Origin of the sequence: Modicisalibacter muralis (assembly GCF_900102945.1) — a bacterium.
GTDB classification, from domain to species: domain Bacteria; phylum Pseudomonadota; class Gammaproteobacteria; order Pseudomonadales; family Halomonadaceae; genus Modicisalibacter; species Modicisalibacter muralis.
In genome coordinates, this window is the sequence record NZ_FNGI01000011.1 from 113,077 (window position 1) to 161,690 (window position 48,614).

General features: G+C 62.2%; 44 protein-coding genes, 4 tRNA genes, 1 rRNA gene and 1 pseudogene (1 of these 50 running past the window's edge). 16 read left to right on the top strand and 34 right to left on the bottom strand.

Annotated elements, in window-relative coordinates:
• A protein-coding gene (polA, locus tag BLR92_RS16550; RefSeq protein WP_089730387.1) for a DNA polymerase I crosses the window boundary here: on the bottom strand, nucleotides 1-373 show its 5' end (the start). 2,411 nt of this gene lie to the left of the window's left edge; only the first 373 of its 2,784 coding nucleotides appear in the window; the start codon lies at nucleotides 371-373; the stop codon falls past the left edge of the window.
• Between the two features lie 161 nt (nucleotides 374-534).
• On the opposite strand from polA, the gene BLR92_RS16555 reads away from it, so the two are divergent.
• The 3 genes from BLR92_RS16555 (at nucleotide 535) to BLR92_RS16565 (ending at nucleotide 3,403) form a co-directional block, all read left to right on the top strand.
• Nucleotides 535-843, top strand: a complete 309-nt coding sequence (locus BLR92_RS16555; RefSeq protein ID WP_089730388.1) for a DUF2782 domain-containing protein — start codon at nucleotides 535-537, stop codon at nucleotides 841-843.
• 113 nt (nucleotides 844-956) lie between these two features.
• Nucleotides 957-1,910, top strand: a complete 954-nt coding sequence (locus tag BLR92_RS16560) for a homoserine kinase (protein WP_089730389.1) — start codon at nucleotides 957-959, stop codon at nucleotides 1,908-1,910.
• A 164-nt stretch (nucleotides 1,911-2,074) separates the two neighbouring features.
• Entirely contained in the window at nucleotides 2,075-3,403 is a 1,329-nt protein-coding gene (locus tag BLR92_RS16565) for an ABC transporter substrate-binding protein (protein WP_089730390.1), read from the top strand.
• A gap of 56 nt (nucleotides 3,404-3,459) precedes the next feature.
• Here the strand turns inward: BLR92_RS16565 and BLR92_RS16570 are convergent, their stop codons facing one another.
• The 4 genes from BLR92_RS16570 to BLR92_RS16585 are packed head-to-tail and all read right to left on the bottom strand — an operon-like array spanning nucleotide 3,460 to nucleotide 7,335.
• Nucleotides 3,460-4,686, bottom strand: coding sequence for a branched-chain amino acid ABC transporter permease (locus tag BLR92_RS16570; RefSeq protein WP_245704245.1), 1,227 nt, complete (start codon nucleotides 4,684-4,686; stop codon nucleotides 3,460-3,462).
• A 5-nt stretch (nucleotides 4,687-4,691) separates the two neighbouring features.
• Nucleotides 4,692-5,816, bottom strand: coding sequence for a branched-chain amino acid ABC transporter permease (locus BLR92_RS16575; RefSeq protein ID WP_089730391.1), 1,125 nt, complete (start codon nucleotides 5,814-5,816; stop codon nucleotides 4,692-4,694).
• 3 nt (nucleotides 5,817-5,819) lie between these two features.
• Nucleotides 5,820-6,527, bottom strand: coding sequence for an ABC transporter ATP-binding protein (locus BLR92_RS16580; RefSeq protein WP_089730392.1), 708 nt, complete (start codon nucleotides 6,525-6,527; stop codon nucleotides 5,820-5,822).
• Entirely contained in the window at nucleotides 6,505-7,335 is an 831-nt protein-coding gene (locus BLR92_RS16585; protein WP_175488838.1) for an ABC transporter ATP-binding protein, read from the bottom strand. The genes BLR92_RS16580 and BLR92_RS16585 overlap by 23 nt, the downstream gene beginning before the upstream one ends.
• Before the next feature lie 216 nt (nucleotides 7,336-7,551).
• Between BLR92_RS16585 and speA the strand changes: the two genes are divergently transcribed.
• The gene (gene speA / locus BLR92_RS16590) at nucleotides 7,552-9,450 is read left to right on the top strand and encodes a biosynthetic arginine decarboxylase (protein ID WP_089730393.1); all 1,899 of its coding nucleotides are present in this window, start codon (nucleotides 7,552-7,554) and stop codon (nucleotides 9,448-9,450) included.
• Nucleotides 9,451-9,470: 20 nt separating this feature from the next.
• Here speA and BLR92_RS16595 read toward each other — a convergent pair whose 3' ends face one another.
• On the bottom strand, nucleotides 9,471-10,148 hold the full coding sequence (locus tag BLR92_RS16595; protein ID WP_089730394.1) for a fumarylacetoacetate hydrolase family protein: 678 nt from the start codon (nucleotides 10,146-10,148) through the stop codon (nucleotides 9,471-9,473).
• A 149-nt stretch (nucleotides 10,149-10,297) separates the two neighbouring features.
• On the opposite strand from BLR92_RS16595, the gene BLR92_RS16600 reads away from it, so the two are divergent.
• The 3 genes from BLR92_RS16600 (at nucleotide 10,298) to BLR92_RS20145 (ending at nucleotide 14,295) form a co-directional block, all read left to right on the top strand.
• Nucleotides 10,298-11,893 carry an enoyl-CoA hydratase/isomerase family protein gene (locus tag BLR92_RS16600; RefSeq protein ID WP_089730395.1) on the top strand — a complete coding sequence of 532 codons (1,596 nt, stop codon included), beginning with the start codon at nucleotides 10,298-10,300 and terminating at the stop codon, nucleotides 11,891-11,893.
• Between the two features lie 66 nt (nucleotides 11,894-11,959).
• Complete coding sequence (locus BLR92_RS16605) at nucleotides 11,960-13,477, top strand: 3-hydroxyacyl-CoA dehydrogenase (RefSeq protein WP_089730396.1); 1,518 nt, start codon at nucleotides 11,960-11,962, stop codon at nucleotides 13,475-13,477.
• A 23-nt stretch (nucleotides 13,478-13,500) separates the two neighbouring features.
• Entirely contained in the window at nucleotides 13,501-14,295 is a 795-nt protein-coding gene (locus tag BLR92_RS20145; protein ID WP_089730397.1) for an IclR family transcriptional regulator, read from the top strand.
• Nucleotides 14,296-14,365: 70 nt separating this feature from the next.
• Here BLR92_RS20145 and BLR92_RS16615 read toward each other — a convergent pair.
• The 9 genes from BLR92_RS16615 to BLR92_RS16650 all read right to left on the bottom strand — a co-directional run bounded on the left by BLR92_RS16615 (nucleotide 14,366) and on the right by BLR92_RS16650 (nucleotide 21,418).
• Nucleotides 14,366-14,441: transfer RNA gene (locus BLR92_RS16615), tRNA-Thr, on the bottom strand.
• Between the two features lie 64 nt (nucleotides 14,442-14,505).
• On the bottom strand, nucleotides 14,506-14,673 hold the full coding sequence (locus BLR92_RS19785; protein WP_175488839.1) for a hypothetical protein: 168 nt from the start codon (nucleotides 14,671-14,673) through the stop codon (nucleotides 14,506-14,508).
• Nucleotides 14,674-14,861: 188 nt separating this feature from the next.
• Nucleotides 14,862-15,851, bottom strand: coding sequence for an Ldh family oxidoreductase (locus BLR92_RS16620; protein ID WP_089730398.1), 990 nt, complete (start codon nucleotides 15,849-15,851; stop codon nucleotides 14,862-14,864).
• Nucleotides 15,848-16,777, bottom strand: coding sequence for a hydroxyacid dehydrogenase (locus tag BLR92_RS16625; RefSeq protein ID WP_089730399.1), 930 nt, complete (start codon nucleotides 16,775-16,777; stop codon nucleotides 15,848-15,850). Before BLR92_RS16625 ends, BLR92_RS16620 begins: the two co-directional genes overlap by 4 nt.
• Before the next feature lie 14 nt (nucleotides 16,778-16,791).
• Nucleotides 16,792-17,274 carry a tripartite tricarboxylate transporter TctB family protein gene (locus BLR92_RS16630; protein WP_089730400.1) on the bottom strand — a complete coding sequence of 161 codons (483 nt, stop codon included), beginning with the start codon at nucleotides 17,272-17,274 and terminating at the stop codon, nucleotides 16,792-16,794.
• Entirely contained in the window at nucleotides 17,264-18,775 is a 1,512-nt protein-coding gene (locus tag BLR92_RS16635) for a tripartite tricarboxylate transporter permease (RefSeq protein ID WP_089730401.1), read from the bottom strand. Before BLR92_RS16635 ends, BLR92_RS16630 begins: the two co-directional genes overlap by 11 nt.
• Before the next feature lie 31 nt (nucleotides 18,776-18,806).
• The gene (locus BLR92_RS16640) at nucleotides 18,807-19,793 is read right to left on the bottom strand and encodes a tripartite tricarboxylate transporter substrate binding protein (RefSeq protein ID WP_217636608.1); all 987 of its coding nucleotides are present in this window, start codon (nucleotides 19,791-19,793) and stop codon (nucleotides 18,807-18,809) included.
• A gap of 168 nt (nucleotides 19,794-19,961) precedes the next feature.
• Nucleotides 19,962-21,131 carry a UxaA family hydrolase gene (locus tag BLR92_RS16645; RefSeq protein WP_089730402.1) on the bottom strand — a complete coding sequence of 390 codons (1,170 nt, stop codon included), beginning with the start codon at nucleotides 21,129-21,131 and terminating at the stop codon, nucleotides 19,962-19,964.
• A gap of 2 nt (nucleotides 21,132-21,133) precedes the next feature.
• Nucleotides 21,134-21,418: a UxaA family hydrolase gene (locus tag BLR92_RS16650; RefSeq protein ID WP_089730403.1), complete on the bottom strand. Its 285-nt coding sequence runs from the start codon at nucleotides 21,416-21,418 to the stop codon at nucleotides 21,134-21,136.
• Nucleotides 21,419-21,575: 157 nt separating this feature from the next.
• On the opposite strand from BLR92_RS16650, the gene BLR92_RS16655 reads away from it, so the two are divergent.
• Nucleotides 21,576-22,301 (top strand): GntR family transcriptional regulator, encoded by a 726-nt coding sequence (locus tag BLR92_RS16655; RefSeq protein ID WP_245704246.1) that lies wholly within the window; start codon nucleotides 21,576-21,578, stop codon nucleotides 22,299-22,301.
• 172 nt (nucleotides 22,302-22,473) lie between these two features.
• Here BLR92_RS16655 and BLR92_RS16660 read toward each other — a convergent pair whose 3' ends face one another.
• Nucleotides 22,474-23,364, bottom strand: a complete 891-nt coding sequence (locus BLR92_RS16660) for a LysR substrate-binding domain-containing protein (RefSeq protein WP_089730405.1) — start codon at nucleotides 23,362-23,364, stop codon at nucleotides 22,474-22,476.
• A 101-nt stretch (nucleotides 23,365-23,465) separates the two neighbouring features.
• Between BLR92_RS16660 and BLR92_RS16665 the strand changes: the two genes are divergently transcribed.
• Both BLR92_RS16665 and BLR92_RS16670 read left to right on the top strand, forming a co-directional pair.
• Nucleotides 23,466-24,461 (top strand): YeiH family protein, encoded by a 996-nt coding sequence (locus BLR92_RS16665; RefSeq protein WP_089730406.1) that lies wholly within the window; start codon nucleotides 23,466-23,468, stop codon nucleotides 24,459-24,461.
• A 234-nt stretch (nucleotides 24,462-24,695) separates the two neighbouring features.
• Entirely contained in the window at nucleotides 24,696-28,634 is a 3,939-nt protein-coding gene (locus BLR92_RS16670; protein WP_089730407.1) for a hypothetical protein, read from the top strand.
• A gap of 100 nt (nucleotides 28,635-28,734) precedes the next feature.
• Here the strand turns inward: BLR92_RS16670 and pip are convergent, their stop codons facing one another.
• The 8 genes from pip to BLR92_RS16710 all read right to left on the bottom strand — a co-directional run bounded on the left by pip (nucleotide 28,735) and on the right by BLR92_RS16710 (nucleotide 34,523).
• Nucleotides 28,735-29,691 carry a prolyl aminopeptidase gene (pip, locus tag BLR92_RS16675; protein WP_089730408.1) on the bottom strand — a complete coding sequence of 319 codons (957 nt, stop codon included), beginning with the start codon at nucleotides 29,689-29,691 and terminating at the stop codon, nucleotides 28,735-28,737.
• A gap of 257 nt (nucleotides 29,692-29,948) precedes the next feature.
• Nucleotides 29,949-30,024, bottom strand: a tRNA-Thr gene (locus BLR92_RS16680).
• Between the two features lie 51 nt (nucleotides 30,025-30,075).
• A tRNA-Gln gene (locus BLR92_RS16685) sits at nucleotides 30,076-30,150 on the bottom strand.
• A 6-nt stretch (nucleotides 30,151-30,156) separates the two neighbouring features.
• Nucleotides 30,157-30,232 (bottom strand) — tRNA-Phe (locus BLR92_RS16690).
• A 93-nt stretch (nucleotides 30,233-30,325) separates the two neighbouring features.
• Nucleotides 30,326-30,598, bottom strand: a complete 273-nt coding sequence (locus BLR92_RS16695) for an oxidative damage protection protein (protein WP_089730409.1) — start codon at nucleotides 30,596-30,598, stop codon at nucleotides 30,326-30,328.
• Complete coding sequence (gene mutY / locus BLR92_RS16700; RefSeq protein WP_089730410.1) at nucleotides 30,595-31,695, bottom strand: A/G-specific adenine glycosylase; 1,101 nt, start codon at nucleotides 31,693-31,695, stop codon at nucleotides 30,595-30,597. Before mutY ends, BLR92_RS16695 begins: the two co-directional genes overlap by 4 nt.
• A gap of 66 nt (nucleotides 31,696-31,761) precedes the next feature.
• Nucleotides 31,762-34,074 carry an AsmA family protein gene (locus BLR92_RS16705; RefSeq protein ID WP_089730411.1) on the bottom strand — a complete coding sequence of 771 codons (2,313 nt, stop codon included), beginning with the start codon at nucleotides 34,072-34,074 and terminating at the stop codon, nucleotides 31,762-31,764.
• Nucleotides 34,071-34,523: an acetyl-CoA sensor PanZ family protein gene (locus BLR92_RS16710; protein ID WP_089730412.1), complete on the bottom strand. Its 453-nt coding sequence runs from the start codon at nucleotides 34,521-34,523 to the stop codon at nucleotides 34,071-34,073. The genes BLR92_RS16705 and BLR92_RS16710 overlap by 4 nt, the downstream gene beginning before the upstream one ends.
• Before the next feature lie 179 nt (nucleotides 34,524-34,702).
• On the opposite strand from BLR92_RS16710, the gene hisB reads away from it, so the two are divergent.
• From hisB to hisF, 4 genes are all read left to right on the top strand, one after another.
• Nucleotides 34,703-35,296, top strand: a complete 594-nt coding sequence (gene hisB / locus BLR92_RS16715) for an imidazoleglycerol-phosphate dehydratase HisB (protein WP_089730438.1) — start codon at nucleotides 34,703-34,705, stop codon at nucleotides 35,294-35,296.
• 22 nt (nucleotides 35,297-35,318) lie between these two features.
• Nucleotides 35,319-35,966: an imidazole glycerol phosphate synthase subunit HisH gene (gene hisH / locus BLR92_RS16720; protein WP_089730413.1), complete on the top strand. Its 648-nt coding sequence runs from the start codon at nucleotides 35,319-35,321 to the stop codon at nucleotides 35,964-35,966.
• Between the two features lie 97 nt (nucleotides 35,967-36,063).
• Entirely contained in the window at nucleotides 36,064-36,819 is a 756-nt protein-coding gene (hisA, locus tag BLR92_RS16725) for a 1-(5-phosphoribosyl)-5-[(5-phosphoribosylamino)methylideneamino]imidazole-4-carboxamide isomerase (RefSeq protein WP_089730414.1), read from the top strand.
• A gap of 2 nt (nucleotides 36,820-36,821) precedes the next feature.
• Nucleotides 36,822-37,595 (top strand): imidazole glycerol phosphate synthase subunit HisF, encoded by a 774-nt coding sequence (gene hisF / locus BLR92_RS16730; protein ID WP_089730415.1) that lies wholly within the window; start codon nucleotides 36,822-36,824, stop codon nucleotides 37,593-37,595.
• A gap of 18 nt (nucleotides 37,596-37,613) precedes the next feature.
• Here the strand turns inward: hisF and BLR92_RS16735 are convergent, their stop codons facing one another.
• Complete coding sequence (locus BLR92_RS16735) at nucleotides 37,614-38,213, bottom strand: YjaG family protein (RefSeq protein WP_089730416.1); 600 nt, start codon at nucleotides 38,211-38,213, stop codon at nucleotides 37,614-37,616.
• Between the two features lie 37 nt (nucleotides 38,214-38,250).
• Nucleotides 38,251-38,547, bottom strand: a complete 297-nt coding sequence (locus BLR92_RS16740) for an MGMT family protein (protein ID WP_089730417.1) — start codon at nucleotides 38,545-38,547, stop codon at nucleotides 38,251-38,253.
• A 72-nt stretch (nucleotides 38,548-38,619) separates the two neighbouring features.
• Between BLR92_RS16740 and BLR92_RS16745 the strand changes: the two genes are divergently transcribed.
• Nucleotides 38,620-39,312: a type 1 glutamine amidotransferase gene (locus BLR92_RS16745; RefSeq protein WP_089730418.1), complete on the top strand. Its 693-nt coding sequence runs from the start codon at nucleotides 38,620-38,622 to the stop codon at nucleotides 39,310-39,312.
• On the opposite strand, the gene mnmH is transcribed toward BLR92_RS16745, so the two are convergent.
• The 6 genes from mnmH to BLR92_RS16775 form a co-directional block, all read right to left on the bottom strand.
• Nucleotides 39,265-40,401 carry a tRNA 2-selenouridine(34) synthase MnmH gene (mnmH, locus tag BLR92_RS16750; protein WP_175488840.1) on the bottom strand — a complete coding sequence of 379 codons (1,137 nt, stop codon included), beginning with the start codon at nucleotides 40,399-40,401 and terminating at the stop codon, nucleotides 39,265-39,267. The two genes, BLR92_RS16745 and mnmH, sit on opposite strands and share 48 nt — an antisense overlap.
• Nucleotides 40,398-41,435 carry a selenide, water dikinase SelD gene (gene selD, locus BLR92_RS16755; RefSeq protein WP_089730420.1) on the bottom strand — a complete coding sequence of 346 codons (1,038 nt, stop codon included), beginning with the start codon at nucleotides 41,433-41,435 and terminating at the stop codon, nucleotides 40,398-40,400. The genes mnmH and selD overlap by 4 nt, the downstream gene beginning before the upstream one ends.
• 52 nt (nucleotides 41,436-41,487) lie before the next feature.
• The gene (gene radA / locus BLR92_RS16760; RefSeq protein ID WP_089730421.1) at nucleotides 41,488-42,861 is read right to left on the bottom strand and encodes a DNA repair protein RadA; all 1,374 of its coding nucleotides are present in this window, start codon (nucleotides 42,859-42,861) and stop codon (nucleotides 41,488-41,490) included.
• A 117-nt stretch (nucleotides 42,862-42,978) separates the two neighbouring features.
• Nucleotides 42,979-43,434, bottom strand: a complete 456-nt coding sequence (locus BLR92_RS16765) for a copper resistance protein NlpE N-terminal domain-containing protein (protein WP_089730422.1) — start codon at nucleotides 43,432-43,434, stop codon at nucleotides 42,979-42,981.
• A 101-nt stretch (nucleotides 43,435-43,535) separates the two neighbouring features.
• Nucleotides 43,536-44,633 (bottom strand): alkene reductase, encoded by a 1,098-nt coding sequence (locus tag BLR92_RS16770; RefSeq protein ID WP_089730423.1) that lies wholly within the window; start codon nucleotides 44,631-44,633, stop codon nucleotides 43,536-43,538.
• Between the two features lie 91 nt (nucleotides 44,634-44,724).
• Nucleotides 44,725-45,612, bottom strand: a complete 888-nt coding sequence (locus BLR92_RS16775; protein WP_089730424.1) for an AEC family transporter — start codon at nucleotides 45,610-45,612, stop codon at nucleotides 44,725-44,727.
• Nucleotides 45,613-45,720: 108 nt separating this feature from the next.
• Here BLR92_RS16775 and hisC point away from each other — a divergent pair, with 108 nt between their 5' ends.
• Complete coding sequence (gene hisC / locus BLR92_RS16780) at nucleotides 45,721-46,776, top strand: histidinol-phosphate transaminase (RefSeq protein WP_089730425.1); 1,056 nt, start codon at nucleotides 45,721-45,723, stop codon at nucleotides 46,774-46,776.
• 81 nt (nucleotides 46,777-46,857) lie between these two features.
• Here the strand turns inward: hisC and BLR92_RS16785 are convergent.
• Nucleotides 46,858-48,057: pseudogene (locus BLR92_RS16785) on the bottom strand (ISL3 family transposase); the annotation flags it as partial.
• A gap of 296 nt (nucleotides 48,058-48,353) precedes the next feature.
• A 5S ribosomal RNA gene (rrf, locus tag BLR92_RS16790) occupies nucleotides 48,354-48,469 on the bottom strand.
• Between the last annotated feature and the right edge of the window lie 145 nt (nucleotides 48,470-48,614).

Genomic DNA, 48,614 nt, shown 5'->3' on the forward strand with positions numbered 1-48,614 from the left:
CCTCGGTGGCGTGACGCGCCAGCGTGCCGATCACGTCGTCGGCCTCGACGCCTTCGACGCACAACAGTGGCAGACCCAGCGCCTTCACGCAGGCATGCAGCGGCTCGACCTGGCCGCGCAGATCGTCGGGCATCGGCGGGCGGTGCGCCTTGTATTGCTCGAACAGTTCGTCGCGAAAGGTCTTGCCCTTGGCATCGAAGACCACCGCCATGGGGCTGTTCGGGTACTGCTTGATCAGGCTCTTGAGCATGTTGAGCACGCCCTTGACCGCGCCGGTGGGCTTGCCCTGGGAGGTGGTCAGCGGCGGCAGCGCGTGAAAGGCGCGATACAGATAGGAGGAACCGTCGACGAGAACGATGGGCGTGTCGGCCATGGAGAAGGTTTCCCTGATAAGGCGAATGACGCATTGGGTATCTACCCATGATACGCAAGCTGGCCCGAGCCGTCAGCGCCGCATGTGGGATGCAAAGCAACCGATTTTACGCATACACTGCATATACTGCGTCGGTTTTCGATGACGCCTTGGAGGTGCCTATGAACGTGATTCGTCTCACTCCTGCTACTCTGCTCGCCGCGCTGCTTGCGACCATCGTGCTCAGCATGTCACTAGGCGCGGCGCCAGTCGCCGCCCAGGAAGAATCGATGGCGCCGGATATCACCGTGCGCGAGGAAGAGGACCGCACCATTCGCGAATACCGCGTCAACGGCCAGCTCTACGCCATCGAAATCCAGCCGGCGGTAGGCCCATCCTATTACCTGATCGACGAGAACGGTGACGGCGACTTCCGGCGCAGCGAAAACGCCAATATCGCCATTCCCAGCTGGGTACTGATTACCTGGTAGCCTTCATGTCAGCCAGGCCCGGCGCATGTCGGGCCATTCAATGCCGCGCCCCCCTGCAATAGCACAACACTTGCCGCTACAATGGCGCGCTTGGCACTCAGGGCGAGAACAATATGGCTGTATTCACCCCGCTGAACGACTCTCAAGTTGCGGATTTTCTCGAGCGCTTCGATGTGGGCCGGCTGGTCGCTCTCGAAGACGTCGCCAGCGGCACCGAAAACTCCACCTTCTTCGTGACCACCGGGTGTCAGTCGCTGGTATTGACGCTGTTCGAACAGGGCGAGCACGACGAATTGCCGTTCTTCGTCGAGTTGCTCGATTATTTGGCCGACCATCGTCTGCCGGTGCCCGGGCCGGTACACGACTGCCACGGCATCGCCCTGCAAACGCTGGCCGACAAGCCGGCGCTGCTGTTTCCGCGGCTGCCCGGCAAACACCCCAAGGCGCCCAATCTGACGCAGTGTCGGGCACTCGGCGATACGCTCGGTCGCATGCACTTCGTCTCGCAGCGTTTCGCGGGCCACCGCCCCAATCCGCGCGACCTGCACTGGCTGCTGGCCAGCCATCATCAGGTGCTGGCCTATCTGGCGCCGGACGATCAAACCCTGATGGCCGACGAGATCGACACCTATCAGGGCGTCTTCGGCGACGCCGGTGCCCTGCCCCAGGGCGCCATCCACGGCGACCTGTTTCGCGACAACACCCTGTTCGACGGCGATACGCTGGGTGGCATCATCGATTTCTACAACGGCTGCACCGGCGACCTGCTGTTCGACCTGGCCATCGTCGTCAACGACTGGGCCAGCGACGCCGATGGCAGCCTCGATCGTGAGCGCCATGACGCGCTGATCGAAGCCTATCAGGCACGCCGGCCCTTGACCGATGTCGAACGCGAGCGCTGGCCGACCATGCTACGCATGACCGCGCTGCGTTATTGGCTATCGCGCCTGCTGGTGGTGTATGTCGACCCACCGGCGCACGAACTGACGCCTCACGACCCCGAGCGGTTCCGTACGATTCTCAAGTCGCGCATCGCGCATGGGGCATTGCCTTTGCCCAGCGCCTGACCCAACGCTGGCTGTCGCTCACGGCGCTAATGCTCTTGAAGATGACTCAAGTAGCGCTGCGCAATGCCTATCTAAACAGGCAAGAGCCGATGGATTCGCATATGCTGATTGTGCGGCAGGTCGCACCACTGCCCGCATAACAAATACAAAGGGAGGAGAACGTCATGGTTTCTTTCCATCGCAGCATATGCAGCCCTCGCCGTGGAGTGCCCAGGATCGCCGCCCTGGCGGGCAGTATCGCCATCGCCGGTTCGGCGATGTCTTCCGCACTGGCGCAAGAAGCGCCACCGACCATCACGCTTGGACAGATCGCGCCGTTCACCGGCTCGGCGGCGGAGTTCGGTCGCTTTTATGAGGATGCCGTCGCCCTGGCCGTGGAGCAGCTCAATACCGCCGCCGAGGAAGTCTTCGGCGGGCCGATCATCGCCAGGCACATCACCGAGGATACCAACACCCTTCCCGCGCCGGGCATCGAGGCGGCGCGCAAGCTGGTCGAGGTCGATGGCGTGGCGGCTATCGTCGGTGGCTGGTCGAGCGGCGTGACCACGGCGATCGCCGAGTCGGTGAGCATTCCGTCCGGCGTGCTGCAGGTGGCCAATGGCGCCACTTCGCCACTCATCTCGGTACTGCCATCGGATGAGCAGGCGGACCTCATCTTCCGTACCACCTCGCCCGATACGTTACAGGGCATCGTCGCCGCGCAGTTGGCCAACGGCGAGATCATCGACGACTATAAATTCAAGACGGCCGCGACCATTTACATCAACAACCCCTACGGCCAGGGGCTGTCCAACTCCTTCACCGAATCCTTCGAATCGCGAGGCGGCAAGGTAGTGGCGCAGGTTCCTCACCCCGAAGAGGTACAGCCGACCTATCGCTCCCAGTTGTCGACCGCCTTGGAGCAGGACCCCGATCTGCTGATGGTGGTCAGCTATCCCGGCCACACCGCGGTTATCCTCCAGGAGACGCGCGACTTCTTCGACATGGATGAATGGCAGTTCGTGGATGGCAACAAGTCCACCGCCGTACTCGAAGCGGTCGGCGCCGAGACACTCGCCGGCAAGTACGGAACGTCGCCGGGGCAGAACCCCGCGAGCCCGGGCTACGAAAACTTCTCCAAAGCCTACGACCATCAGCGAATCCCGCCGTTCACGGCATCCGCCTACGACGCAGCCATCGCCATTGGGCTGGCCACCGCCGCAGCGATCGCCAGCGGCGAGGAGCAGTTGACCGGCGAGGTGCTGCGTGATCACCTGCGCCCGGTTTCCAACCCGCCCGGCAAGGAGATTACCGGCGGCTCCCAGGAGGCGATTACCCAGGCCATGAAGATGATCAAGGAAGGCCAGGACATCAACTACGCCGGGGCATCCGGCGCGGTCGATTTCGACGAGCAGGGCGATGTAGTCACACCGATCGAGGTCTGGAAATTTACCGCCGATGGCGGGGTCGAAACGGTGGAATACCAAAGCGCCGAGGAGATTCCCGAAAAGTAGCACCAACCGGCACCAGCGCAACGAGATCGGCCGCCGGAAACGGCGGCCGATCTCGTTCAGGTTTTCGTTCGCGGCACCTTTTTAGGTAGCTCTCTAGGTAAGAACAGCGAAACCACCTTCTGCTCCTGGAGCAGTCCCTTGGGCCGGTAGAGCACGATCAATTCCAGCAGTATCGCCACCAGCATCCAGCGCAAATAGGGGCTGCGCGAGGCGAAATCGTCCGAGATCAGGCTGAGTAGCGGCGTAATGGCATCGGCGAGAAAGGCCGTGCCGCTCCACACCCCCCAGATGATGAACGCGCCGAGAATGGCGCCGCGATTGTTACCGCTGCCACCCAGCATCAGCATTACCCAGACCAGAAACGTCGCGAACAGCGGTCGGAAGTGGCTGTAGGAAATCGAGATGACATAGGGGCCGTACAGCGCCCCGGCGATGCCCATGATCACGCCGCCCACCACGAACGACTGCACGCGCAGCGAGGCTACGTTCTTGCCGTTCATGGCGGCGGAGGCCTCCTCCTCGCGCACGGCGCGCAGCGCCCGCCCCCAGGGCGAGCGCGAGATCCGCTCCAGGGCCACGTAGATGACCGCGACGAACACCGCGACGATGACCAGGTAAGGGAAGATATAGTCGCGTTGCGCCAGCGGCGTCAGCCAGGTGGCCAGCGAGTCGGGCAGCCAGGCACAGGCGGGATCTTCCACCAGGCAGGAAAGCGGTCTTGGGATGCCGCGCAGCGGCTGTGGGCCATTGGCCAGCCAGCGCTCGTTCTGGAAGGCCAGGCGAATGACCTCGGCGATGCCCAGGGTGGCGATGGCGAGATAATCCTCGCGCAGCTTGAGTACCGGAATGGCGATCAGAAAGGCCACCAGCCCGGCCACGATGGCCGCCGCCAATACACCGACGAGGAACGGCATTTCCAGGCCGAATGCCTGCTTGGCGTAGTTGGCCAACAAGCCGGTGGGCATCGACATGGTGAATAGCGCCGAGGTAAAGGCACCGATCGCGAAGAAACCGGCAATGCCGAAATTCAAATGCCCGGTCAGCCCCCATTGACTATTCAGGCCCAGGCTGAGAATGGCGTAGATGCCCGCCATGATCGAAAACGACACCAGATACGCCAGAATGCCGGTCGGCAACATGGCGACCAGCAGTACGGCCACGGCAAATCCGCAAGCGGCGGCGGCGGGTATTCGTAGCGCCCAGTGCAGGCGAATCAGCCGCAGGCCGATCAGCACCAGCGGAATGGCGACAAAAATCGCTTTGACCCATTGTTCCTGTATCAAGGTCGCTACCCTCCCGGCTTGCCGAACAGCCCTTGCGGGCGGAGTATCAGCATCACGATCATCAGGATGAAGGCGATCGCCGGACCGTAGGCCGGGTTGAGGAACGCCGCCGACATCTGCGTGACGATACCGATGATCATGGCCCCGACCAGCGCGCCAAGCGGGCTGCCGATGCCGCCCATGATGGTCCCGGCGAACATCGGCAACAGCAGCCAGAAACCCATCTCGGGGCGTAGCTGCGAGGTCAACCCGTACATCGCGCCGCCCGCGGCGGCCAGGGCACCGCTGAGCACCCATGTCCAGGCGATCACCCGCTCGGTGTCGATGCCGCGTACCTGGGCCAGTTGCGGGTTATCCGCCGTGGCGCGCATGGCCTTGCCCATGCGGGTCCGGGTCAGCAGCAGGTAAACCAGCAATACCAGGGCCAGGGCGAGCGCGAGGATGAAGAGCTGGTCGGCCTGCACGCGCACGTTGAACGGCAGGTTCAGGGCCGGGTTGGGCCTACCCTGATAGAAGAAGTGAAAATCCGGTCCCCAGATCATGTAAATGCCGCTACGCAGAAAGAACGCCATGCCCAGCGAGGCCATGGCGAACAACACCAAGGCGGCGTTCTGGTTCCTGAGCCGACGATAGATCACCCGATCCACCGCCAGCGCCACCAGGCCCACCACCGGCATGGCCACGACCAGCGCGGCGAGAAACTCCCAGCCGAACGAGAACGGCCCCAGTCGCGGCCCTTCGGGCAGTACCGCCATCACCGCGAAGGCGGTATAGGCGCCGATGGCAACGAGCGCACCATGCGAGAAATTGGGAAACTTGAGGACGCCGTAAATCAGCGTGAGACCGATGCTACCCAGCGCCAGGACCCCGCCGAGCATGACGCCCCATACCGCCAGGGTCAGCAATTGTCGGGTAGCGACCGGCTGGGCGCCACCCAACAACCACATCGCGAAGAATATCGCCACCACCAGCACGATGACGCCGACCCGGCTGTGAACGAGGGCGGTGATGCGTTTGCCCGCGCCGCGCCTTGGCGCCTCGGCCATCGCCAGGTCGTCCGTATCGTCATGTTGCGGGCTCGGCGCGCCGGCGCCGCGATCCGCCGGCCTATCGACTCCAGGTTCGCTCATCGCCTAGCCTCCCAGGTACAGTCGGCCAACTTCAGGGTCTTCGAGTAGCGACTTGGCCGCGCCCTCGAAACGATTTTCGCCATTGGCCAATACGTAACCCCGGTGCGCCATGCGCAGCGATTCCTGTGCATTCTGCTCGACCATCAATACGGCCACTCCCGTTGCGTTGATCGTGACGATACGCTCGAAAATCATGTCCACCAGCTTTGGCGACAGCCCCGCCGAGGGCTCGTCCAGCAGCAGCAACACCGGATTCAGCATCAGCGCGCTGCCCATCGCCACCATCTGGCGCTGGCCGCCGGACATGGTGCCGGCCTTCTGCCGACGACGCTCCTTGAGGACCGGGAAAAGCTCGTACACGCGCTCCTTGGCGGCGTCGATTTCGCGCTTCTCCAGCGTGAAGCCACCCAGCTCCAGGTTTTCCTCGACCGAGAGCGTGGTGAAGACATTGGCGACCTGCGGCACGTAACACATGCGCTGAGCGACGATCTCGAACGGGGAATAGCGCGAGATATCCCGATCGCCCAGCGTGATGCTGCCCTGCCAGGGGTGGAGCAAGCCGAACACGGCTTTCATCAGCGTGGATTTGCCGGCGCCGTTGGGGCCGATGATCGAGACGATCTCGCCCTCGTTCACCGCGATGGAGACGTCGGTCAACACCTCCATGTCAGCGTAGCCGGTGGTAATGCTATTGACGTTCAGCAGCGGCATACTGACCACCCAGGTAGGCTTCGAGAACACGCGGGTCGCTGCGCACGGCATCGGGCGGGCCTTCCATCAGCTTGCGACCCTCGCTCATGACGATCACCGGATTGCACAGCGACATGACCATATCCATGTCGTGCTCGATCAGCAGGAAGGTGATGCCGCGCTCGCGGCATAAATACTGGATGTTTTCGGTGAGTCGCTTCATCAGCGTGCGATTGACCCCCGCACCGGGCTCGTCCAGCAGTACCAGGTCGGGGTCGGCCATCAGCGTGCGCGCCAGCTCCAGCAGCTTCTTCTGGCCACCCGAGAGGTTGGCGGCATATTCCTGCTCGAGATGCGACAGGCTGACGAACTCCAGTACCTCGCGTGCCTTGTCGCGGTTTTCCCTTTCCTGGCGCCGGACTTCGCCGGGGCGCAACCAGGCATTCCAGAAGCGCTCGCCGATCTGGCCGGGCGGCACCAGCATCAGGTTCTCGAGTACCGTCAGGCCCTTGTGCTCGCGGGGAATCTGAAAGGTCCGGCAGAGCTTCTTGCTGAAAATTTCGTGGGGCGCGAGAGCGGTGATGTTCTCGCCCTTGAAGACCACACGCCCCGAGTCGGGTCGGTGGAACCCGGTAATCGCCCCGAACAGTGTCGTCTTGCCCGCCCCGTTGGGGCCGATCAGCCCGGTGATGGTGCCTCTGCGAACCTCCAGGCTACAGCGATCGATGGCCTGCAAGCCGCCGAATCGCTTGCTCAGGTTGCGCACGCCGAGCAGTATCTCGCCGGTCGCTTCCGGTTCATCGTCGTTGCGGGGCGGAGGTGATGGCATTTTTTGTCGTTGTGTCATTCATCACTCACTATCAATGCGTTACCTGCTTACGTGAGCCTAGTCCAAGAACGCGCCGCCCACTAGCTCGCCGCCGACCGGCCTGCTCGCTAGGCAGTCAACACATGCAGCGGCATAATGCCGTGCCGCTACGGAATTCGACCCACAGACGGCTCGGGCCAGACACTACCCAAGTCAGAAACGATCCAGGAGAGCGCCATGACCTCACCCGCCGCCAAGGCGCGCCGCACCTACAATATCGACCAATGGGGCAGCGGCTACTTCGATGTCGACGATCAGGGCCATGCCGTGGTCAGGCCGTTGGGCAGCGAGATCGATGGCCCTGCCTTGCCGCTCGATGCGCTGACCGATCAACTGCGCGAAGCCGGCCTGCGCCTGCCGGTGCTGGTGCGTTTTACCGATATCCTGCACGATCGCGTCGAGCAGCTCTGCGCGGCCTTCGATGCGGCGATGCACGAAGAAACCTATCGTGGCGGCTATACCGCCGTTTACCCGATCAAGGTCAACCAGCAGCGCCGCGTGGTCGAGGAGATTCTCGCCACCCAGGAGCGCGGCCACGGCCGGGTCGGCCTGGAAGCCGGCAGCAAGCCCGAACTGCTGGCGGTACTGGCGCTGTCCGGCGATGGACCCTCGCTGATCGTGTGTAACGGCTACAAGGATCGCGAGTACGTGCGCCTGGCGCTGATGGGCGAAAAGCTCGGCCACAAGGTCTATCTGGTGGTTGAGAAATACTCCGAACTGACGCTGATTCTCGAAGAGGCCGAGCGTCTCGACGTGCGCCCGCGTATCGGCCTGCGCGCGCGACTGGCCTCGGTGGGCAAGGGCAAGTGGCAGAACACCGGCGGCGAGAAATCCAAGTTCGGGCTGACCGCCACGCAGATCCTCGGCGTGGTCGAGCGGCTGCGCGAGGCCGGCGCGCTCGATAGCCTGCAACTGGTGCATTTTCACCTGGGTTCGCAGATCGCCAATATCCGCGATATCCAGCGCGGCCTGCGTGAATGCGCGCGCTTCTATCAGAGCCTGCGCGCGCTCGGCGCGCCGGTGGATACCGTCGATGTCGGCGGCGGCCTGGGGGTCGACTACGAGGGCACCCGCTCGCGCAGCTTCTGCTCGATCAACTACTCGATGCGCGAATACGCCGGCAACGTGGTGCGCGCCTTCCATCAGGCCTGCGAGGCCGAGGGCGTGCCGCATCCGCATCTGATCTCCGAATCCGGGCGCGCGCTGACCGCCCATCATGCGGTGCTGATCACCAACGTGATCGGCGAGGAACGCATTGGCGAGCAGCCACCGGCTCGCGGCGTCGCGGGCGACCCGCAGGTCGACGAGCTGTGGAGCGTTTTCGAGCGCCTGGCGACGATGAGCGAGCCACGCGGCCAGGTCGAGGCCTATCACGATCTGGTCCAGGCGCTCGGCGAATTGCAGGAACGCTTCGTGCTGGGCCTGGCCAGTATCGAAGCGCGTGCCGAAGGCGAATCGGTCTATTTCACCGCCTGTCAGCGGCTACGCGCCAAGCTCGACAGCCGCAATCGCGCGCATCGCGAGATCATCGACGAGTTGGCCGAGAAACTCGCCGACAAGCTGTTCGTCAACTTCTCGTTGTTCCAGTCGGTGCCCGATGTGTGGGGCATCGAGCAGATATTCCCGGTATTGCCGCTCAGCGGGCTGGATCGCGAGCCGACTCGGCGCGGGGTGATTCAGGACATCACCTGCGATTCCGATGGACGCATCGACAGCTACGTCGACGGCCAGGGCCTGGAATCGACCCTGCCACTGCCCGAGTGGGACGACGGTGACAAGCTACTGGGGTTATTCCTGGTCGGCGCCTATCAGGAAATTCTCGGCGATCTGCACAACCTGTTCGGCGACACCGACTCGGTGGATGCCGCCCTCGACGGCGACGGCAACTGGCGGCTATCGCATGCCATTCATGGCGATAGCGTGGCCGACGTGCTGCGTTACGTGAACTTCGACGCCGAGGTGCTGTACCGCCGGCTCAAGGCCCAACTCGACGCTAGCGGCCTGGGGCGGGACGACCGCGAGACGTTCATGGCCGATCTCGCGGCCGGCCTGGAAGGCTATACCTACCTTGAGTGACTAGCGGCGATAATCGCCAATCAGCCGGCGGTGCGGGTGGTCAGCTCGAGCGCCGGGCTGCCCGCCAGACTCAACGCGAAACGCAGCTCGCCATCGCGCGGCAACGGGCCGACGCCGGCCGGCGTGCCGGTCAACACCACATCGCCCGGCTCCAGGGTGAAATGCTGGCTCATCTCGGCGAGCAGTGCCGGCACCGCAAACAGCATGTCGCTGCCGTGCCCGGTCTGGCGACGCTCGCCGTCGATATCCAGGCTGAAGGTCAGCGCGTTCCAGTCGGGCGGCGTGTCGACGGCGACGAACGACGACAACGGGCAGGCGCCATCGAAGGACTTGGCGATCTCCCACGGGTGGCCCTTCTCCTTGAGTCGCGCCTGGACGTCACGCAGGGTCAGATCCAGCGCCAGACCGACGCCCACCACTGCACGCGCGGCGGTCTGCGGCGCGGCGTCGCTCAGCGTTTCGCCGATCAGCAGTGCCAGCTCGGTTTCGAAATGCACGTCACCGCGATCGAAGGGCGCCGCGACGCTCGTCTCCAGCGAGACAGCACTGGTCGCCGGTTTGATGAACAATAGCGGCGCGCTGGGTACCGGATTATCGAGTTCTCGGGCGTGCTCGGCGTAGTTGCGACCGATGCAGACGATCTTGCCCAACGCCTGGGAAAAGGGCCGGCCATCGCTGAAATGGGGAACGAAACGCATGCGGTGTGTCTCCTCGAAGCGGGCTGTCTACGGTAATGCCATGAAGTTTACCCCAGCGCGCCAGTCGCTTCACACGCTACTATGACGCCTCAATAGAGACGCGTTACGCTTGCCATGCCGTTAGAAAAACCCTTATTCAAGGTTTCGCAATGCAAAACGAAGTCAGTTATACGCGCCATGCTCGTATTGGCGTAATTCGTATCGATAATCCACCGGTCAATGCGCTCGGCCAGGCCGTGCGCCAGGGGCTTCTCGATACGCTTCGGGAGGCGCTTACCGACGACCGGGCCGAGGCACTGGTGTTGCTGGCCGCCGGTCGCACCTTTATCGCAGGGGCGGACATTCGCGAATTCGGCAAGCCACCGCAGGCACCGCTGCTGCCCGATGTAATCAACACACTCGAAACCAGCGCCAAGCCGCTGATCGCGGTGCTGCATGGCACCGCGCTGGGAGGCGGTCTGGAGGTCGCGCTCGGCTGTCATTTGCGTATCGCCCTCGCGGGCACCCGCGTCGGTTTGCCCGAGGTCAAGCTCGGCCTGCTGCCCGGTGCCGGTGGCACGCAACGCCTGCCACGCCTGGCCGATATCGACTGCGCGCTGGACATGATCACCAGCGGGCGCTTCGTCGACGCCGACGAGGCCCTGGCCAACGGTATCGTCGACGACGTGGTGGCCGATACCGATCCGCTGCAAGCGGGCCTGGTCGCCGCCGAAAAATTGCTGCAGGGGCAATACACAGCGCGCATCACCGGTGAGCTGCCCGCGCCGACGACCGCTTCAGACACCTGCGAACGCTACCGCCAGCGACTGACGCATGACGTTCCCTACCTGTTCTCGCCGTTTCGTTGCGTGGACGCCGTCGATGCAGCTTGCCGGTTGCCCTTCGCCGAAGGCCTCGAGCGCGAACGCGAGCTGTTCCGCGAATGCATGGGATCAACGCAGCGCGGCGGTATGATTCACGCCTTTTTCGCTGCGCGCGGTACACACAAGGTACCGGGCGCCGACGCCGATTCGTCGATGAACGTGCTCGGCCTGCTGGGCAATCACCCCCTGTTCGAAGCCTTGTCTACGCATGCCACCAAGGCCGGTGTGCGCCTGATTGATCTTGATGACGACACCGACAACGATGCCGGCATGGCAGTCCAGGCCTACCTGGTCGCGCCCGACGTCGATGACCGTCGGCGCCGGGCAATCCACGACGCGCTGCCTGCGGGCACCCCATGGGTCGACGTGACGACATCACAAGACACGCCGCAAGCGCTACCTGCCCAGCCCAGTGACGCCACGCTGGTGCTCGTATCGCGAGGCGCGAGCCAGCCGATCTGCGAGTTGGTCGATCGCGCCGACGATCCCGCGCTAATCCAGGCGCTGGCCAACACCCTCAAAAACCTCAAGCGCCCAGTGGTGGTAACCCGCGATGAAAGCGTTATCGCCGCACTCGAAGCGGCGCTGACACGCACTCTGGCCCATGCCGGCAATGACAAGACCCGAACCGTTGCCGCCTGGCGTGCCGAAGGCTGGAACCTTTCACCCTGGCTGGCGAGTGATAACCCCACCGAGAAGGCTTGCGATGATAGTGAGCGCTACCGTCGCCCACTGGATATCGCTTGGCAGAAAACCGCCAAGGCGCTGGTCGAGGCCGGCTGCGTGCATCGCGATAGCGATATCGACGTACTGGCGGTGCAAGCCTTCGGCTTCCCTGCGCACCTGGGCGGGCCAATGTTCCGGGCGGGATTATCAAACTAGCTATACACGGCTCGCGAATAACCGGCGACGCTTAATATCGATGCGCAGCGCAAAAGGGAGCCAAGCATGAGTCATACCATTACCACCATCGGCATCGTCGGCACCGGCGCCATGGGCCGCGGTATCGCCCAGGTCGCCGCCGAGGCGGGGCTGCGCGTCAAGCTGCACGACGCACGCGAGGGCGCGCTCGACGAGGCCCGGGCGTTCATCGCCAAGCTGTGGGATCGGGGCGTCGCGAAGCAGCGCTTCAGCCAGTCCCGCGCCGACGCGCTGGCCGCCCGGTTCGAGGAGGCCGCCACGCTGAATGAACTGGCCGACTGCGAACTGGTGATCGAGGCCATCGTCGAGCGCATCGATGCCAAGCAGAAGCTGTTCCAGCAACTCGAAGCGGTGATCGGCGAGCGCGCCATCCTGGCGACCAATACCTCGTCGCTGTCGGTCACCGAGATCGCCGCGGCCTGCTCCCGCCCCGAGCGGGTGATCGGCCTGCACTTCTTCAATCCCGTGCCGCTGATGAAGGTCGTCGAGGTGATACCGGGGCTCAGGACCGATGCCGCCGTCATCGAGGCCACCGAGGCGCTGGGCCAGCGCTTCGGGCATTTCACCGCTCGGGCTACCGACACGCCGGGGTTTCTGGTCAACCATGCCGGGCGCGCCTTCGGCACCGAGGCGCTGCGCGCGCTCGCCGAGGGCGTCGCCGACCACGTCACCATCGATCGCTTGTTGAAGGATCAGGGTGGCTTTCGCATGGGGCCATTCACCCTGCTCGACCTGACCGGGCTGGACGTCTCGCATGCGGTGATGGAGTCGATCTATCACCAGTACTATCAGGAGCCGCGCTTTCGCCCCTCGGCGCTGACCGGGCAGCGCCTGGCCGCCGGCCTGCTGGGGCGCAAGAGCGGCGAAGGCTTCTATCGCTACGTCGACGGCCAGGCGGTGGTGCCCGACGAACCGGCCGCGCCCCGCGCCACGCCGATGCCGGTATGGATCAGCGCCGAGGATGCCGACGCGCAGCGCGCCCTGGCCGACTTGGTCGAGACCGCCGGCTGGCCGCTGGAGACCGGCGCGACGCCGAGCGAAACGGCGCTATGCCTGCTCACCCCCTACGGCGAGGACGCCACCGATTGCGCCCTGCGCCAAGGGCTCGACCCGGCGCGCTGCGTCGCCGTCGACATGCTCGCTGGCCTCGACCGGCGGCGCTGCCTGATGACCAGCCCGGCGACTCGTGGCGACGTACGCGACGCCGCCCACGCCCTGCTCGCCGCCGACGGCACGCCGGTCAGCGCGATCCACGACAGCGGCGGCTTCGTGCTGCAACGCGTGGTGGCGTGCATCGTCAACGTGGGGGCCGATATCGCCCAGCAGCGCGTCGCCGAGCCGGCGACCATCGACCGCGCCGTCGAACTGGGCCTGGGCTACGCGCGCGGGCCGCTGGCGATGGGCGATCATTATGGCGCGAAGCGTATCCTGAGCATTCTGGAAAACCTGCAGGCCGCCAGCGGCGATCCGCGCTACCGGCCGAGCCCGTGGCTGCGCCGCCGGGCGCGCCTCGGCCTGCCCCTGACCGCGACCGACGCTCAATAATTCCTGGTAACGGAGTCTCGCCCATGCACGACGCCTATCTCTACGACGGCATTCGCACGCCCTTCGGTCGCCACGGCGGCGCGCTGGCCGGGATGCGCCCCGACGACCTGCTGGGCCTGACCTTGAAGCGCCTCGTCGAGCGCTCGCCATTCGCCGCCGACGCCTTTGAGGACGTGCTAGCCGGCTGCACCAACCAAGCCGGCGAGGATTCGCGCAACGTCGCTGGGCAGACCGTCAACCGGCTGGGCGCGGGCGTGCTGGTACTGGGCTATCGCTACCTGGCCAGCCAGGGCATTCGCGACATCGCCAGGCCACACATGCAGCGCCTGGCCGATGCCACCGATTGCGCCATCGCGCTCGGCACGGCGGATCGCGTGTCGATGACCTATGTCGAGGTGTGCCAGGGCAGTGGTCCGCTGGTGATGCGCCTGGAGACCGGTTCGCGCATTTCCATGGCGACCACCGCCATCGGTCGCGCCTGGTTGTGCGGCATTTCCGCCGAGCGGCGCAACGCCTTGATGGCCGATATGCGCCAGCGCGACCCCGATAACTGGCCGGCCACCGAACAGTCGATCAGTAAGTCGCTCGACGACTACGCCAGCTACGGTTTCTGTCTTTCCGAAGGCGATTGGGAGCGCGAGGTCAGCGCCGTCGCCATGCCGCTGATTCTCGAGGAAGGCGCGGAAGTGATGGCCATCAACTGCGGCGGCTCTTCCTTGAGATTGAGCCATCGCGTGCTGGTAGAGAACCTCGGACCGCGACTCAAGGATCTCATCGAGCAGATCAAGGGGTCATTGAAACCACCTCGTATCGGCTAGCGTCTCCCCGGTCGATAGCCGCAACGCAACAGCGCCTCTTCGCTCGGTGACGAAGAGGCGCTGCGGGATTTGGTGCCGACGAGTGGACTCGAACCACCGACCTACGCATTACGAATGCGTTGCTCTGCCAACTGAGCTACGCCGGCGCGGAAAGCGATGATAGGCAAGAATTCGCCAATCGGACAAGCACCGCCAGTTACCAAAAACAGCTTACTCGATGCCCTGCTCGCTTTCCTGGCGCAACTTGCTCGCAAGTGTACGTAAATAACTAGGTGTCACCGAAGCGATTCCCGCTTCGCTCATCGCGTTTGCCAGCCGTAGATAGGCCTCCGCATCGCTGCCGGCGAGTCGCGCCTCATCCTGCTCGAGCTCCTTCATCACAGCCTTTCCGTCCTTTCGCCACTGAATGCTCTCCGCCCATGGCCACCATGGTTCGGATACTCAATGGGGCAGACGATGCCATAACAAGGCCCGCCAGCACACGCCAAAATCGCATATTTCTGTTAATTAATTGAAATTGAATTGAAAAACCGACGCACTCGACCTGGCTATCAGGATCACTTTGCTTAGCCGTAGGCGCCCAATGCCTCGACCAGCGCGGCGGGTAGCTCGATGGCGTGCGCCGAGCGCTCCCGCAGTTCATAACGCCGCTGCCCGGGCAGGCGCACTCCCGGCTGGGAGAGCATGGCCTGGAAGAGCGTTTCGACGTGGGTCAGGTAATGAGTGCCGAAATGCTCCGGATCGAACACCAACATCAGGTGCGCCACGCCGGGCGGCTCGCCCTGCGCCTCGAAGAACGAGCCGGCCTGGAAGCCGAAATTGCCGCCCATCAGGCCGGCGGTGAGCAACTCCACCATCAGTGCCAGCGCCGCGCCCTTGGAGTCGCCGGCGGGAATCATGCTGCCGGCGATGGCCGCATCGGGATCGGTGGTGGGCCGGCCTTGCGGGTCCAGCGCCCAGCCCTCGGGGATGGGCTGGCCGGCCTTCTTGGCCAGCATGACCTTGCCGCGCGCCACCTTGGAGAGCGATAGATCGATGACCAGTGGCTCGGCGTTTTCGCGGGGCGAGGCAAAGGCGATCGGGTTGGTACCGAACAGCGGCGTATTACCGCCCCAGGGCGCTATCGCCGAGGGGGCATTGCTGAACGCCATGCTTACCAGGCCTTCGCGTGCCAAGCGCTCGACGGGGTGGCCCGCCACGCCGAAGTGATGCGAGCGTGCGATCGCCACCACGACGACACCGAGCTCGCGAGCGAGCGGAATCGCCTGATCGAGCCCCCGGGCAATGGCGGGAAATGCCAGGCCGTGCCCGGCGTCGACGCGGATCACGGCGCCTTTCACGCTGGTCTCGGCGCGTGCATCGGCAACGATCTTGCCCGTTAGCGCCTGCTCCAGATAGAACGGCAACCGCGACAACCCATGCGACGGCAAGCCATCCTGCTCGGCGGCGATCAGCGCATCGGCGGTGACTCGCGCCTCCCAGTCCGGCACCCCAACGGCGAGTAATGCGTTCAGCGCGAGTTGGCGCGCCTCATCCAGCGACAGGACAATCGTCACACCGCCCCCCTCAGTGCACGGCGCACATTATCGACGGTGATCCAGCTAATACGCTGATTGGACTCGTGAGTGACGCCGGCGATGTGTGGCGTGGTCACCAGGCCCTCGACCCCGGCCAGCACGGAGTCCCGAGGCAGCGGTTCGTGCTCGAAGACATCCAGCATGGCGCCACCCAGATGGCCGGCCCGCAAGCTTTCGGCGAGCGCGGTCTCGTCGACGATGCCGCCGCGCGAGGTGTTGATCACCACGCTACCCGGCTTCATGCGCGACAGCGCGTCACGGCCGATCAAATGGCGGGTGCCATCGGTCAGTGGCACATGCAGACTCAGCGCGTCCACCGCCGCCAGCAATTCATCGAGGCTCGCCACCCGCTCCACCTCGTTCCAGGCTTGATCGTTCGGCGTCACGAAGGGATCGTGGGCCAGTACGTGCATGCCCAGGCAACGCGCACGCCGGGCCACATCGCGGGCGATGGCGCCGAAGCCCACCAGCCCCAGCGTGGCGCCCTGGATTTCATGCCCCATCAGCGCCTGGCGCGGCCATTCACCGGCGAGCACGCGCAGCGTGGAGAGATAGGCGCCACGCCGCAACAGCAGAATCGCGGCGATAACGTATTCGGCCACCGCCACGGCATTGCCGCCATGGGCCGGCATCACGGCAACATTCGCCTCCCGGCAGGCCTCGAGATCGATATTGTCGAGACCCACGCCGAGCCGCCCCACCACTTGAAGATCGGGGAAGCGCGCCAACAGCGCCGGGTCGACCTGGGTGCGATTACGCACGATCAGCGCCCTGACGCCGCGTCCCGCTTGCAACAACCGCTCGCGATCCTCCACAAGCGTCGGATCGAAAGTCACCTCGAAGTCCGGCTTGAGGGTCTCGACGGCGGCTTCATCCATGAACTCACTGATTACGATGTCGCTCATCATTTACCTCGTCATCATGGGGCACGCCATAGATCGCCAACCGGCAGTGGCACATTGAGCACGACAGCGAACAGGGTGTAGAAAAAGGCGATGATCGCAATCAGCACCAGCGCATAGGCCATGACGCGCTTGAGCGTCCAGGCATGATAGTGGGCCAGCCACACCAGCGCGCCGGCACACAACAGGCTCGATGCAATGAAGCCCAGCCAGCGGAGTGAAAGCCCCCACACCAACAGCACGGCGATCAAGCCCAGCCGGCGACCGACGCTACCCGGTTCCGCGACGGGCAGCGTTGGCCGGGACACAAAGGCACGCACCAGTAGCGCGACGCTGAAGATCAACACCATGATGGCGACCGCGCGTGGAAAAATACTGCCCATGATCGACATATCCTTGCTGAACCACAGTGCGCCGAGAGCGAAGGCGATCATGATCGACGCCAGGCAACGATCCGAGCGCCGGGCATCGATCCGAGGAGAATGCATCTCAGTGCTCATGGGCGGCCTCCTTGGACGAGCGGCCGCGGCCTGCCCGCCACAGCGGGTAAGCGACGGATATCAAGATCAACGCGATGATCGCCAGCGAGAGCGGGCGCCCAAAGAAGATCGCCATCACCGAACCCGATGCATTGCCCATCAGGTAGCCCTGCACGAAGCCCTGTTCGGCGATGGGCCCCAGGATGAGGCCAAGCACGATGGGCGATGGCTTGATGCCATAGCGCGACAGCACCCAGCCAAGCACCCCCAGCACGACCATGACCACCACATCGAAGGGATTGTTACGGATGGCATAGGTGCCGATGATGGTCATGAAGGCGATGCTGGGCACCAGCAACGCCTTGGGAATGCTGACGATCGACTTGAAGGCGTAGCGCCCGATCAACAGACCCAGCGGCAGCATCACCAGCGTGGCGATGAACAGGCCACCGATGAAGGTATAGGTGACTTGGGCGTTGGTGGTAAACATCTCCGGCCCGGTGCGAAAACCCTGCACCAGCAGCGCGCCGAGTATCACCGCATCGGGTGGCGTGCCGGGGATGCCCAGCACGAAGGTAGGGATGAAACCGCCGCCGACCACGGCGTTGTTGGTCGTCTCGGTGGCAATCACACCATCCGGCTCGCCGTGGCCGAAACGTTCGCTGTGTGGCGAGGCACGCCGCGCCTCGGAGTAGGACACCAGACTGGCGATCGAGCCACCCGCGCCGGGCATGATCGCGACCACGACACCGATCACCGAGCTGCGCAGGGCATTGAACTTGCCCTTGCACATCAACCCCACGCCTTCGGCCAGGCGCATGCCACGCTTCTGCTCCGGCGGCTTAAGGTGGGCGCTGGGTGTGGCGACCAGATCGATCAATACCGGGACGCAGTACAACCCGATCAACGCCGAGATGATTTCCACCCCGCCGAGCAGGAATTGTGAGCCGAAGGTGTAGCGGATATCGGCACCGATCACCGACACGCCCACGGTGGAGAGCAGCAAGCCAAAGCCCGCGCCGATGAAGCCCTTGAGAATCGAGCCTTCCGACAACGCGGAAATCATCGTTAGCCCGAAGATGGCCAGCCAGAAATACTCCACGGGGCCGAACTTCAGCGCGATCTGTGCGAGCAGCGGCGCTAGCGTCAGCAGCGCCACTGCCCCGACAAGCCCTCCGATCACCGAGGACAGCGTGGACAGCGTTACCGCGAGATCGCCGTCCCCCCGGCGGGCCATGGGATAGCCATCGAAGGTGGTGGCGATCGCCGATGGCGTGCCCGGCGTGTTGATGAGGATCGCGGCGTAGGAGCCGCCGTAGATGGCCCCGGTATAGATGGCGCCCAGCATGATCAACGCCATCTCGGTTGGCATCCCGAACGTTACCGGCACAAGCACCGCCACCGCCATGGTGGCGGACAGGCCAGGTAACGCGCCGATCACGATTCCTGCCGCGACGCCCAGCACCGCCAGCAGCAAATTGATCGGCGACAGCGCGTCCGCCATGAAGCCTAATATCTCCATGCCCTATCTCCTATGGCGCTCTCCGGTCGGTTCAGTCGATGATGCCCATGTCACGCGCGACCTTTTCATAGGCTGCCTGTTGCTTGGCCATGAACTCCTCGACCTCGGGATAGGGAACGTCGATCAGCACGAAGCCGAGTTCTTTCATCTTCTGGCGAAACTCCGGGTTGGCGTTGATCTGGGAGAAAATATTGGACAGTTTCATGGTCACGTCTTCAGGCGTGTCCTTGGGCACGGCCATGCCACGATAGGCGCCGCCGGTCATGTCGTAGCCCAGTTCCTGGAAGGTCGGCACATCGGGGAACAGCGGATGACGTTTCTCCGAAGCCACTGCCAGCATGCGCACCTTGTCATGATGGTTGGCCGCCACGGTGGTATAACCCCACTCGGCGGCCACCTGCCCACCCAACAGCGCGGTAACCGAGGCGCCGGTGCCCTTGAAGGGGATATAGGTCGTCTTGATGTCGGCCAGCGACTCCAGGCGGCGGTTGGCGATGTCGTTCGCCGACTGGGTGCCACTACCGGAGACCGTGATGCTGCCGGGTGCTTCCTTGGCCGCCGCGATGAAGTCTTCCAGTGTCTTGTAAGGGCTGTCGTTGCGGACGATCAGCGCATCGGGCGAATAGTGGAAAAAGAAGAAGTTCTTCAAGTCCTGCGTCTTGAAGCCGGGATCCTTGCCCATGGGCTTGAGGATGATGTGCGGTAGGTTGGTACCCATGATGGTGTAGCCATCGGCATCCATCCCGTTGAGCTGCGACCAGCCCACGGCACCGCCACCGCCGGGCATGTACTGAATGATCAGTTGCTGGCTGGTAATTTCTTCGAAGTACTGCTGCTGCATGCGGGCGCTGATATCGGACTCACCGCCCGGCCCGAAGGGAATGATGTACTGTACGTTTTGGGACGGATAGGATTCCACGCTCTCGGCCACGGCCGGGCCGCTCAGTGCTAGCGTGGTCAGCATCCCGGCGACGAGAACACCGAGCCGTGTCGTTTTGAGTTGAGTCGTCTTGCGCATGATTGTCTCCGATGGCTATTTTTGTGTTGCCGGGACAGGGCCCTACCTAGAGAGACCCTGAAGACACTTATGCTTCTACTTCCGCGGCTTCACCGTCGTGGCAAAGCGTCTTGTTCTTGTCGTTGTTGCGGGTGGCTCTCGCCACCCGGGCTTTTCACACAGCTTGCTTCAGGCACTTTCGTAAAGGCGCGTAAGCACGAATTCACGATGCCCCAGCGCCTCGGCGGCGGTGTTACGTCCATTGGCGGTACGCAGCATCATTTCCAGCAACTGGTTTCCCGCCTGATCCATGTTGATTTCTCGACTGAGTATCCCGGTCACGTCTACATCCACATGCTCGCCCATGGTGCGAACTGTGCGTGGGTTGGCGCAGATCTTGATCACCGGCAGGATCGGGTTGCCGATGACGTTGCCCTGGCCGGTGGGGAAGAAATGCACGACATAGCCGGCAGCAGCGCACAGCGTGACCATTTCGGCGGCGGCGGATGACGAGTCCATGAACCACAGGCCCGGCTTGTCGGGTGTCTCGGCCTTGTCGAGCACGCCGTCGACACGGCAACGCCGGCCAATCTTCTGGATATTGCCCAGAGCCTTTTCCTCGATGGTGGTCAACCCGCCTTCGATATTGCCCTTGGTCGGCTGCGACTCGGAAAGATCGCTGGTCTTGTGACGGTCGATCACCTCGCTGTAGCGATCGAACATGGCCTGGAATTTCTCGCGCACTTCGGGCGTGGCACAGCGCTCGGCCACCAGATGCTCGCCACCGGTCAGTTCGGTGGTCTCGCCGAATACCAGGGTGCAGCCGGCGTCATAGAGCTTGTCGAAGGCGTCACCGACGCTGGGGTTGGACCCGCAACCCGAGGTGGTGTCGGACTCGCCACACTTGGTCGACACCCACAGTTCGCTGACGTCGCATTCCTCGCGCTGCAACTCGGTGGCGTATTGCACGTATTCGCGGGTGGCCTTGGAGGCTGCGCAAATCGTGTTGTGATCGCCGTTCTGTTCGATCCAGAAACCCACGACCGGCTTGCCGGTAGCCTTGATGCCGTCGACCACTTTAGTGGTCCAACCCGGCTCGATGCCGATCACCACCACCGCCGCCACGTTGGGGTTGCTACCGGTGCCGATCAGCGTGCGGAAATGTAGGTCCAAATCGGCGCCGAACTGCAGCCGACCGTAGGGATGGGGCAACGCCAGGGCGCCTTTGATGTTGTTCGCCACCGCTTCGGCGGCGGCATTGGAGATATCGTCGACCGGCAGCACGATGACGTGATTGCGAATCCCGACCCGGCCATTGTCGCGACGATAGCCCATGAACTTGCGTCCCTTGAGTTCCATGCTTACCACCTCTTGGTCTTGACGTTGTGGACGTGCAGATGCTCACCCTTGTTGATCGGCTTCACCACCCGGCCAATGTCGACGCCATACTTGATGACCGTATCGCCCTCGGCCAGGTCGCGGATCGCCAGCTTGTGACCGATCGGAATCGGGTCCAGTACCTCGAAGGTGACCGTCTGGTCCTGGTGCATGACCCAGCCGGTCAGCGTCTGCCCAGCCTGTATGCCCTCCACTACCACCACGCCGACGGAGTCGTCGGCGTCATGAACCACGAAATCGATACTCATGCTCCCCCTCCGTTGTCAGGCGAACGACTCGCTCGCAATTCATGTATATGACATAGTATATATAACAGTCAAGGAGATTTCGCAGATGACCCCAGCCCGATATAATGCTCGGCAAATGCACGCTTCCGAGCGGATCGACATCAAGGAAAACCAGCCCATGAGCGCGCCCAAGGGCCCAATGTTTCAGCCCCTGTATCGACAGATAAAGGATCTACTACTGGAGAGAATCGCCGACGGCGAATGGCCACCGGGCACCTTCATTCCCAGTGAATCGGCGCTGGCCGCCAGTTATAACGTCAGCGTGGGGACACTCAGGAAAGCGCTCGATGAGCTGGTCGTCGACAATGTGGTGATTCGGCGCCAGGGCAAGGGCACGGCGGTAGCGACCCACGATGCCGATCGCGCCCTGTTCCGTTTTTTCAACATCGAGCATCACAACGGTGAGCGCGTGCTGCCCGTTTCCCGAGCGCTGAGCCGCGCCCGGCGCCGGGCCACCCAGGCTGAAAGCCAGGATCTGGCACTTGCCAAGGGTGCCGAAGTCATTCATATCCGCCGGGTGCGGGAACTGGAGGGAAAACCCATTCTGCTCGAGGACATCATGCTCGATGCCGAGCGCTTCGCGGCGCTGGCAAACCAGCCGGAAATGCTACCCAATACGCTTTATCAGCTTTATCAGAAGCAGTATGGCGCCACCGTCGCGCATGCCGACGAGCGCCTGATAGCCATCGCCGCCGGCGCGGAGGAAGTCGCCCAGTTGGGCGTCGAAGCCGGGGAGCCGCTGATCGAGATTCACCGCATCGCCCGAGACTACCAAGGCACCCCTATCGAGCGACGAATCTCGGTACTTTCGACCCGGGAATACTGCTATACCAACACCGTATGAGAGGGTGTTTACAAAAGTAGCGAGCGACGGTCAGGCAAGGCGAAATCAGCCGAAAAAGCGGAGTTTGCATGCTGTAAATGAGCATTTTGATCGGACTCGCGCCCGAGGCTGATTTCAACACAGCATGGCCTAGCGCAGTAGTTTGTAAACACCCTCTGAGATGGCGCCTGGCTTATTCCGACTCCAACAGGAAGACCTTGAACGCCTGCCACAGCGGGCTGCGATAACGTTCTGGATGCCACACCAGCGAGAAGGATCGAGTCAGTTCCAACGGGCTGCGTAGCGCCACCAGCTCGCCCCTGGCCAATTCAGCCGCGACGCTCAGCCGGGATAGACAACCCAGCCCGAAACCCGCCCTCACCGCCTGCTTGATGGCTTCATGCTGATCCAGTTCCATGCGCACCTTCACGCGCTCCATGTGATGCTGGATCGAGGCTTCGAAGACGGCTCGCGAACCCGACCCCGGCTCGCGCAGAATCCATTCGGCCGCCTGCAGGTCCGAATCGCCCAGCAGGTCCTTTTCCGCCAAAGGATGCTGCGGCGAGCAGACGATGAGCATTTCGTCCTGCCGCCACACCTCGCTGACCAGACGCGATTCCGTGCATTGCCCCTCGATCAGCCCCAGGTCGGCCTCGAAGCGCTGAATATCGCGCATTACCTCCTGGGTATTGCGTAGCCGCAATTGCAGGTCCGCCGCCGGATGACTCTCGACGAAGCGCCCGGCCAGCATCGGCAGCAGATAGGTGCCGATCGTGGCGCTGGCCGCGACATGCAGCGTGCCGCGCAGCTCGCCCTCGGGCTCTTGAGCGGCATCGATCAGCTCGGTCATGCCGGTCAGTACCTGCTCGGCGTGCGGCAGCAGACGACGGCCGGCATCGTTGAGTTCCAGGCGTCGCCCGAGACGCTCGAACAGCACAACGCCCAGTTGGCGCTCCATATCCGCCAGCGCCTGGCTGGTGGCGGATTGCGACAAGCTGAGTTGCTGAGCCGCCACTTTCACCGCGCCGCCGCGGGCGACGGCGACGAAGACCTGGAGCTGACGAAACGTCACGTGAGAAGCCATTACGGTTTTACTTAACAGTCATATCGTGATTAACAAGTAACACATAACCATATTCCTGTTTAGCCTATTGAGGTAATTCATCGCGAACCAGAGAACGTCTCATGTGGCAAGGCCTGTTTCTTTGCGCGGCTCTGACGCTGGGTGGCTTCACGCTCAGCCGGATTCCCGGCATCGCCGAGAGCGGCATCAGCCCACTGGTGTTTTCTCTGTTGCTGGGGCTGGTGATAGGCAACCTGCCTCTTGCCCGAGGCTTTCCACAGGTACGCCCGGGGCTGCAATTCGCGACCCGCTGGCTGTTACGCGGTGGCATCGTGCTGTTCGGCCTGTCGCTGACGTTACAGCAGATTCTCGCGCTGGGCCCCAAGGTAATCCTGCTCGACATGATCGTCATCTGCACGGTGCTGATCGTCGGCTACTGGATCGGCACGCGCCTGCTGGGACTGGACCGTGAAACCGCCTTGTTGACCAGCGCCGGCAGCGCCATCTGTGGCGCGGCTGCGGTACTCGCCACGGAAACTACGATTCGCTCGCGCCCCGCTGCCACCGCCATGGCCGTCGCCACTGTAGTCCTCTTCGGCTCGCTGGCGATGCTGGTCTATCCCCTGCTGTATCCGTTGCTGGGCATGGAGGAAGGCCTCTATGGCATCTATATCGGCGCCACCGTGCATGAAGTCGCCCAGGTCGTCGCCGCCGGCGATGCGGTCGGCCCCCAGGCCTTGGCGAACGCGGTGATCGTCAAGCTCGTACGGGTGATGCTGCTGGTGCCCTTCCTGCTAATTGTCGGGCAGTGGTGGATGCGCCGCCACGCCCCGGCCGAGCAGGGCAGCGCACGGGGTGGCCTGGTGATTCCCTGGTTCGCCTTCGGTTTTCTGGCCATGGTGATCTTTAACAGCCTGGTCACGCTACCGGCTTTCCTGCACGAAACGCTGGTGGTGATCGGACAGTTGGCGCTGGCCATGGCCATGGCGGCACTGGGCTTCGAGACGCGCCTGGAGAAGCTCAAGACACTCGGCATGAAGCCCTTCCTACTGGCCTTCTGCCTGTTCGCCATGCTGTTGATTGGCGGCTTCGGAGTGACGCAGCTCGTCATGAAGTAGCCATGCTGGCACTTTTCGGTCGCAGATAACGCTTTGCGACTCTAGAACTGTGTGGCATGGGAGGCGAGCATTAACACAAAGTCTAATGTGAAAAATTTGCGTTCTTTTCGATTACATCCAATCTTTTGATCAACGGCTGATGCTTTTGATCGGAAATTCGCAGCACGATGAATAACCGCCAATGGCTCATGAATGCCACGATAGGGATAAAATAACCACAATAGGAGAAAACCCATGGCCATTGCTGGCGTGAGGGCTGCAGCAGTAAATGCGCGTGTTTCACTACGCTCCACCGAGAGCTTCTCGCTACAAAAAAAGCAGAAAGCCGATGGAACCGATGGCCCAGACAGTGCTGAAGCGTTTCGCAACAAAGCAGCAGACAACGACTGGAAAGTCCTCGAAGAAAGCGACGTGTTACCCCCTGTCAACAACCTGGACCCCAGCCGCCAGGACGCCACTACCATAACCTATGAGTACGAAGGCACGACCTATGCGGTTTCTGAGCATTTAGCCCCGTTCAAATACTCGGCACTGGAAAGCAAGCTGTCTGGAATGGAGATCAGCCAGACGGATAACAATATTGAAATTGAGGTCCCGGAATCCGAAGCCACGGATTTCATGAACGCCGTGACGACCGAAGATGGCAAGACGGTGGGCGAGCTGTTCCATGACAACATGAAGGAGGCGTGGAGCGAGCTGGATATCAGCGATCCTCGTCGCCAGTATTATGAACTCCTGCAGGCTAAAGGTGCCTTGATTGGTGGCTATGGTTTTCTGCCATATCAGACTGAATTAGGTGCCTTCGGGCACTCGGATTCAACCCTTTACCACGATCCAACCATTATGGATCAGGCCAGTACCTACGGGTTGTTGAACGAGAAGGAAATCTCCAACAAGCTGGCCGAGCTGTCTCAGAATGAGCAGGTTATGGATGGTATCGATGGTTTCATGCAAGAGGCCGTGGATAAAATCGAGAACAAGGACGAGCTGGTCAATAAAATCTACGAGGCCATGAACAGCCCAGAGTATATGGAAATGCTCGAGGGCATGGAGCCCGATGGCGCCAAAGCCCGTTTCGCCAATGACCTGAAGTCCCTGGAGTACCTGGATAAACAGAAAGCCGAAGAAATACGCAGCAAGCTTCTTAATGTAGGTCTGATCGAAGAGCTCAGCAGCATTGTCGAGAGCGGTGACTACTCTGATCTCGAAGCCTTGGAAACCGCTGTGCGTGACCTGGTGAAGACCGGGTTGAAAGGCGCATTTTATACCACTTTTGGCATTGGCTTCGCCGACGCGATAGCTAAGGGCAACTCGAACATGAGTAGCTACAATGCTGCAGTGGATGTTGCCACCAAGGCGATCGTTGATTCCATCAAGGAGAACGGTAAGTTTGATATCAAGGATGTATCCTCCCGGCTTTCAGAAGCGTTGAAAGCCGATAATCCGAACATGCCTTCCGGGGCGCGCAATGGTACGGCAGGCCTGTTGTCTGTACTTATGAAAAATGGCTTCCTTGGGTCGCTTGGCGGTATTCTGGCGACCACCTATGGTGCCTACACGCTCAACAAGAACATGGGCGACACCACCGAAGAGCGCCTCGGTGCCGCGCGTATGTTCTTGATCACACTCTCCACGTCGCCCGCCTTCCTGTTAGCAGGAACAAAAGCCCTCGAGAAGATATTTGACAAGCCAGGCATGGCAACCATGCTGGGGCTGGAAAACAATACCCAGTTACGGGAAGCCTATTTAAATCGATTTTCTAACGCGAATAAGCCCGCATCGGCTCCAGAGTTGTCCATCGAGCTTGACAACCTTGTGTCAATGGAAATAGATGGTTGGGCCGATGATGTTGAGCGGTGGTTTGATGATATTGCTTCAGGCGAGGGAGACGGGGCCCGCTTTGTACCGCTTCCTGCTGATGCCGATGTGGGCCTTGAAGAAATCATGGAAGGTCCGAACGATCGTATCACCGAGGTGGCGGCAAAAAACGATGTTCAATACCAGGAACTGCTTGATGAGCTTAGTGAGAGTGACCGGACCAGCGTGATGGGCATGGTCGATGACCGCATCAGCAACATGGGGATAGACCCAAGCAGTATGTCTACGACCAGTAAGCTCAGGTTGGTGGGGAGCGTGTTAAGTACCGTCGGTGGGATCGCTGACGTTGCCGGTGGCATCCTGGATATCGCGTTATCCGCCATGAATTTTGAAAAGCTAGCGAATGACCCGAATGCAACGCCTGCTGAATTCGCGGCTACATCGTTTCAATTACTGGTCGGCGTGACCTTCGCCGGCGCGGCAGGTACCAGTTTGGCCAGTATGCTTGCCGGGCCAGCAACGGCCGCCGCCCTAGGTATCGCTTCCGGTGCTCTGGGTATCGCCGGGATTGCCTTTGGCGCGATCGCCATGATCATTACCGGTGTGATCGCCAAGCAGAAACAGGACCAGGCAGCCGAAGATGTTCGACAGGACTTTAGAGACTGGAGCACGCTGGGCGTTACCGAAGACGATTGGGGGGATAAACTCAATTACACCATTCACTCCCGCTATGAATACAATTACTGGCATGGCTCCGATCGCTACTACGATCTCTACCCGGAAGACACCCCGGTCTGGGAGGCTCGGCCCGAGCAGTATGAAGACTTTACCGAGTACGTCGAGGATCATGGCAACATCTCGGACGACTGGTTTAAAGATTGGGATAACGATCATGACTCGGGCCTTCCTGATGAAGGTACCCCCGACCCCTCGGGCCTGCCGCGCTTTGGCGATGATGGCGAACCCGGCGACTTCGGTGAGTTCAAACTCGACATCGACCGCGTGGACGTTGGCTCCATTGAGCTGGCCGAAGACGGCCGTGTCATCTTCACCAAGGATGGTGTAAAGCAGGTAATCGATCCATTGATCGGCGGCGAAGCCGGTGATGATGTCCGACAAGATATCGTCGATTACCTGACAGACCTGTATCAAATCTCTCATCCGGATGGGAAGGCTGACCAGGACATCATCGACAGAATAACCGACATTCATGATGAATCGGATCGATTCAATGAAATCGACGACTTGAAGCGTGCCCTGGATGATTCGCTGCCTCCTTTGTTAGGCAAGGATGGCAAACATAGTGCCGGCACCTTCGATGATTTCAAGGAAGATATCGATCGAGTCGGTGTCGGGTCGATTGAACTGGATCCTACGGACAGCAACAGCATCTACTTCGTTAAGGACGGCACGCGTTGGCAACTGGACAAGGATAACCATGGCAGTCTGTCTGATGATGATGCCAACAATATCTTCGATTACTTGAAGAACCTGTACACCACGGTTCACCCGGACGGCGATCTTGACAGCGATCTCGTTGATAGAATCACCGACCTGCATAACGAGTCGGATGATTTCAATGATCTCAATGACCTTCGAGAAGAGCTAGGGATGGAGACCGACCCCACCGGCTACCCCGTCTTTGGCGAAGATGGATTTCCCGGCACCTTCGGTAACTTTAAAGAAGACATCGACCGCGTGGATGTTGCCTCCATCGAGCTAATGGACGATGGCCGGGTAATCTTCATTAAGGACGGCGTAAAACAAATCATCAATACATCCGAAGGCGATGAAGAATCGGATAACGACACTCGCAAGGAGATCATTGGTTACCTGAAAGGACTACACGAACTGACACATCCTGACGGCGAATTCAGTCAATCCATCGCCGATGAAATGAACGATGTCTTTGGCAAGACGGACATTTACAATGACCTAGAGGCTATCGAAGATTATGTCCAAGTCTCGGACCCTGTCGCCTGGAATGAAAACCCCGACGTCGTGACCATTTTCGGTGACAGTGGTGACCCAGGCAACTTCGGCGACTTCAGGACGGATATGGACAAGGTCGACGTTGCTTCGATCCGAATTCTAGACCAAGGTGACGATGACCCGAGCAACGACCGTTTCTACTTCAAGAAATCAGGGGAATGGTATGTGTTAACCCCTGAAGCCAATAGCGAGATTGAAGGTGAGTTTGACGACTATACGCAGTACCTGAGGGATCTATACGATATCACCCACGATGACGGTGTGTTGAATAAGCGCCTGGCATCCCAAATTGATGACACCCTTGGAAGAACCGACGACTACAACAAGATTGACGACCTGAAAGAGTACCTCGGCGTAGATTAACCATGGGGGCGGGCCTATCAGTGGCAACAAGTCTCTTCGTGCGTGGCGAACTGGAAACGGGCCAGCTCACGCTGGCCATGCTGGCGTCCGCCCGGAGTACTCAGCCACGGAAGCGATCGGTGGCCTCGATCAGTGCGTGGGTAATACCCGGTTCAAACGCTGAATGACCGGCGTCGGGAATAATCTGTAGATCGGCCTGTGGCCACGCGCGATGCAAGTCCCAAGCGCTGCGCAGTGGACACACCACGTCATAGCGACCCTGCACGATGACTGCTGGGATGTTGCGAATGCGCTCGACATTACGCAGTAACTGGTCGTCGTGCTCTAAAAAGCCGCCATGCACGAAGTAGTGGCACTCGATGCGCGCGAAGGCCAGCGCGAATTCGTCCCCGGCGTTGGCATCGATATGGCTCTGATTCGGCAACAGAAAGCTGCTCGAGGCTTCCCAAACCGACCAGGCCCTCGCGGCCTCGGCGCGAGCGACCTTGTCATCGCCGGTCAGGCGCCGATAGTAGGCACTCATCAAATCGCCGCGTTCGGCTTCGGGAATCACCGACAGGTAGGTTTCCCAGGCATCCGGATACAAGGCATTGCAACCCTGCTGATAGAACCACTCAAGCTCCCGGCGGCGCAGCATGAAGATGCCACGCAATACCAGTTCGGTCACCCTGTGCGGGTGGGTCTGGGCATACGCCAGCGCCAGCGTGGATCCCCAGGAGCCGCCAAACACCTGCCAACGCTCGACGCCCAGATGCTCGCGCAGGCGTTCGATGTCGGCGACCAGATGCCAGGTCGTATTGTCGACCAACTCCGCGTGCGGCGTGGAACGCCCGCAGCCACGCTGGTCGAATAGAATGATGCGATACGTCGCCGGATCGAAGAAACGCCGGCACTTGGGGTTGGCGCCGCTACCGGGACCACCGTGCAGAAACACCACCGGCTTGCCATCCGGGTTACCACACTGTTCGTAATATAGCGTATGCCGCTCGGAGACCTTGAGCATGCCGCTGTTGAACGGTTCGATCTCGGGGTAAAGCTCGCGCCGGGTATCTTGCATGACCTGCTCCACGTTTGGCAAAAACTCATCATAGCGTTTGCCATGGAAGCGGCACAAAGGCCAGGGAACACATGTGGATTAGATGGCTGGTGCGGGCGCTGCGTAAGCCGGAAAGCATCGCCTCTTACCTCGTCGCCGACTATCCCGCCTGTTTCACGCTACTCTCAATAAATCTGAAATTGCAGACACAAAAAAGCCGCCTCATGGGCGACTGATATTTACTGCAATGCTTTGATTCTACTGGACTAGCTTACCCGTGGTGCCGGCACCAGGAGTCGAACCCGGGACCTACTGATTACAAGTCAGTTGCTCTACCAACTGAGCTATGCCGGCGCGGGCAACTTACTAGAAATTGCAAAAACCAATCTCGCAAAGACGTTGGCGTGGCTGGGGTACCAGGATTCGAACCTGGGAATGCCGATACCAAAAACCGGTGCCTTACCACTTGGCTATACCCCAGCAGATTGGTGGCCAGAGACGGAATCGAACCGCCGACACGGGGATTTTCAATCCCCTGCTCTACCGACTGAGCTATCTGGCCGCTGCCAACGGGGACGTATTTAATCGTAAAGCCCTTTGCCGGTCAAGCCTGGCAATTCAAAAAGATGCCATCGGCAGGCCTACTGATTACAAGTCAGTTGCTCGGTGGGACGTACCCTTCCGCATGGTCGGTCTCGCGGTTGTCGAGAAAGCGCTCCATCTGCTCCATCAGGTACTCGCGCGATTGCGGATCGAGCAGGTTGAGGTGCTTTTCGTTGATCAGGCGAGTCTGCAGGGCCTGCCATTCGTCCCAGGCCTGCTTTGAAACGGTGCGCTGGATTTCCTGGCCCTTTTCTCCGGGCAACGGCGGGAAAGGCAGCGCTTCGAGTTCCTGCTGATACTTGCGACAGAATACGGTTTGGGTCATTTGGCATCCTCCTTGGCATGCATGGGGTGTTGCGCCAGCGTCTCCAGCAGCGCCTTGACCGGCGCGGCCAACCCAATGCTGGCAGGCGATCGCGGGTTATACCAGAGTCGGCCGGATTCGCCGACGTGCGTCGCCTCTCGGCCCAGCATCACTGGCTGGGGGGTGATGTGCAGGCGAAAGTGGCTGAAGGTGTGAGTAAACGGCTGCCAGGACGGATCCAGGCGCGCCTTGGGGGCGTGTAACGCCAGCCAGTCGCGCAGCGCAGTGTCGTCGTCGAACTGCGGAAGACACCACAGCCCGCCCCACAACCCGCTGGGTGGACGCTGCTCTAGCAACACATGCCCATCACCATCGCACAACAGTAGCATTCGCGTGTGGCGTTCCGGCAAAGCCTTCTTTGGCTTGGCTTCGGGGAAACGCCGCTCCTCGCCGCGCGCATGGGCGATGCAGACATCGGCGAACGGGCAGATCAGGCAGCTGGGTTTGCCGCGCGTGCATAGCGTTGCGCCCAGATCCATCATCGCCTGGCTGTAGTCGGGCAAACGCTCGCTGGGCGTGTAGCGCTCCGCCAGTCGCCATAGCTCGCGTTGCACCACGGTTCGACCCGGCCAACCTTCCACACCATGCAAGCGGGCCAGTACGCGCTTGACGTTGCCATCGAGAATCACCGCGCGACGACCGGTACTGATGCTGATAATGGCGCCAGCGGTGGAGCGCCCGATGCCGGGTAGCGCGGCCATGGCATCGAGGCTGTGCACCGGGAATTCGCCGTCGTGTTCGGCCACCACGACCTGCGCTGCGCGGTGCAGATTCCGCGCGCGGGCGTAATAGCCAAGGCCGGTCCACAGATGCAGGACCTCGTCCTGATTGGCAGCGGCCAGATGCACGACGCTGGGAAAGCGCGCCATGAAGCGCTCGAAGTAGGGAATCACCGTCGCGACCTGGGTCTGTTGCAGCATGATTTCCGACACCCACACACGGTAAGGCGTCTTGTCATGCTGCCACGGCAGGGTCTTGCGACCATGACGGTCGAACCAGTCGAACAGGCGCGACTGAAAGGCATCCGGGGACAAGTCGATGGCGTGCGCTTGGGTCATGGCGTCGCGGGCTGCATAAAAAAGCGCCGACTCGAAGTCGGCGCAGAGACTGGCTTGCTATGGTGCTCATTCAAATAGACCACGAAGTGCATCCTTGAGTTCCTTGGAAGTTTCTTCGCCCACTCGTTCGTCGAGTTCTTCGCCGATACGCTCGACGGCTTCGCTCTTGAGTTCGTCTTTCGCCAGCTCGCCCAGCGCCTGCTGAAAGGCCTCGCGGTCGAAGCTGCACCACTGCGATGGCTCGCCGGATAGCATGCCCTCGCAATGCACTGGCAGCGGCACACGCTCGAGGCGCGGATTGACCTCACAGGCCGCATCGGCGGTATCGACGAAACGCGCCCGAGCATCGTAGGCGAAACGCTGCGTCGGCAGGTTGAGCTGCCCTTCGCCACTCAGCTCGATGCCGGGAATCGTGATCAGCAGGTCGTCGTTGCGGGCCACGCCATCGGTCACCGTGACACTGGCCTCGAGTCGCTCGAAGCTCGTGTCCGGGCTCCACTCGCGGCTTGCCGATTCGCCTTCGAGCATGGCCACGGCGGTACATAGTTCCTGCGAGACGTTGACATCGAATACAGCGCCGTCGTCGACATGCAGGTTCGCCTGGCCGTCGAGGTTGCGCAGCAGCGTATCCGCCGCGCTAGTTTGCGAGGTGAACTCGCCGTTGAGCGTCAGCAGGCCACGCAGCGGCGATGGCTCGCCGCTATACGCTTCGACCAGCGGCACGATCTGCACGTTGTCGAGCGCTTCGCTGAAGCGCCAGCGGATCGGCTTTTCGCGCACATCCAGGGCGGCCGTGACATTGAGCGTGCCATCGTAGAGTCGGGCATCGAAGCTCTCCAGCCGATGGCGGCCATCGCTGCCGGCAATCGCCAGCGTTGGGCTCAACAGGGTAATGCCCTTGACCTTGAGCTCGTCGAGCGCCAGTTGGCCATCCAGGCTCAGATTGCGCAGCGCCTCTACCGGCACCAGTTCAGCCGCCTCGGTGGCCGCATAAGCCGGCGCCACGCCGAGTACTTCGAGCAGCGCGGCACTGTCATCCGCCGGCGCTTCGGCGCCTTCCACCGGTGGCGGTAAATAGGCGTCCAGGTCGAGTCGATCGCCCTGCAGGTCGAAGGTCAGCGACCGGCCGCCCAGCCCCGCTCCCAAACGTCCGGTGAAGGTGGTGTCGTCGACGGTCAGGGTCAGGTCGGTCAATGTGGCCTGCTCGAGATCGCCCTCGATGGGGCTGACGATGGCCACTTCGCTCAGCGCTTCGTCATTGGCCGTGTTCAATGCGACGCCGAAGCGCTCCAGCCAAGGCCGCAACGACAGCGGCGCGAGCTTGACCTGTCCGGTATAGCTGGGCGTCGTCAGCAATTCAGTGAACGACAGCTTGCCAGTCAACTCCAGGCCATTGTCGCCGCTCAGCCGCAGATCGCTGACCCGCGCGGTCTGTGCTTCGAGATCGGCCTCGGCGGCCAGCGTCAGGCCCAAGGGCAACGGGCTTTCACCCAATGCCGGGTGATCCAGGCTGGCATTGAGCTGGGCTCCTTCGAGGAGGTAATGGCCGCTACCAAGCTCGGCGACCGCCCGCTCGGCCTCGAGCGAGATCGTCTGTTCACGGTCTTCGAGTCCGGCCAGGTGGGTCTGCGTTTCCAGCGTCAATCCTTCGAGCACGTAGCGGTTATCGTTGAGGCTCAGGCGCACCTGACTTTGCAGGCTGACATCGCTGGTCAGGCTGGGCGCGGCGCTGTCGATCACGAAGCTGGCCTCGAGCGGAAAGGCATTGGCCGGATTGACGTTGGTTCCGGTGAGCGAAAGCTCTTTCACGCTAACGTCGAGACCACTGCGCAGGTCGGCGTAATGCACCTCGCTGTCGCGCACCTGCACGCTGGCGATATCCAGCGCCACATCGGGGCCGCCGCCTTGCATCGAGGGGCCGGCGGATGCCGGCGCCAGGGCGGCTTCGGCTTGCTCGCCTTGCTTGTTGAGGCGCTCCAGCAGCACCTCCCAGTTGCCGCGACCCTGTTCGTCGCGTACCAGATTGAGACGCATGCCGGTCAATGTCAGGCCATCGATGGCGATTTCACCAGACAGTAGCGGTGCAAAGGCCAGGCTGACTTCGGCTCGCTCGATCGCCGCGAAAGAGGATTGATCATGCGGCTGCTGCGGCAGCCAGGCGCGCGCATCTTCGACGCTGACCCCCAGTCGTGGGTAGAACGACCAGTTCAGCGGACCCTCCAATGCCAATTCCAGGCCGCTTTGCTGCTGCACCGCCTCGATCAGTCGGGGCTTGAGGTCATTGGGGTCGAAGAAGGTGGTGACGTAAACCACGGCACCCACCACCACCAGACCCAATACCCCGATCGTGGCCAGCAACATTCGCATCAGCCTTTTCATTGGCATCCTCCTGACGCTAACGGATTGAGTTCAAAATAAGAGCCACTCACCTCGAGTCGATAGCCAAGACGCGCCAGCAACAATTGATCCTCCATTTGCAGATGGCTGGCCTCCACACGCAGCGCGCTGTTTCCCTCGCGTGCCGTTTCAGCGACCAGCGCCAGCAGTCGCGAGCCCACGCCACGCCGGCGCGTGGTCTTGCGCACGCAAAAATGCGACAACCACCAGGCGCCCGGTTCCTTGTACACGCGAACCGCGCCCAGCAGCCGGTCGTTGAATAGCGCGCAGCAAAATACCCCGCCACTCTCGAGGTGGGCGCGCACGAAATCCTCAACCGCCAGTGGCAGACGATCGGGCGGCGCATCCTGGTAGATACGTGACAGATCGACATTCGCTTGGGCATCCGCTGTCCAGCGTGCGTGGTCGATTTCCTCCAACGTTACCGGCATGCATCGTCTCCCTTGGCCGGGACGGTGCCGTCATAGCCCCCGTCTTTGTTCCGCATTGTAGCGGATGGGCATGACGATTCTCTATAATGTCAGATTACGTTGGGAAAGCGCCAACGCCTGGATGGCCAAGTCTGGATGGTCGCCCCTCTGGATGGAGAAGCTGGATGGAAAGCCCGGACATGCCCGAGCGCATCGCCACGGTGTCGCGTGACACCTCGGAAACCCAAATCACGGTCAGCGTGAACCTTGACGGCCAGGGTCACTTCAACGCCGAGACCGGCGTGCCGTTTCTCGATCATATGCTCGATCAGATCGCACGCCATGGCCTCATCGACCTGGACATCGTGGCCAAGGGCGATTTGCATATCGACGATCACCACACCGTCGAGGACCTGGGCATCACCCTCGGCCAGGCCTTCGACAAGGCGATTGGCGACAAGCGCGGCATTCGTCGTTATGGCCATGCCTACGTGCCACTCGATGAAGCGCTGTCACGCGTGGTGATCGATTTCTCCGGGCGCCCCGGGCTGTTCATGAATGTCGAATTCACGCGTGGCGCCATCGGTCGCCTGGATACCCAGCTGTTCTGGGAATTCTTCCAGGGCTTCGCCAACCATGCCCGCGTGACGCTGCACATCGACAACCTCAAGGGCTTCAATGCCCACCATCAGGCCGAAACCATCTTCAAGGCCTTCGGCCGCGCCTTGCGCATGGCGGTGGAAAACGATCCGCGAATGGCCGGTCGGATGCCGTCCACCAAGGGCAGCCTGTGATGATCAACCGTGAGGAGCGAGCATGACGATCGCCGTCATCGACTATGGCATGGGTAATTTGCACTCCGTGGCCAAGGCACTGGAGCATGTCACCCATGAGAACGTGGTGATCACCCGCGATTCGCGCTCCATTCGTGGCGCCACGCGGCTCGTGCTGCCTGGCCAGGGCGCCATTCGCGATTGCATGGGCGAACTCGAACGCACCGAGCTGCGTGGCCTGGTCGATGAGTTGCTCGCCTCGCAGGCCAAGCCATTGCTGGGCATCTGCGTCGGCCAGCAGATGCTGATGGATGCCAGCGAGGAGAACGGCGGCATCGAATGCCTGGGTTTTCTGCCCGGCAGGGTGCGCCATTACAGCCTGAACATGCATGCCGAAGACGACACGCGCCTCAAGGTGCCGCACATGGGCTGGAACCAGGTTACCCAGCGTCACGACCATGCCCTGTGGGATGGCATCGACGATGGCGCACGCTTTTACTTCGTGCACAGCTACTACGTGGATGCCGAGCGTGACGGCGAGGTGTTCGGCACGACCCGTTACGGCAACGTCGAGGCGCATGTCGCCACCGGCCGCGAGGCGGTGTTCGCGGTGCAGTTCCATCCCGAGAAGAGCGCCGACGCCGGGCTGCGCCTGCTCGAGAATTTCGTTAATTGGGCTCCCGCTGTTTAAAGGCGCCCAATACTGCGCCCGATACGCCCAACCGACCAAGAACACCAAACGCTGGATTTCACGGCCGCATAAGCGCCCGTGCCAACGAGGACAGGATATGCTGGTTATCCCCGCCATCGATCTCAAGGATGGCCAATGCGTTCGTTTGAAACAGGGCCGCATGGACGACGCCACGAGCTATGGCGACGACCCGGTGGCCATGGCCGCGCGCTGGGTCGAGACCGGCGCCCGGCGCTTGCACCTGGTGGATCTCAACGGCGCCTTCGCAGGCCAGCCGGTCAATGGCGAGGCAGTCACCGCCATCGCCCGCGCCTACCCCGACCTGCCGATCCAGATCGGCGGCGGCATTCGCAGCGCGCATACCATCGAGCACTATCTGGCCGCCGGCGTTTCCTATGTGATCATCGGCACCCAGGCGGTCAAGCAGCCGGCTTTCGTCAGCGAAATGTGCCGTCTGTTCGCCGGCCACGTGATCGTTGGGCTCGATGCCCGCGACGGATACGTGGCCACCGACGGCTGGGCCGAGGTTTCGACCCTGAAGGCCACCGATCTGGCCAAGCGCTTCGCCGATGACGGCGTGTCTTCGATCGTCTATACCGACATCGCCCGCGACGGCATGATGCAGGGCGTCAATATCGAGGCCACCGTCGAGCTGGCTCGCGAGGGCGGCCTGCCGGTGATCGCCTCGGGCGGGGTGACCGATCTCGACGACATCCGCGGCCTCGCCCGGGTCGCCGATCAAGGCATTCTCGGCGCCATCACCGGGCGCGCCATCTATGAGGGCAGCCTGGATGTTACCGAAGCGCAGCGGCTATGCGATGAGCTGGGCGACACGTCAAGCGGGAGGAACTGATCATGGGATTGGCCAAGCGCATCATCCCCTGTCTCGACGTCGACGCCGGGCGGGTGGTCAAGGGTGTCAACTTCGTCGGCATCCGCGACGCCGGCGACCCGGTGGAGATCGCCAAGCGCTATAACCAGCAGGGCGCCGATGAGATCACCTTTCTCGATATCACCGCCAGCCACCAGGATCGCGATACCACGGTGGAGATGGTCGAGCGTATCGCCGGCGAGGTATTCATTCCGCTGACCGTGGGTGGCGGCATCCGCACCTGCGACGATATTCGCACCATGCTCAATGCCGGCGCCGACAAGGTATCGATCAACACCGCCGCGGTGGTCAATCCCGATTTCGTGCGCGAAGCCGCCGAGCGCTTCGGCAGCCAGTGCATCGTCGTCGCCATCGACGCCAAGCGCGTCTCGGCCGAGCACGAGCCGCCGCGCTGGGAAATCTTCACCCATGGCGGGCGCAAGCCCACCGGGCTCGATGCTATCGACTGGGCTCGCAAGATGGTCGATTACGGGGCCGGCGAACTGTTGCTGACCAGCATGGACCGCGATGGCACCAAGTCAGGCTTCGACCTGGGCGTGACCCGCGCCATTTCCGATGCGGTGCCCGTGCCGGTGATCGCCTCGGGCGGGGTCGGCAATCTCGATCATCTGGTCGAGGGCGTGCTCAAGGGCGCCGCCGACGCGGTGCTGGCAGCCAGTATCTTCCACTTCGGCGAATACACCATTCCCGATGCCAAGCGCTACATGGCCGAGCACGGCATCGAGATGCGCCTGTAGCCGGCCCCGATTAAACAGTCAGTCCAGGTTCAAGCCCAGGTTGCTGATGCCTTCATTGTGGCCCAGCCGGCGTAGTGCCTTGAGCGTCTCGCGCTCCAGCTCAACGTCGGCCGCCTCGAGTGCCGCCGCCTGGAAGTCGTGCTCGTCATCCATCAGCGGATGAGCACGCAGGCGCGCGGCGTTCTGTTCGGCGCCATCGCTATCGCTGCCTTCGGTCATCTCGATGAAGGCCTGCACGCCGTTACGCGATACCTGGCTAACCTCGCGCGGCGCCTCGGGAGCGTCGCCTTGCAAGGCATCGAGCAGCGCCGTCAGCGCCACCACGGTTTCCACGGCACGCCGCGCACCGAAGCTGTCATCATCAATGGGAGGCTCGAGCTCGGCCAGCTTGGTGGCTTGGAGGGCGAAATCGATACGCGCATCGCGAACCTGCAACGCCTCCCACACCAGATCGAGAATCACCCGCAGGCGATGCACATCGCCCTGGCCGGTCATCTGCACGTACAACGCATAGTTGGGGAACAAGCGTTCGCACAGCGTGGCCATGAAGGCCAGTTGCTGACGCTTGTCCAATCGGCGCAGGCGGGCCTTGAAACCCGCCTGGGGCGTTTCGCTCATAGCGACTCCTTGATCGAGAAAAGCCATGACAGAGAGCTCATGGCCATAGCAATTCGGAATTGACGCGGCCACGTTTATCGAACGCCACGCCTTCGCCGCGCAGCTTCTCGCGCTGGCGCACCGCGCCACCATGCTCGGTAACCGCGAGGCTGGCATTGATCACCCGGTGCCAGGGCAAGCCGTGGCCACTCGGCAGGTGCCGCATGGCACTGCCGACCATGCGCGGCGTGGCGCCCTCGGTCATTTTCGCCACCCGGCCATAGGTCGTCACCCGCCCTTCGGGAATCTGCGCGACGATGGTGTATATCTGCTCCAGCAGTTCAGGTTTCGCCATGGTTGCTTCCCGATATCAGGCCAGTCGACGACACTGGACGCCGCCGTCGGGCTTATTCATCATGACAACATCATGCATATCTACTTCCTCCAGCACACCGCCTACGATGGCCCTGCTCGTCTGACCGACTGGCTGACCGGCATGGGCCATAGTCATAACGTCTGTCATCTGTATGCCGATGAGGCGCCGCCACGTCTCGAGGACTGCGATGCGCTGATCGTGCTAGACGGCTACCAAGACATCGACGATAGCGAGCGTTACCCTTGGCTCAAGCGCGAGAAGAAACTGCTCGCCCGCGCGCTGAAAAGCGGCAAGCCCGTACTCGGCATCGGCATGGGCGCGCAACTGCTTGCCGCCGGGCTGGGCGCAGTCGTTTCCCCGGGCACCCACGCCGAAACCGGCTGGCACAGCGTCACTCTCGCCCCCGAGAGCCCTTTCGACCTGCCCGAGCGCTTCGAGGCGTTCCATTGGCATCGCACCATCTTCGGCCTGCCAGACGACGCACTGCCGCTGGGTTCCAGCGCGGCGAGCCCCGTTCAGGGCTTCGCCTGGGACGCCGGCCGGGTGATCGGCCTGCAATGCCGGCTCGAGGTCACCGATGCCAGCGCCGCCGCCCTGGTCGAGCATGCCCCCGAGTCGCTGCAAACAGCCGGCCCCTTCGTGCAGAACCGTGATGAGATTTTCGCCGATCCACGGCGCTTCGACCACCTCGCCGCGCTACTCGACCGCGTGCTGGTGCGCTGGCTGGCGAGTACCGCCAACTGACGAACCGCCAGGCGCCTGCCACTCGCGCGCGAACGCCAGGCAACTGTCCCAGTCGCCGACATGCAAAAAGGTCTGGGTGTGCTTTTCCAGTTGGTGACGATAGAGCGGATCGTAATATTCGGTCAGCAGCGGCGCCAGCCAAGCCTCATGCGCCTGTGGATTGCCGCGCTGGTGTTCGCGGAAGGCCAGTTCCTGCAAGCGTGCCAGCCGCGCCAGCCGGGCGTTGCCCAGGCGCTTCTTGAGTCGCGCCAGCGCCCCCGAGAGTTGCTTACGCATCAGCGCCCAGCCCAGCCATTCGCCGTATTGGCCCCGATAGACCGCCCATAGATCCTCGATATAATCCTTGTGGATACGCGCCAGGCGCCAGTCGAGGGGCATCTCCACGCGCACGCGAGGCGCCTGCTCCATGGCGCGCCAGAACGTCAGGGGAATGTTCGCTACGCCGATATGGCGCGATTCGTCCTCGACCACGCAGGCCCCGGGCACGTCCAGCAAGCGTCGCCCGATCGCGTGCTCGAAGTCGATCTGCGCAGGCGCCGGCAAGGGATGCCGCCCGAACGCCGAGCCCTTGTGGCGGGCGCAGGCCTCGAGATCCACTCCGCCCTTCAGGCGCTGGATGAGTTCGGTCTTGGCACAGCCGGTGAGGCCGCCGATTACCAGCAAAGGCCGTTCGGCCGCAGCATCGATGCGCGCGCACAGCGCTTGGCGCATGGCCTTCCAGCCACCGCGAATGCGTGGCCGCTCGATACCGGCGTCGAACAGCCATTGCTGGGCGGTTTGCGAACGCAGTCCGCCACGAAAACAGTAAATGAGCGCATCGGGATGCGCGGCTATCGATCGCTGCCAAGCGGCGATACGCGCCTGCCTGAGTCCACCGGCCACCAGGCGATTGCCCAACTCGATGGCCGCCTGTTGGCCCTGCTCCTTGTAGCGAATGCCGATGAGGTGACGCTCCTCGTCATCCATCAGCGGCAGGTTTATCGCGCCAGGCAACGCGCCTTGGGCGAACTCCACCGGCGCGCGCACGTCGATCAGCACGCGCCCTTGGCGCAGCAGATCGAGATCCGGCTCGACCAGTGGCAGACTCACCCGCGCACCTCGATCAGCGCCTCGCCTTCGGCCTTGAGGCATTCGCCGAAGGGCTCGAGACGCAGGTCATGGGCGCGACCGATGCGCTCGATATCGTCGGCCCAGGAAGGATGCACCGCCAACAATAGCCCACCCGAGGTCTGCGGATCGCACAGCCACTGCCAATGGGCCTCATCCATGGCCGGTAGCCTGGCGCCCAGTGCCTGGCGGTTACGCGCGCTGCCGCCGGGCACCGCGCCCTGGCGACGATAGGCCTCGGCCTCGGCCAAACGCGGCAGGCGTTTGTAGTCGACACGCGCCTTGACGCCGCTGGCGGCACACACCTCGGCGAGATGCCCGGCGAGACCAAAGCCGGTGACATCGGTCATCGCATGCACGCCCGAGACCCGTGCCAGCTCGGTGCCGATGACATTGGACATCAGCATGGTCTCGCGCGCCAGGCCATGGTGGCCGGCCTTGAGCAGGCCCTGTTTCTCGGCGGTGGTCAATATCCCCACGCCGAGCGGCTTGGTCAGGTAAAGCAGGTCGCCAGGCTGGGCGCCCTTGTTCAATTTGAGATGTTCGAGGTCGATCAAACCGTTGACCGACAGGCCGAAGATCGGCTCGGGCGCATCGATGGAATGCCCACCAGCCAACGCCAGGCCCAATTCACGGCATACCGCTTGGGCGCCGGCAAGCACGTCGCCGGCAATATCGGTACCCAGCTTATCCAGCGGCCAGCCGAGGATGCCTAGCGCCATCACCGGCGTGCCGCCCATGGCGTAAACATCGCTGATCGCGTTGGTGGCGGCGATACGCCCGAAATCGAACGGATCGTCGACGATCGGCATGAAGAAATCGGTGGTGGCGATCATGCCGCGTCCGTCGCCCAGATCGTAGACGGCGGCGTCCTCGCGCCCCTGGTTGCCGACGATCAATCGGGAGTTGCTGGCACCCGGACCGGCCTTGGCCAGAATTCCATCGAGGACATCGGGAGCGATCTTGCAGCCACAGCCGGCGCCGTGGCTGTATTGCGTCAATCGAATGGCGCTCATGAAGTCCTCCTTGCGGTCGAAATTGTGGGCTCACGCAAACGCTTGCCGTGATTCATAACGCTTCGATCGCCTCGGCGAGCTTGTCGACAGCGATCACCTGCATACCGGCGGGCGAGGTCTTGGGTGCGTTGCCACGCGGTACGATGGCCCGCGTAAAGCCATGCTTGGCGGCTTCGACGATGCGCTCCTGGCCGCTCGGCACCGGGCGGATCTCGCCCGACAGGCCAACCTCGCCGAATACCACCAGCTCACGCGGCAACGAGCGGTTTTGCAGACTCGACACCACCGCCAGCAGTACCGCCAGATCGGCGCTGGTTTCGAGCACCTTGACGCCACCCACCACGTTGAGAAAAACATCCTGGTCGCCGCTGAACAAGCCACCGTGCTTATGCAGCACCGCCAGCAACATGGCCAAGCGGTTGGGGTCGAGCCCCACTGCCACGCGCCGTGGGTTGCCCAGCGGCGAATCGTCGAGCAGCGCCTGCACCTCGACGAGAATCGGCCGGGTGCCCTCCCAGACCACCATCACCAAACTACCCGGCGCCTGCTCCTCGGCGCGTGACAGGAAGATCGCGCTGGGGTTCTTCACTTCCTTCAGGCCATGTTCGAGCATCGCGAACACACCCAATTCATTGACCGCGCCAAAGCGGTTCTTCTGCCCGCGCAGGGTGCGAAAGCGCGAGTCGGCGCCGCCCTCGAGCAGCAACGAGGCGTCGATCATGTGCTCGAGCACCTTGGGGCCGGCCAAGGTGCCATCCTTGGTCACGTGACCGACCAGCAGCAGCACGGTGTCGGTCTGCTTGGCGAAGCGCGTCAGCGCGCTGGCCGACTCGCGCACCTGGGCCACGCCGCCCGGCGCCGAGGCGATATCCTCGAGATGCATGGTCTGGATGGAGTCGATGATCAGCACCTCGGGACGTTCGCGCTCGGCGACGCCGAGGATCGTCTCGACGCTGGTTTCGGCCAGCATCTTGAGCCCTTGCACCGGCAGTTGCAGGCGATGTGCGCGCATCGCCACCTGCGACAGCGACTCCTCACCGGTGACGTAAAGCACGCGACGCTGCTGGGCCAGCTTGCAAGCCACCTGCAACAACAGCGTCGACTTGCCGGCACCGGGGTTGCCACCCAACAGCACCGCCGAGCCGGGCACCAGGCCGCCGCCCAGCACCCGGTCGAACTCCTCGAAGGTCGAGGACAGTCGCGGTACCTCGGACAAATCCACCGCACCAAGATCGACCACCTGACGCGAAACGATGCCCGCATAACCGCTACGGCCACTGGTCGATGGTCCGCCGCCGACTCGCGGCGAACCCAGACGAACTTCGCTTAGGGTGTTCCACTCGCGGCAGCTCGCGCATTGGCCCTGCCATTTCGTGTATTCGCTACCACATTCGGTACATACGAAGGCGCTCTTCGCTTTCGCCATTGCGGCTTGGTCTCCATGCCTGTTATCGACAGTTTACCAGCTACCCATACAGCGATCATAAAAACGCCAGGGGCGGCCCATTGGCCGCCCCTGGCGATGCTATCGTCGACGCTGAAACTATTGGCGCTGCAAGCGCAGCATTTCACCGTTCTCGAAGCGCCGACGTTGCGGGTCGATCAATTCGAGGGTGTTGGCGTCGAGCTTGAGGAAGTAATAGACCTGGCCCTCGCCTTGCGGTGTCAGTTCATAGACCGTGGCCGAGGGATCGGTAGCCGTCCCACTCAACACACTCCATTGGCCTTGATAGCGCTCGACCGGGGGATTCTGTGGATGCTCGCGATAGCTGGCTTCAAGATCGAAGGTGCGTTCGGCATCGCTCGCCTGCTCATCGCCCTGCAAGGCGACCTCCAAATCTATCCCCGCACAGTTGCGACACGGTAGCGTGCCCTGATAGACAGTCGCCTGTTCCTCGGCAGCCATCGTGTCGGGCGCTTCGCCTTGCTGGGCGCCGGTGGCACAACCGGCCAGCGTAGCGAGCATCGCACAACCGGCCAGCAACGTCCTGATCTGCATGTGAGTCCTCCTAACCAATGGGCCTAGGGCCGCTAGTGCGGCTTCCTGATCTACAGGATAGCGGCAAGCAACGCCCGAGGATAGCACCTCGGGCATCTGACTCAATCCAGCGTCGGATAATCGGTGTACCCTTCACCGCCGCCGCCATAGAACGTCTCGGGCTGCGGCTCGTTGAGCGGCGCCTCGCGGCGAAAGCGCTCGACCAGGTCGGGATTGGCGATATACGGCCGGCCAAAGGCGGCGGCGTCGCCCAGGCCATCGGCGATTAGCCGCTCGGCACGCTCGGCGGTGTAATGGCCACAGTAGATCAGCGTGCCGCGGAAGCGATCGCGCAGGTCGCGCCGGAACTCGTCGCTCAAGCGTGGCCCTTCACCGGTCCAGTCTGGCTCGTTGACATGCATGTAGGCGATTTTGCGCAACGACAGCTGCTCAGCCAGATAATGCATCATCGCCTCGGGTTCGTCATCGGACAGCCCGAATATCTCGATGAACGGCGACAGGCGAATGCCGACACGATCGGCGCCCATCACTTCGCTGACCGCATCGACGACTTCCAGCACTAGGCGGGCGCGATTGATCACGTTGCCACCATAACGATCGCTGCGCTCATTCGAGCCGGTGGCCATGAACTGCTGAAGCAGATAGGCGTTGGCCGCGTGGATCTCGAGCATGTCGAAGCCGGCGCGCTTGGCACGCCTGGCTGCCTGTCGATAGTCATCGACCAATGCGGGAATTTCCTGTGTTTCGAGCGCGCGCGGCGTACTGGCGGGGTGTCGCCCAGTACTACCGTCCTCGAACTCGACGTAGCATTGGGCGCCTTCGCCACGCAACGCACTGGGCGCAACCGGCTGTCGGCCGTCGGGCTGGACCATTTCATGCGAGACACGGCCCACGTGCCAGAGTTGCAGAGCCAGGCGCCCACCGGCTCGGTGGACCGCGTCGACAACCCTCTTCCACCCGGCCTCCTGGGCATCGGTGTAAATGCCCGGCGTATGCACGTAGCCTCGCGCAGTCGGCGAGATGTTGGTTGCCTCGCTGATGATCAGCCCGGCGCCGGCACGCTGCGCATAATAGCTGGCCTGCAGCTCGCCGGGCACGCTATCCGGCGTTCGAGCCCGCGTCAGCGGTGCCATGAGCACGCGATTGGGCAGCTCGACGCGGCCCAGTTTGAGTGGTGAAAGCAGCTTATCGAATGGCATCCGTTTCTCCTTTAACCCGACTTCGAATCGAACATGGGACAAAGGTGGAGTTCGTTAGACGACTAATCAAGTTGCTAACTCATTGTTTCTCTCAACCGCTACCCATAGCGAAAATACATGCCAGCACGATCGGCATTACGACCAAGCTACCGAGGTTACCGATCAGCACTAGAGAAGCCACGCTGTGCGGCTCCTGGCGGTACTGTTCGGCAAGCAGGTAATTGAGCACCGCGGGTGGCAAGGCGGCGAAGACCCAAAGTGCCGCGGCCTGCATGCCCTGCAGATCCAGCCAGGTAATCAGCGGCCAGGCGAGTATCAGGCCACTGGCCGGGCAGGCGACGGCGCCTAGCACGCCGGTCTTCCAGTCGCGGAAGTCGACATCAAGCATGCGTACGCCCAGCGCGAACAACATCAGCGGTATGCTTACGCCGCCCAGCATGTTCATTGCCTCGAGTAACCAACCGGGCAATGGCACGCCGCCGAGGTTCACGCCCAACCCAGCCAGGCTAGCGAGCACGATCGGCATGCGCAGCATGCGCCATAGCGGCGTGTGTGGATTGAGGATGTACAACCCCACCGAGAAGTGCAGCAGCATTTCGATGATGAACACGACCACCGCCGCCGGCAGGGCCGAGTCACCGAACGCCAGGACCAGCAGCGGCAGCCCCATGTTGCCGGTGTTGTTGAACATCATCGGGGGCAAAAAGGTACGCAGGTCGAGCCGTAGCAGCTTGGCCAAGGGCCATAACAGCAGTCCCGAACCCAGCACGATCACCGCAACGGCAAAGGCCAGGCGAGCGTATTCCTGGAGTGGCGCCTGGCGGTCGGCAAGCACCGCGAACACCAACATGGGCACGAAGAGTTCCATGTTCAGCGTGTTGAGGCTACGGATATCCGGCGTCCGGAAACGACCGTAGAGCGTACCGCAGCCGGCGATCAGGAAAACCGGCAGCAATGTGGAAAGAATTTTCGCGAGCATGGGTGTCGGGCCAGAGCAAAGGCTAGCAGCCTAACATATCGGCGCTTGCGCGGCCCGCCCGGCCACGTCACCATTAAACACATTACGTTCCTGCCGATGCGAGCGACCATGAGCAAGTTCTGGAGTCCCGAAGTACGTGAACTGACGCCCTACGTACCGGGCGAGCAACCACGCGAACGGCTGATCAAGCTGAATACCAATGAGAACCCTTACCCACCGGCGCCCGGTGTGGAGCAGGCTCTGCGCGACTATCCGGCGGATCACCTGCGTCTCTATCCCGACCCCGATGCTACGGTGCTGCGCCAGGCACTCGCTACCGAGCATGATGTCGAACTCGAGCAGGTCTTCGTCGGCAACGGTTCCGACGAGGTACTGGCGCTGGCCTTTCAGACATTCTTTCGCCAACAACGGCCGCTGCTAATGCCAGCGATCACCTACAGCTTTTATCCGGTCTACTGCCGCCTGTATGGCATCACGTATCGCACCGTGGCGTTGGGCGATCAGTGGCAGGTCCCCCTCGAATCGCTGACGGGCGAAAACGGCGGCGTGATCTTTGCCAACCCCAACGCACCGACGGGCCATGGTCATGGCCGAGACGCCATTGCCGGGTTGCTCGATCGGGTCAGCGATAGTGTGGTATTGGTCGATGAAGCCTACGTCGATTTCGGCGGGGAGAGCGTAGTGCCATTGGTCCGGCATTACCCCAACCTGCTGGTCACCGGTACCTTTTCAAAGTCTCGTAGCCTGGCGGGGTTGCGCCTGGGCTATGCCATCGGCTCGCGCGAGTTGATCGAAGGCTTGGAGCGAGTCAAGAACTCATTCAACTCCTACCCTATCGACAGCATCGCCATCGCCACCGGCGTCGCCGCGCTCGCAGACAGATCGCATTTCGAAGCCTGCCGAGAAAAGGTAATCACGACACGCGAACGCACCCGCCAACACCTCGCTACGCTGGGTTTCGAGGTACTACCCTCACAGACCAACTTCCTGCTGGTGCGTCATGAAGATTACGATGCCGGCCAGCTTTTCGTGGGTCTCCGCGAGCGCGGCATCTTGGTGCGGCACTTCAATACCGAAGCCCTGCGCGATTTCATGCGTATATCCATCGGCACCGATGATGAAATGGATAGTTTGCTCGAGGCATTCGAGGCGCTTTGCCGCTAACCACCTGCTTGGAACCTGGCCCGATAAAGCGACAAGTAGCAGCGCACAAGCCCAGCACTCGCTGGGCTTAATTTTGGTTCTTCGCACTTTGCCGGGAAACGCGGCACGGATTTTTAGGAAAAAGTACGCCGTGTCGCGGTACCCGTAGGCCATTCGCTTGATGACCTTGATCCGGTTGTTCATGCCTTCCAACACGCTGGTATTTAGCCGGTGCTGGGCGCTGGAGACGATCCCTTCCAAGTAGGGTTCCAGCCTCCTGGCGAAGCGCTCCAAGGCGTCAATGCCGCTGCCGAGGGCCATGTCCGCCCACTCCTGCCAGGCGTTTCGGGCGCTGGCCTCGTGCCGGGCGAACCAGAGCGTCTTGAGCTGATCCTTGAGCACGTAAACCGTGGCCAGTGGGGCATTGGCGGCCAGGAGCTCTTCGAGCTTGACCGCCTGTTCGGGCTTCAAGTTGTCGGCATTGCGCAGCAGTAGCCAGCGGCTGCTCTTGATGACCTTGCGGGCGGCCTGGTCGTCCCGCAACTGGTTGGCCTGATCGACGCGCACCCGATCCACGACCTCGCGCCCGTACTTGGCCACCACATGAAAGAGGTCGTAGACCACCACCGCGTTATCACACTGCTCCTTCACCTCCAGGTCGAAGGCGGAGTTCATGTCCATGGCCACTGCCTCGATCTGCTCCCGGGCATCACCCAACCACTCGAAGAACGGGCGGATCGCCTCACGGGAACGCCCCTCGCCGATCCATACCACCTGCTGAGTATCGGCACAGGCGACGACGGTGGCGTAGCGATGTCCCTTGTGCAGGGCGAATTCGTCCATCATCAGGCGGCGCAGCCGTGTCGGGTCCGGGGTAGGCAGATCACGCTGCAGGCGTTGTCTATCGAGGGTCTTGACGGTATGCCAGTGCAGGCCGACCAACTCAGCGATATGTCGGATGGGTAACAGAGGCAACAGGCGCTCCACCCACAGGCGTAGCGTGTCGGTGACCGGAGATCGACCCGGCAGCCAATCGATGCGTTCCCGCGTTGGCCCACAGGCCGGGCACCGCAGGCGCCGGACCGGCACTTCCAGCTCAACCCGGTAGCTCAGCAGCAGCGCCTCCTGAACCCGCCGGCGGTGCACGTCATGCACCAGGAAGCAGGCGTGGTCGCAACCACGACAGACGGGGGTCACCCGAGGATCCGGCTCCAACCGGATGAACAGCGTCTGAGGGTCAAGGGCCTCATGGTGAGCGGGCGTGAAACCTTTCCAGAACAGGCAGAGCGGGGTAGCATCCATGACAACGGCGGTATCCATTGGCTGACGTTTTGGCGAATATCAGCTTACGTGGATTTACCGCCGTTTCTCTATCCTGCCTGTCCTCCCCGGCCCTGCCTGTTTCACGCAGATCTGCGAAGAACCTTAATTTTCTCCCTCGCAAAAAAATACGCCCGCCGGGTGGCTGGGGGTATCGGTGAAGCTGCCTGATTATGGTTGGGCCGACGCCCCGAGGGCCGACCATCCGGCGGCCGGCGCGCCGGGGGAGGCCCCTAAACGACGAAACCCCGACCAGGGGCCGGGGTTTCTGAAGAAGTGCCTGACGATGACCTACTCTCGCATGGGGAGGCCCCACACTACCATCGGCGCTGAGCGGTTTCACTGCTGAGTTCGGCATGGGGTCAGGTGGGACCCGCTCGCTATGGTCGTCAGGCGTAAACTGGTGTCGCGTGGTGGCTTGAGGGCTGATCGTGATCGTGCTTTCGATCGCGACCCGACGCTCGACGCTGCCCGCCACGGGACTGTCTTAACAAATGAATCAAGCTGACTCGATACGACTCGACGTATCCGCTTATCGG

Excerpts from the sequence above, each read along its gene's own strand:
- BLR92_RS16770 (WP_089730423.1), bottom strand. The coding sequence starts at position 44,633 with ATGCCATTCGATAAGCTGCTTTCACCACTCAAACTGGGCCGCGTCGAG.
- selD (WP_089730420.1), bottom strand. The coding sequence starts at position 41,435 with ATGAGCGCCATTCGATTGACGCAATACAGCCACGGCGCCGGCTGTGGC.
- hisF (WP_089730415.1), top strand. The coding sequence starts at position 36,822 with ATGGGATTGGCCAAGCGCATCATCCCCTGTCTCGACGTCGACGCCGGG.
- BLR92_RS16765 (WP_089730422.1), bottom strand. The coding sequence starts at position 43,434 with ATGCAGATCAGGACGTTGCTGGCCGGTTGTGCGATGCTCGCTACGCTG.
- BLR92_RS16605 (WP_089730396.1), top strand. The coding sequence starts at position 11,960 with ATGAGTCATACCATTACCACCATCGGCATCGTCGGCACCGGCGCCATG.
- BLR92_RS16585 (WP_175488838.1), bottom strand. The coding sequence starts at position 7,335 with ATGCCATCACCTCCGCCCCGCAACGACGATGAACCGGAAGCGACCGGC.
- BLR92_RS16735 (WP_089730416.1), bottom strand. The coding sequence starts at position 38,213 with ATGAGCGAAACGCCCCAGGCGGGTTTCAAGGCCCGCCTGCGCCGATTG.
- BLR92_RS16740 (WP_089730417.1), bottom strand. The coding sequence starts at position 38,547 with ATGGCGAAACCTGAACTGCTGGAGCAGATATACACCATCGTCGCGCAG.
- BLR92_RS16745 (WP_089730418.1), top strand. The coding sequence starts at position 38,620 with ATGCATATCTACTTCCTCCAGCACACCGCCTACGATGGCCCTGCTCGT.
- BLR92_RS16665 (WP_089730406.1), top strand. The coding sequence starts at position 23,466 with ATGTGGCAAGGCCTGTTTCTTTGCGCGGCTCTGACGCTGGGTGGCTTC.
- BLR92_RS16655 (WP_245704246.1), top strand. The coding sequence starts at position 21,576 with ATGAGCGCGCCCAAGGGCCCAATGTTTCAGCCCCTGTATCGACAGATA.
- BLR92_RS16635 (WP_089730401.1), bottom strand. The coding sequence starts at position 18,775 with ATGGAGATATTAGGCTTCATGGCGGACGCGCTGTCGCCGATCAATTTG.
- hisA (WP_089730414.1), top strand. The coding sequence starts at position 36,064 with ATGCTGGTTATCCCCGCCATCGATCTCAAGGATGGCCAATGCGTTCGT.
- hisH (WP_089730413.1), top strand. The coding sequence starts at position 35,319 with ATGACGATCGCCGTCATCGACTATGGCATGGGTAATTTGCACTCCGTG.
- BLR92_RS16650 (WP_089730403.1), bottom strand. The coding sequence starts at position 21,418 with ATGAGTATCGATTTCGTGGTTCATGACGCCGACGACTCCGTCGGCGTG.
- BLR92_RS16630 (WP_089730400.1), bottom strand. The coding sequence starts at position 17,274 with ATGAGCACTGAGATGCATTCTCCTCGGATCGATGCCCGGCGCTCGGAT.
- BLR92_RS16560 (WP_089730389.1), top strand. The coding sequence starts at position 957 with ATGGCTGTATTCACCCCGCTGAACGACTCTCAAGTTGCGGATTTTCTC.
- pip (WP_089730408.1), bottom strand. The coding sequence starts at position 29,691 with ATGCAAGATACCCGGCGCGAGCTTTACCCCGAGATCGAACCGTTCAAC.
- BLR92_RS16670 (WP_089730407.1), top strand. The coding sequence starts at position 24,696 with ATGGCCATTGCTGGCGTGAGGGCTGCAGCAGTAAATGCGCGTGTTTCA.
- BLR92_RS16575 (WP_089730391.1), bottom strand. The coding sequence starts at position 5,816 with ATGAGCGAACCTGGAGTCGATAGGCCGGCGGATCGCGGCGCCGGCGCG.
- BLR92_RS16595 (WP_089730394.1), bottom strand. The coding sequence starts at position 10,148 with ATGCGTTTCGTTCCCCATTTCAGCGATGGCCGGCCCTTTTCCCAGGCG.
- BLR92_RS16565 (WP_089730390.1), top strand. The coding sequence starts at position 2,075 with ATGGTTTCTTTCCATCGCAGCATATGCAGCCCTCGCCGTGGAGTGCCC.
- BLR92_RS16625 (WP_089730399.1), bottom strand. The coding sequence starts at position 16,777 with ATGAGCGACATCGTAATCAGTGAGTTCATGGATGAAGCCGCCGTCGAG.
- speA (WP_089730393.1), top strand. The coding sequence starts at position 7,552 with ATGACCTCACCCGCCGCCAAGGCGCGCCGCACCTACAATATCGACCAA.
- BLR92_RS16660 (WP_089730405.1), bottom strand. The coding sequence starts at position 23,364 with ATGGCTTCTCACGTGACGTTTCGTCAGCTCCAGGTCTTCGTCGCCGTC.
- hisB (WP_089730438.1), top strand. The coding sequence starts at position 34,703 with ATGCCCGAGCGCATCGCCACGGTGTCGCGTGACACCTCGGAAACCCAA.
- BLR92_RS16555 (WP_089730388.1), top strand. The coding sequence starts at position 535 with ATGAACGTGATTCGTCTCACTCCTGCTACTCTGCTCGCCGCGCTGCTT.
- hisC (WP_089730425.1), top strand. The coding sequence starts at position 45,721 with ATGAGCAAGTTCTGGAGTCCCGAAGTACGTGAACTGACGCCCTACGTA.
- BLR92_RS16705 (WP_089730411.1), bottom strand. The coding sequence starts at position 34,074 with ATGAAAAGGCTGATGCGAATGTTGCTGGCCACGATCGGGGTATTGGGT.
- mutY (WP_089730410.1), bottom strand. The coding sequence starts at position 31,695 with ATGACCCAAGCGCACGCCATCGACTTGTCCCCGGATGCCTTTCAGTCG.
- radA (WP_089730421.1), bottom strand. The coding sequence starts at position 42,861 with ATGGCGAAAGCGAAGAGCGCCTTCGTATGTACCGAATGTGGTAGCGAA.
- BLR92_RS16640 (WP_217636608.1), bottom strand. The coding sequence starts at position 19,793 with ATGCGCAAGACGACTCAACTCAAAACGACACGGCTCGGTGTTCTCGTC.
- BLR92_RS19785 (WP_175488839.1), bottom strand. The coding sequence starts at position 14,673 with ATGAAGGAGCTCGAGCAGGATGAGGCGCGACTCGCCGGCAGCGATGCG.
- BLR92_RS16580 (WP_089730392.1), bottom strand. The coding sequence starts at position 6,527 with ATGCCGCTGCTGAACGTCAATAGCATTACCACCGGCTACGCTGACATG.
- BLR92_RS20145 (WP_089730397.1), top strand. The coding sequence starts at position 13,501 with ATGCACGACGCCTATCTCTACGACGGCATTCGCACGCCCTTCGGTCGC.
- BLR92_RS16695 (WP_089730409.1), bottom strand. The coding sequence starts at position 30,598 with ATGACCCAAACCGTATTCTGTCGCAAGTATCAGCAGGAACTCGAAGCG.
- BLR92_RS16775 (WP_089730424.1), bottom strand. The coding sequence starts at position 45,612 with ATGCTCGCGAAAATTCTTTCCACATTGCTGCCGGTTTTCCTGATCGCC.
- BLR92_RS16645 (WP_089730402.1), bottom strand. The coding sequence starts at position 21,131 with ATGGAACTCAAGGGACGCAAGTTCATGGGCTATCGTCGCGACAATGGC.
- BLR92_RS16600 (WP_089730395.1), top strand. The coding sequence starts at position 10,298 with ATGCAAAACGAAGTCAGTTATACGCGCCATGCTCGTATTGGCGTAATT.
- BLR92_RS16710 (WP_089730412.1), bottom strand. The coding sequence starts at position 34,523 with ATGCCGGTAACGTTGGAGGAAATCGACCACGCACGCTGGACAGCGGAT.